The 54,948-nt window shown below is 65.8% G+C and carries 59 protein-coding genes and 1 riboswitch (1 of these 60 only partly in view); of the genes, 35 read left to right on the forward strand and 24 right to left on the reverse strand.

Going from position 1 to position 54,948, the window contains the following annotated elements; all coding sequences use genetic code 11:
- From D779_RS03795 to D779_RS03805, 3 genes are all read right to left on the reverse strand, one after another.
- On the reverse strand, positions 1-1,090 hold a 1,090-nt coding region (locus D779_RS03795), incomplete at its 3' end, for a PepSY-associated TM helix domain-containing protein (RefSeq protein WP_052347792.1).
- Positions 1,091-1,096: 6 nt separating this feature from the next.
- The gene (locus tag D779_RS03800; protein ID WP_007040098.1) at positions 1,097-1,378 is read right to left on the reverse strand and encodes a hypothetical protein; all 282 of its coding nucleotides are present in this window, start codon (positions 1,376-1,378) and stop codon (positions 1,097-1,099) included.
- A 5-nt stretch (positions 1,379-1,383) separates the two neighbouring features.
- Complete coding sequence (locus tag D779_RS03805; RefSeq protein ID WP_157726311.1) at positions 1,384-1,671, reverse strand: hypothetical protein; 288 nt, start codon at positions 1,669-1,671, stop codon at positions 1,384-1,386.
- Between the two features lie 101 nt (positions 1,672-1,772).
- Between D779_RS03805 and D779_RS03810 the strand changes: the two genes are divergently transcribed.
- On the forward strand, positions 1,773-2,789 hold the full coding sequence (locus D779_RS03810) for a helix-turn-helix transcriptional regulator (RefSeq protein ID WP_052347795.1): 1,017 nt from the start codon (positions 1,773-1,775) through the stop codon (positions 2,787-2,789).
- A 110-nt stretch (positions 2,790-2,899) separates the two neighbouring features.
- On the opposite strand, the gene D779_RS03815 is transcribed toward D779_RS03810, so the two are convergent.
- A complete protein-coding gene (locus tag D779_RS03815; RefSeq protein WP_081763312.1) occupies positions 2,900-3,652 on the reverse strand; it encodes a cation transporter in 753 nt (250 codons plus the stop codon).
- A 159-nt stretch (positions 3,653-3,811) separates the two neighbouring features.
- On the opposite strand from D779_RS03815, the gene cadR reads away from it, so the two are divergent.
- From cadR to D779_RS03830, 3 genes are all read left to right on the forward strand, one after another.
- Positions 3,812-4,294, forward strand: a complete 483-nt coding sequence (cadR, locus tag D779_RS03820) for a Cd(II)/Pb(II)-responsive transcriptional regulator (RefSeq protein ID WP_081763313.1) — start codon at positions 3,812-3,814, stop codon at positions 4,292-4,294.
- Between the two features lie 180 nt (positions 4,295-4,474).
- The gene (azu, locus tag D779_RS03825; RefSeq protein WP_043749709.1) at positions 4,475-4,921 is read left to right on the forward strand and encodes an azurin; all 447 of its coding nucleotides are present in this window, start codon (positions 4,475-4,477) and stop codon (positions 4,919-4,921) included.
- Positions 4,922-5,161: 240 nt separating this feature from the next.
- Positions 5,162-5,395: a hypothetical protein gene (locus D779_RS03830; protein ID WP_043749712.1), complete on the forward strand. Its 234-nt coding sequence runs from the start codon at positions 5,162-5,164 to the stop codon at positions 5,393-5,395.
- 52 nt (positions 5,396-5,447) lie between these two features.
- Here the strand turns inward: D779_RS03830 and D779_RS03835 are convergent, their stop codons facing one another.
- The 10 genes from D779_RS03835 to D779_RS03880 all read right to left on the reverse strand — a co-directional run bounded on the left by D779_RS03835 (position 5,448) and on the right by D779_RS03880 (position 13,977).
- The gene (locus tag D779_RS03835; RefSeq protein ID WP_043749715.1) at positions 5,448-6,458 is read right to left on the reverse strand and encodes a hypothetical protein; all 1,011 of its coding nucleotides are present in this window, start codon (positions 6,456-6,458) and stop codon (positions 5,448-5,450) included.
- A complete protein-coding gene (locus D779_RS03840; RefSeq protein WP_094300755.1) occupies positions 6,455-7,147 on the reverse strand; it encodes an ABC transporter ATP-binding protein in 693 nt (230 codons plus the stop codon). Before D779_RS03840 ends, D779_RS03835 begins: the two co-directional genes overlap by 4 nt.
- A complete protein-coding gene (locus D779_RS03845; RefSeq protein ID WP_043749721.1) occupies positions 7,144-8,343 on the reverse strand; it encodes an ABC transporter permease in 1,200 nt (399 codons plus the stop codon). Before D779_RS03845 ends, D779_RS03840 begins: the two co-directional genes overlap by 4 nt.
- Positions 8,344-8,345: 2 nt before the next feature.
- On the reverse strand, positions 8,346-8,675 hold the full coding sequence (locus tag D779_RS03850; RefSeq protein ID WP_052347798.1) for a hypothetical protein: 330 nt from the start codon (positions 8,673-8,675) through the stop codon (positions 8,346-8,348).
- A 27-nt stretch (positions 8,676-8,702) separates the two neighbouring features.
- Positions 8,703-9,173, reverse strand: a complete 471-nt coding sequence (locus tag D779_RS03855) for a nitrous oxide reductase accessory protein NosL (RefSeq protein ID WP_043749723.1) — start codon at positions 9,171-9,173, stop codon at positions 8,703-8,705.
- 3 nt (positions 9,174-9,176) lie between these two features.
- Entirely contained in the window at positions 9,177-9,797 is a 621-nt protein-coding gene (locus D779_RS03860; protein ID WP_043749725.1) for a hypothetical protein, read from the reverse strand.
- Between the two features lie 9 nt (positions 9,798-9,806).
- On the reverse strand, positions 9,807-10,349 hold the full coding sequence (locus D779_RS03865; RefSeq protein WP_052347799.1) for a TlpA family protein disulfide reductase: 543 nt from the start codon (positions 10,347-10,349) through the stop codon (positions 9,807-9,809).
- A 7-nt stretch (positions 10,350-10,356) separates the two neighbouring features.
- Positions 10,357-12,420 carry a TonB-dependent hemoglobin/transferrin/lactoferrin family receptor gene (locus D779_RS03870; protein ID WP_043749728.1) on the reverse strand — a complete coding sequence of 688 codons (2,064 nt, stop codon included), beginning with the start codon at positions 12,418-12,420 and terminating at the stop codon, positions 10,357-10,359.
- Positions 12,421-12,584: 164 nt separating this feature from the next.
- Positions 12,585-12,947 (reverse strand): response regulator transcription factor, encoded by a 363-nt coding sequence (locus tag D779_RS03875; RefSeq protein WP_043749731.1) that lies wholly within the window; start codon positions 12,945-12,947, stop codon positions 12,585-12,587.
- Positions 12,922-13,977 (reverse strand): sensor histidine kinase, encoded by a 1,056-nt coding sequence (locus D779_RS03880; protein WP_043749734.1) that lies wholly within the window; start codon positions 13,975-13,977, stop codon positions 12,922-12,924. Before D779_RS03880 ends, D779_RS03875 begins: the two co-directional genes overlap by 26 nt.
- Positions 13,978-14,155: 178 nt before the next feature.
- Positions 14,156-14,411, forward strand: a riboswitch (cobalamin riboswitch).
- A gap of 30 nt (positions 14,412-14,441) precedes the next feature.
- Between D779_RS03880 and cbiM the strand changes: the two genes are divergently transcribed.
- The 17 genes from cbiM (at position 14,442) to D779_RS03965 (ending at position 31,020) form a co-directional block, all read left to right on the forward strand.
- Positions 14,442-15,089, forward strand: coding sequence for a cobalt transporter CbiM (gene cbiM / locus D779_RS03885; protein WP_043749736.1), 648 nt, complete (start codon positions 14,442-14,444; stop codon positions 15,087-15,089).
- 526 nt (positions 15,090-15,615) lie between these two features.
- Positions 15,616-15,990 (forward strand): energy-coupling factor transporter transmembrane component T family protein, encoded by a 375-nt coding sequence (locus tag D779_RS03895; RefSeq protein ID WP_269747368.1) that lies wholly within the window; start codon positions 15,616-15,618, stop codon positions 15,988-15,990.
- A 31-nt stretch (positions 15,991-16,021) separates the two neighbouring features.
- Entirely contained in the window at positions 16,022-16,156 is a 135-nt protein-coding gene (locus D779_RS23090; RefSeq protein WP_269747366.1) for a hypothetical protein, read from the forward strand.
- 135 nt (positions 16,157-16,291) lie between these two features.
- Positions 16,292-19,117, forward strand: a complete 2,826-nt coding sequence (locus D779_RS03900; RefSeq protein WP_043749884.1) for a cation-transporting P-type ATPase — start codon at positions 16,292-16,294, stop codon at positions 19,115-19,117.
- A 22-nt stretch (positions 19,118-19,139) separates the two neighbouring features.
- A complete protein-coding gene (locus D779_RS03905) occupies positions 19,140-20,069 on the forward strand; it encodes an Rpn family recombination-promoting nuclease/putative transposase (RefSeq protein ID WP_052347800.1) in 930 nt (309 codons plus the stop codon).
- Positions 20,070-20,115: 46 nt separating this feature from the next.
- On the forward strand, positions 20,116-21,273 hold the full coding sequence (locus D779_RS03910) for a GTPase family protein (RefSeq protein WP_043749740.1): 1,158 nt from the start codon (positions 20,116-20,118) through the stop codon (positions 21,271-21,273).
- Entirely contained in the window at positions 21,270-22,853 is a 1,584-nt protein-coding gene (locus tag D779_RS03915) for a GTPase family protein (protein ID WP_043749742.1), read from the forward strand. Before D779_RS03910 ends, D779_RS03915 begins: the two co-directional genes overlap by 4 nt.
- Positions 22,854-22,974: 121 nt before the next feature.
- A complete protein-coding gene (locus D779_RS03920; RefSeq protein WP_043749745.1) occupies positions 22,975-23,970 on the forward strand; it encodes an NAD(P)H-binding protein in 996 nt (331 codons plus the stop codon).
- A 121-nt stretch (positions 23,971-24,091) separates the two neighbouring features.
- Positions 24,092-24,487, forward strand: a complete 396-nt coding sequence (locus D779_RS03925) for a hypothetical protein (protein WP_043749748.1) — start codon at positions 24,092-24,094, stop codon at positions 24,485-24,487.
- Positions 24,488-24,510: 23 nt separating this feature from the next.
- Positions 24,511-25,026: a GNAT family N-acetyltransferase gene (locus tag D779_RS03930; protein ID WP_043749751.1), complete on the forward strand. Its 516-nt coding sequence runs from the start codon at positions 24,511-24,513 to the stop codon at positions 25,024-25,026.
- Positions 25,027-25,145: 119 nt separating this feature from the next.
- Complete coding sequence (locus D779_RS03935; RefSeq protein WP_043749754.1) at positions 25,146-25,670, forward strand: ferritin; 525 nt, start codon at positions 25,146-25,148, stop codon at positions 25,668-25,670.
- A 666-nt stretch (positions 25,671-26,336) separates the two neighbouring features.
- A complete protein-coding gene (locus tag D779_RS03940) occupies positions 26,337-27,164 on the forward strand; it encodes a hypothetical protein (protein WP_043749758.1) in 828 nt (275 codons plus the stop codon).
- Positions 27,165-27,203: 39 nt separating this feature from the next.
- Complete coding sequence (gene aprB / locus D779_RS03945) at positions 27,204-27,686, forward strand: adenylyl-sulfate reductase subunit beta (RefSeq protein ID WP_043749762.1); 483 nt, start codon at positions 27,204-27,206, stop codon at positions 27,684-27,686.
- Positions 27,686-29,548, forward strand: a complete 1,863-nt coding sequence (gene aprA, locus D779_RS03950; RefSeq protein ID WP_043749765.1) for an adenylyl-sulfate reductase subunit alpha — start codon at positions 27,686-27,688, stop codon at positions 29,546-29,548. The genes aprB and aprA overlap by 1 nt, the downstream gene beginning before the upstream one ends.
- An 87-nt stretch (positions 29,549-29,635) precedes the next feature.
- On the forward strand, positions 29,636-29,986 hold the full coding sequence (locus tag D779_RS03955; RefSeq protein WP_043749768.1) for a hypothetical protein: 351 nt from the start codon (positions 29,636-29,638) through the stop codon (positions 29,984-29,986).
- A gap of 15 nt (positions 29,987-30,001) precedes the next feature.
- Positions 30,002-30,511, forward strand: coding sequence for an FKBP-type peptidyl-prolyl cis-trans isomerase (locus tag D779_RS03960; RefSeq protein ID WP_043749771.1), 510 nt, complete (start codon positions 30,002-30,004; stop codon positions 30,509-30,511).
- 110 nt (positions 30,512-30,621) lie between these two features.
- The gene (locus D779_RS03965) at positions 30,622-31,020 is read left to right on the forward strand and encodes an HIT family protein (RefSeq protein ID WP_232424060.1); all 399 of its coding nucleotides are present in this window, start codon (positions 30,622-30,624) and stop codon (positions 31,018-31,020) included.
- A 32-nt stretch (positions 31,021-31,052) separates the two neighbouring features.
- Here D779_RS03965 and D779_RS03970 read toward each other — a convergent pair whose 3' ends face one another.
- Together D779_RS03970 and D779_RS22580 are read right to left on the reverse strand one after the other, a co-directional pair.
- Entirely contained in the window at positions 31,053-31,364 is a 312-nt protein-coding gene (locus tag D779_RS03970; protein WP_043749778.1) for a hypothetical protein, read from the reverse strand.
- Between the two features lie 204 nt (positions 31,365-31,568).
- Entirely contained in the window at positions 31,569-31,730 is a 162-nt protein-coding gene (locus D779_RS22580) for a hypothetical protein (protein ID WP_198295657.1), read from the reverse strand.
- A 246-nt stretch (positions 31,731-31,976) separates the two neighbouring features.
- Here D779_RS22580 and D779_RS23095 point away from each other — a divergent pair, with 246 nt between their 5' ends.
- Positions 31,977-32,111: a hypothetical protein gene (locus D779_RS23095; RefSeq protein ID WP_269747367.1), complete on the forward strand. Its 135-nt coding sequence runs from the start codon at positions 31,977-31,979 to the stop codon at positions 32,109-32,111.
- 35 nt (positions 32,112-32,146) lie between these two features.
- On the opposite strand, the gene D779_RS03975 is transcribed toward D779_RS23095, so the two are convergent.
- Genes D779_RS03975 through hutW form a run of 6 tightly spaced genes read right to left on the reverse strand, consistent with a single transcriptional unit; the run spans position 32,147 to position 37,771 of the window.
- Entirely contained in the window at positions 32,147-32,938 is a 792-nt protein-coding gene (locus D779_RS03975) for a heme ABC transporter ATP-binding protein (RefSeq protein WP_043749781.1), read from the reverse strand.
- The gene (locus D779_RS03980) at positions 32,935-34,026 is read right to left on the reverse strand and encodes a FecCD family ABC transporter permease (protein ID WP_043749784.1); all 1,092 of its coding nucleotides are present in this window, start codon (positions 34,024-34,026) and stop codon (positions 32,935-32,937) included. Before D779_RS03980 ends, D779_RS03975 begins: the two co-directional genes overlap by 4 nt.
- Positions 34,019-34,939: a heme/hemin ABC transporter substrate-binding protein gene (locus tag D779_RS03985; RefSeq protein ID WP_081763315.1), complete on the reverse strand. Its 921-nt coding sequence runs from the start codon at positions 34,937-34,939 to the stop codon at positions 34,019-34,021. Before D779_RS03985 ends, D779_RS03980 begins: the two co-directional genes overlap by 8 nt.
- 10 nt (positions 34,940-34,949) lie before the next feature.
- A complete protein-coding gene (locus D779_RS03990) occupies positions 34,950-35,843 on the reverse strand; it encodes an SDR family oxidoreductase (protein ID WP_043749787.1) in 894 nt (297 codons plus the stop codon).
- Between the two features lie 7 nt (positions 35,844-35,850).
- The gene (gene hutX, locus D779_RS03995; protein ID WP_043749790.1) at positions 35,851-36,357 is read right to left on the reverse strand and encodes a heme utilization cystosolic carrier protein HutX; all 507 of its coding nucleotides are present in this window, start codon (positions 36,355-36,357) and stop codon (positions 35,851-35,853) included.
- Positions 36,358-36,367: 10 nt separating this feature from the next.
- Positions 36,368-37,771, reverse strand: a complete 1,404-nt coding sequence (hutW, locus tag D779_RS04000; RefSeq protein ID WP_043749793.1) for a heme anaerobic degradation radical SAM methyltransferase ChuW/HutW — start codon at positions 37,769-37,771, stop codon at positions 36,368-36,370.
- Positions 37,772-38,121: 350 nt separating this feature from the next.
- On the opposite strand from hutW, the gene D779_RS20905 reads away from it, so the two are divergent.
- From D779_RS20905 to D779_RS04030, 6 genes are all read left to right on the forward strand, one after another.
- A complete protein-coding gene (locus D779_RS20905; RefSeq protein ID WP_157726312.1) occupies positions 38,122-39,051 on the forward strand; it encodes a hypothetical protein in 930 nt (309 codons plus the stop codon).
- Positions 39,048-39,434, forward strand: a complete 387-nt coding sequence (locus D779_RS04010; protein ID WP_043749795.1) for a magnetosome protein MamC — start codon at positions 39,048-39,050, stop codon at positions 39,432-39,434. The genes D779_RS20905 and D779_RS04010 overlap by 4 nt, the downstream gene beginning before the upstream one ends.
- The gene (locus D779_RS04015) at positions 39,431-39,622 is read left to right on the forward strand and encodes a hypothetical protein (RefSeq protein ID WP_043749798.1); all 192 of its coding nucleotides are present in this window, start codon (positions 39,431-39,433) and stop codon (positions 39,620-39,622) included. Before D779_RS04010 ends, D779_RS04015 begins: the two co-directional genes overlap by 4 nt.
- Entirely contained in the window at positions 39,619-40,017 is a 399-nt protein-coding gene (locus tag D779_RS04020; RefSeq protein ID WP_043749801.1) for a hypothetical protein, read from the forward strand. Before D779_RS04015 ends, D779_RS04020 begins: the two co-directional genes overlap by 4 nt.
- Before the next feature lie 158 nt (positions 40,018-40,175).
- Positions 40,176-42,284 carry a heavy metal translocating P-type ATPase gene (locus tag D779_RS04025; RefSeq protein ID WP_043749803.1) on the forward strand — a complete coding sequence of 703 codons (2,109 nt, stop codon included), beginning with the start codon at positions 40,176-40,178 and terminating at the stop codon, positions 42,282-42,284.
- A 202-nt stretch (positions 42,285-42,486) separates the two neighbouring features.
- The gene (locus D779_RS04030) at positions 42,487-43,881 is read left to right on the forward strand and encodes a ribulose-bisphosphate carboxylase (RefSeq protein WP_043749806.1); all 1,395 of its coding nucleotides are present in this window, start codon (positions 42,487-42,489) and stop codon (positions 43,879-43,881) included.
- Positions 43,882-44,027: 146 nt separating this feature from the next.
- Here D779_RS04030 and D779_RS04035 read toward each other — a convergent pair whose 3' ends face one another.
- A complete protein-coding gene (locus D779_RS04035; protein WP_043749808.1) occupies positions 44,028-44,300 on the reverse strand; it encodes a hypothetical protein in 273 nt (90 codons plus the stop codon).
- Between the two features lie 214 nt (positions 44,301-44,514).
- Here D779_RS04035 and azu (D779_RS04040) point away from each other — a divergent pair, with 214 nt between their 5' ends.
- Both azu (D779_RS04040) and sbmA read left to right on the forward strand, forming a co-directional pair.
- On the forward strand, positions 44,515-44,961 hold the full coding sequence (gene azu / locus D779_RS04040; protein ID WP_043749811.1) for an azurin: 447 nt from the start codon (positions 44,515-44,517) through the stop codon (positions 44,959-44,961).
- Between the two features lie 135 nt (positions 44,962-45,096).
- A complete protein-coding gene (gene sbmA / locus D779_RS04045; RefSeq protein ID WP_043749814.1) occupies positions 45,097-46,353 on the forward strand; it encodes a peptide antibiotic transporter SbmA in 1,257 nt (418 codons plus the stop codon).
- Positions 46,354-46,499: 146 nt separating this feature from the next.
- On the opposite strand, the gene queG is transcribed toward sbmA, so the two are convergent.
- Complete coding sequence (gene queG / locus D779_RS04050) at positions 46,500-47,594, reverse strand: tRNA epoxyqueuosine(34) reductase QueG (RefSeq protein ID WP_052347804.1); 1,095 nt, start codon at positions 47,592-47,594, stop codon at positions 46,500-46,502.
- Positions 47,595-47,658: 64 nt separating this feature from the next.
- Here queG and D779_RS04055 point away from each other — a divergent pair, with 64 nt between their 5' ends.
- The 5 genes from D779_RS04055 to mutL all read left to right on the forward strand — a co-directional run.
- Positions 47,659-49,170: an NAD(P)H-hydrate dehydratase gene (locus D779_RS04055; RefSeq protein ID WP_043749817.1), complete on the forward strand. Its 1,512-nt coding sequence runs from the start codon at positions 47,659-47,661 to the stop codon at positions 49,168-49,170.
- Positions 49,170-49,619 (forward strand): tRNA (adenosine(37)-N6)-threonylcarbamoyltransferase complex ATPase subunit type 1 TsaE, encoded by a 450-nt coding sequence (tsaE, locus tag D779_RS04060; RefSeq protein WP_198295658.1) that lies wholly within the window; start codon positions 49,170-49,172, stop codon positions 49,617-49,619. Before D779_RS04055 ends, tsaE begins: the two co-directional genes overlap by 1 nt.
- Before the next feature lie 138 nt (positions 49,620-49,757).
- Entirely contained in the window at positions 49,758-52,019 is a 2,262-nt protein-coding gene (gene amt, locus D779_RS04065) for an ammonium transporter (protein WP_052347806.1), read from the forward strand.
- Between the two features lie 202 nt (positions 52,020-52,221).
- Positions 52,222-53,631, forward strand: a complete 1,410-nt coding sequence (locus tag D779_RS04070) for an N-acetylmuramoyl-L-alanine amidase family protein (RefSeq protein ID WP_043749823.1) — start codon at positions 52,222-52,224, stop codon at positions 53,629-53,631.
- Positions 53,632-53,712: 81 nt separating this feature from the next.
- On the forward strand, positions 53,713-54,948 hold the 5' portion of the coding sequence (mutL, locus tag D779_RS04075) for a DNA mismatch repair endonuclease MutL (RefSeq protein WP_043749825.1). 627 nt of this gene lie beyond the right edge of the window; 1,236 of the gene's 1,863 nt are visible here — the first part of the coding sequence; the start codon lies at positions 53,713-53,715; its stop codon lies beyond the right edge, outside the window.

Genomic DNA, 54,948 nt, shown 5'->3' on the forward strand with positions numbered 1-54,948 from the left:
AAAAGAAAAGGCCCCCCGCCAGTCCGAGGACGAAATAGCCCCAGCGCACCGGCTCGCCGCCGAAGGTGCCGAAATGGAGCGCGAAGAAGACCGAGACGATGCGCGACCAGAGCCCCTGGTGTCCCGGCAGGTACTGGGTATCCAGGATCTCGCCCGAGACCGGGTTCATGACCGTGAAGCCCATGAGCCGCACCAGATGACGCCGATCCTCGCCCCAGACCACCAGGCTCGCGCCCCGCGTCCCCGCGCGTCGGTACTGAAGCTTGAGCGGTCTCAGCCCCGGTTCGAGGGTTCGGACCCGTTCGATCAGCTCGGACGGCGGGAGCATGGCGGCGGGACGCGCGTCCGGCTTCGCCACGGCGAAGGGATTGCTCGCCTGCATGAGTGGGCGCATCTGGCCCTGGTAGACGATGCGGTCCAGACCGGCGTAGATACTGTCGTGCAGACCGAAGACGACGGCCGTCAGGGCGATGGCCAGATGGAAGGGAAGACTGGCGACGCCGACCAGATTGTGCGCATCCAGCCACTTGCGCTTGACGCCGCGTCCGAGACGCAGGGCGAGCAGATCCTTGCCCGCCGAGGGGAGCCAGACGATGAGCCCGGAGACTAGCGCGATCACGTAGAGGGCGCTGACCAGTCCCATGACCGTCGTGCCGAATTCCAGCCCGCCAGGCAGCGCGGCGGTGCGGTGGACATGATCCACCAGATCGGCCGCGCCTTCGGTCGGACGCTCGGCGACGACCGGCGCGCCTTCGGCGTCCAGGATCGCCGTCCATTGGGTCGCGGCTTCGCGCCCCTCCTGCCAGGCGAGATAGACCCGGTCGCGTTTGGGGCCGGTCAGGTGCAGCCTGAACTCGGCCTGGGCATCCGGCCGCTCGGCAAGGACTCGCTCGATGAGCCTCTTGGCCCGATCGATGGGGATGGCCCGGGGTGGTTCGCCTTCCGCCGTCCAGCGCGACAGCGGGCCCTCGAATACCGTGAGGGCACCGGCATAGAAGGCGATGAAGAGCGCCAGACCGGCGATGACTCCGGTCCAGGTGTGGACGCCCTTGTAGATCCGGACGACCTCGGCTGAAACGATTCTGCTCAATGGGGTTCACCCGGCGAGATGGCGGCAGAGGACGAGCCCCGAGAAGGCCAGCAGGTTGGCCGTGCCCAGCCAGATCCAGGCCCGTGCTCCGCTGCGGAAGAGATAGACGAGGCTCTGGACCCCGAGCCAGATCGGGGCCACGAGCCACATGACGAATTGGGTCTTGTTCGGGGCCCCCGGACCCTCGCCGCACCAGGCCGCCAGGCCGGCGAGGGCGAAGGCCAGACCGAGCCCGAGCACCAGGCCGGCCGAGGTTTTGCCGATCCAGTCGCGCTGCATCCCGGCCATGGCGGCTAGCGTCGTCCGCGGCCGGTCGTGAAGGCCCCCAGCACGGGGAGCAGGATGAGACAGGCCATGCCGATCGTCAGGATGGCGAAGAAGGCGGTGGTCGGGCGCAGCGTCAGCGACCAGAGTGCCCAGCCGAGGGCAAGGAGCCCCAGCCCATAGGCAAGGCTGCGCCGCCCCGCGAACGGCTGGCGCAGGAACTGCTGGCGGGGAAGTCCGAGATAGAGACTGGCCGAACCGGCGGCCGTTGCGATCACAGCCGAGGTCACCGACATGCTGTCGAGGGTAGGGGTCAAGGAAACCTCTTTGAACAAATAATAAGAACGATTCGTATTTTGTATAATAACCTCGATTATGCGCGATCGGGCGCCGCGACTCCTATGCGAGAGACAGGAAAATGCATGAATCAGAAAACGGGACGCGCGCAGGGAAGGGGATTCCGGGCGAGGTGCGTCGGATTACGCGTGGAGAGCTGATCGGTGCCGCCGAAAAACGCCTGGGCCCCGGCTATTGGCTGGATGACGACGAGATCGGGGAGGATGCCCCTGTGCTGGAGGGGCATTTCGAGACACTCGAGCTGCGACCGGGATTGACCCTGCATACCTCTGCTGCACGGGATCTCCAATCGCTCCGCTCGGGCCATGTGCTTCAGCCCGGCATTCGAATCCTGGCCGTCGTCGGTGGCGAAACCGAGCTGTCGTTCGGTCACCGGAAACTGCGGCTCGGGCCCCAGACGCTCGATCCGGCCGAGCGTTCAAAGGGAGCCATGGTGAGTCTGGCCGAGCCGGACGTCTTCAGCCGCCGATGGTGCCGGGGCGCCCGGGAGCGCAAGGTGAGTCTGACCCTGACGGCCGAGTGGATGGATCTCGAGACCAGCTCGGAGCTGGCGGATTTTGCCCGCAGTCATCTGGCCTACCAGCCCTGGATCCTGACCCCCAAATCGATCGAGCTGGCACGGCAGATCCTGGAGCCCTCGTCCCTGCAGCCGGGTCTGCAGCGCCTGCGTCTGGAGGGACGCTGCATCGATCTGGCGCTGGAGGCATTGTCCTCGCTGGCGCGTCCGGAGCCCTACGGCACGACCTTGCGCGAGATCGACCGCAGGCGTCTCGTCCGGCTCGACGAACTGCTGCACAGCGAGGAGGTGCTCGGCTGTTCCATGGCCGAGATTGCCCGCACGGTCGGCAGCAACACCACCACGCTCCAATCGCTGGCCCGGGGTGCCTGGGGCTGCTCGATCTTCGAGCGGTTGCGCGCCATCCGCATGGAGAAGGCGCTGGGTATGCTGGTGCGCGGAGGCAGCGTGGGCGAGGCCGCCGAGATCGCCGGTTATGGATCACCGAGCAACTTCTCGGCTGCCTTCCGGCGGCACTACGGCTTCACCCCCAGCCGCGCGAGACGGGAGCGCGCGGCTTGAGATGCTGTCTTTAAGGTCTGGTCCGCACAGCGCACTCTACCGAGACGTTGGCAGTGCGTCGTAGGGTCCGCTGTGCGGACCGAATCGCCGAGATCCTCGTCCGGACCCCTTCAGCTTCGGGCCGACGGATGGGGCGCCTCCATCGGACCGAGCTCGCCGGACTGCTGCGGGCACGAACCGCTCGACAGCGCGGACAGCGGGATCGAGACGGCCGCAGGAACGGCAGGCGAGGCCGTCTGCGGCACGCTGGCCGTCCGCAGCTCCTCGCGGGCGTGTCGTACCACGGCGAGCCCGGAGGAAAGCGCCAGCCCGGCCATGACGAGGGCGACGATCAGATCCGGCCAGGCGCTGCCCGTGCCGAAGACGCCCGCGGCCGCCAGCAGCACCGCGACGTTCCCGATGGCATCGTTGCGGCTGCAGAGCCACACGGAGCGCTGGTTGGCGTCGCCCTCGCGGTAGGCGTAGAGCATGAACGCGACCCCGGCGTTGGCCAGCAGCGCCAGGACGGCGATCAGGCCCATGGTCACCGGCTCGGGAGGCACGCCAGCGAGTGCGCCCCAGGCGATCTTGCCGAGGATGAAGACCCCGAAGACCGCCATCGACAGTCCCTTCACCAGGGCCGCGCGCGATCGCCATAGCAATCCCATCGAGAGCACCGCCAGCGAGATGCCGTAGTTCGCCGCATCACCGGCGAAGTCGATGGCGTCGGCCAGCAGCGAGACCGAGCCCGCATGCAGGCCACCGACCACCTCCACCCCGAACATCGCGGCATTGACGATCAGCGCCACCCACAGGGCCTTGCGAAAGCGCGAGCCGACCATGGCCGGGGCCGAGCATACGGAATCACAGCAACCTGCACCCATTCAGATTCTCCTCTCGATAACCATATCGTCGGAGTAAAAACCCTGTAGTCGCTACAGGGTCAAGGGGTAGCATCGAGGTCACTGCCGTTCCGGTCGCGCGGCAGGACAGCATCCAGACGGGCGTCTCCGGGACGCCCGGTCGACATCGAGGAGATCGAAATGCGAATTGGCGAGCTGGGGGCGGCGGCGGGCGTCGAGGTGGAGACGATCCGCTATTACGAGAAACGCGGCCTGCTGCCCGAACCGGGCCGCGGCGCTAACGGCTATCGGATGTACGCGCAGACGCACCTCGAGCGTCTCGCCTTCATTCGTCACTGTCGCGCCCTGGATATGTCGTTGGACGACATCGGGCGGCTCCTGGAGTTGACGGCCCATCCGGAGGCCGAGTGCCGCGACGTGGGTCGGCTGATCGATGGCCAGCTGATCCGGGTCCGGGAACGTCTCAACAGTCTGCACGCGCTGGAGCGGCAGCTGCAGTTCCTGCGTGCGCGCTGTAGCTCTCGGGAACAGACGGGAAACTGCGGCATTCTGCACGAACTGATCGCGGCGTCCCAAGGCGAGCCCTGCGTGTGCCATTCGACCGAGGAGAAAGCGAAGTCGAGGAGGATATGCGGATCGACCGGTTTTTATTGCAAAAGATAATCAGACGCATTAACTTTCACGAGTCGCTGGAATCGTGCTCGCCAGACTCGTGCGCGAGGAGATTTCCGGTCTCAGCGATCAAGGCGCGATGGCTCGCTTCTCCTTTGGGAGCAGTCGAGCCGCAAGGATCGAAGCGGGACATCGCGGATCTCGTATTGGAAACACACGGAGCACAAGCAGATGAAATCGAGTGCGATCCTTCTTGCCAGCCTGCTGGCCGCCGGGTCCTCCTGGGCATATGCGGACTGTGAATTCACGGTCGAGGTCAACGACACCATGACCTACCCGATTGCCCAGATAGTCGCCAGCTCCAGCTGTGAAGCCATCAAGGTCACGGTGACCCACAAGGGAACCCTGGATGCCAATGTGATGGGACACAACTGGGTGCTCGCCAAGACCGACGACGTTCAGGCGATCGCCACCGAGGGCATGATGGCCGGCGCCGACAACAACTATCTCAAGCCCGGCGACACGCGCGTGCTGGCGCACACCGACATCGTGGGTGCGGGCGCGACGTCCAGCACCAGCTTCTCGCCGAGCATCCTCGAGGCCGGCCAGAGCTACGATTTCTTTTGCTCCTTCCCCGGCCACTGGGCCTCGATGAGGGGCAAATTCGTCCTCGAATGAGTCCGGGGCGTGGCGGCAGCCTCTGACTCCGCCCATGGCCGAGATGCGTCGAGTGTCCTGCCGCCCCTTGGATCGGTGCGCTCTTCGCGGGCGCCCCTCGGCCATGGCGCGCGATCGCATCTCGCATCTTCATTCGATTCGACACGGGCAGCGTCTTGTGGTGCGCATCCCTGTCCTCTCTGAAACCACGATCGGTGAGATACGCGAGGTTGCGGCGCCGATCGGCCGGAAGAACCTGCTATGACCGAAATCATCGACGCGCAGCAGTTGGTGGCCCGTACGCTCGGACTTCTGTCCCGTGCGGCGATCGACGGTGTCTGCAAGGGACGCCTCAAGGAGCTGGTCCTCCATCTCGAATGCGTTGCGGGAGACCAGTCCCTGGATCCGTCCATCCGGGGCGCGGCGGAAGGCCTGTCCGCGGAATGGAAGCGGATCTATGACCGCGAATTCGGCGAGACGACCGAGCTGCACTGAACCGCGCTGGTTGCCGATCGGTGCGCGCGCGAGGGCGGGGCGGAGGCGCCCGTCAGTAGAACCCTTCAAGGGTGAAGTCCGAGAAGACCATCGGCCAGGCGGCGATGACGACGAACAGGCCGAACAGCAGCATGGACAGCCGGGTCCAGCGCGGCTGGGCGGCGGCGATGACGCCTTCGACGGAGGCGACGCGGCGCAGCGGTTCGGCGATACCGACCATCAGACCGTAGAAGGTCGCCGCGAACAGGGTCAGGTACATGGGATAGCCGATGTAGTGGTAGTCGGCCTGCAGGATGCAGAAGGGGCAATGATGGGTCGGCAGTTCGTAGTGGTAGGACGAAATGAAGGCGATGATCGAGGCCAGCGAGATCCCGAGCATCGATAGAGACAGGCCCGCCAGCAGATACCGCAGCCTGGGTCTCGCCTGGCGCAGGTTGAGCGTTCCGGCCGCCAGATAGACTGCGGTTCCGCCGAAGAAGGCGATCATCAGCGGGAAAACCGGCAGGCCGGCGATCTCGGCACCGACGCCCGCGCCCGAGCCGCTGAAGAGCGTGCCGCAGCAGGAGGTGATGACGCTGGGATCGAGCCCGAGGAAGAAGCGGAAGAGCAGCCAGGTCTCCAGGGCGAGCAGCGGGGCGAGCAGCAGGAGCAGGCCGTACTTGAGGCGGGTCAGGGGGTAGTCCTCGGCGCGCTGGTCGATGCGGTTGAGCAGGATCCAGACGGCGCAGAAGAGGAGTCCTAGGATCTTCGCCCCCAACACCCACCAGCCCACCGGATTGGCGTTCAGGGTGCCGGTCGCGCACATGGCGCCGACGAAGATGGCGTGGATGTCCTCCAGGGTGTAGAGGAAGATCAGCGCGGACAGGATTTCCAGCGCCATCGCATGGCCCATCAGGGTCGAGAGCAGATAGGTCTTGCGTTCCAGCGCGAGCTGTTCCTCCGAGCTGCTGTCGAGATCCCAGCGGACCAGGACGATGGCGCCGAGATAGGCCCCGTACAGCACCAGCCCCAGGACCAGGACGGCGGTGATCAGCAGGCCGAGGATGCCCGGATGCAGGATCATCCGTCACCGTCCAGGATGCGGCCGTCGCGCATGGTCGCGACCCGGTCGATCAGTGGGCTGTCGTGGACCAGCGGATCGTGGGTGGCGATGACGACGGTCTTTCCCTGACCGCGCAACGTTTCGAAGATTTGCATCAGCTCGCCCGAGAGACCGGCATCCAGGTGGGCCGTCGGCTCGTCGGCGAGGATCGCCTGGGGCGCGTTGATCAGTGCCCGGGCGATGGCCACGCGCTGGCGCTCGCCACCCGAGAGCGCCTCGACCTTGAAGCCCTTGCGATGGGCGAGGCCGAGCTGCTCGATCAGTTCCAACGCCCGGCGTTTGGCCGCCGTGAACCCGATCTCCAGCGGATAGAGCGGCAGCATGACGTTTTCCAGCACGCTGATGCCCGGGATCAGATGCAGCTGCTGGAAGACGAAACCGAAGGTGTCGCGCCGCACCCCGGTCAGAAAGCGTTCCGGCAGCTTGGCGACATCCCGTCCGGCGACCAGGATCCGGCCCGAGGTGGGACGGATCATGCAGCCGATCAGGGCCAGCAGGCTGGTCTTTCCCGAACCGCTCGGCCCCTTCAGGACCAATATTTCGCCATGGCCGATGTCCAGCGAGACCTCGTCGACGGGGCGCACCTCGTTGGGCCGCCCCTGGTTGTAGACACGGGTGACGTTCTCGAGGGTGATCATTTCACGACTCATGAGGCCCTCATGACCCGGTCCGGATCCGTGATCGCGGCCTTCCACGAGGGCACGACGGTGGCGACGATGTAGGGCACGACGGTGAGCGAGAAGAGCACGCCGAGCGCATAGGGGTCGAGCTGCGGGGCCAGATCGATCGCGGGGAAGAGCGTCGACCAGCCCTCGAGGACCGGCATCAGCAGCTCGGACCCGAACCGTTGGACGTGCGCGTAGCCCGCCGTCACCCCGGCCAGGAAGGCGACCAGGGCGAGCGCCGCGCCTTCCCAGAGCTTGAGCTCCAGGATGTCCGAGGTCTCCCAGCCGATCGCCTTGAGGATACCGATCTCGCGCCGCTCGTCGGCCGAGAGACCCGTGGCCTTGTCCCAGGCGAGGATCATGAAGGCCGCCATCGCGCCCAGGAACATGGCCAGCAGCAGGCCGCCACGCCAGTTGAACAGGGTCTCGTAGGTGCGCTGGATCTCGGCGTGGCTGATGGGCCGCGCGTCGGGCAGGCGCTCCAGGATCTTGCGCGAGATGTTGTCGACCTCATGCGGGTTGTAGACCTCGACCATCAGGTCCGTGGCCCGGTCGTCCGGCATTCCGAAGTGGGCCTTGAGATCCGCCTCCGGGAGCAGGATGAGATCGTTGGTCAGCAGCCGGGACGGGCTCGCGAACAGACCGATCACCTCGTACTCCTGCATCCAGCCCCGCGCGTCCCTGAGCGAGACCATGCCGCCGATACGCGTGCCGCGCACCCGGGCCACGCCCTCGCCGATCAGGCAGACGCGACGCTGTCCGGGCATGATGAAGGATCCCTCGACCAGGCGCAGCGGGGTCGACCCGGGGGACTCGAGTCCTTGATCGCCGATGCCGAGCAGCGTGTAGTTGGCCCCGGTGTAGATGTCGTAGTAATAGCCCCAGTAGCGCGGCGTGACGGAGCCCACGCCCGGCAGCCGGGCGATGAGCTCGCCATAGTCGAGCGGGATCAGTGCATGCCGTCCGGCCATGGCCCGCTGCACCAGCAGCTGCGGCGATGCCTCGAGCGTCGCCAGCGCCTCCGTGCGCAAGGCGCCGGTCAGAAAGACGATCGACGACAGCAGAAAGACCAGGGCGGCGAAGACGAGCACGAGCCCCAGATTCTTCGTCCGCCGCCGCAGCATCGACGAGAGGGCGAATTCGAGGATCTTCAAATGCCGTCCGAGATGATAGGAGCCCATGGTCAAGGAGCCCTATGACGCGATGGAGCCGACCCGGCCTCGACCGGCATCCTCAGCGGCTCGGGCGGGGCGATGATCGAACCGGCGGGAAAGTGCTCGATGGACGAGGGAAAGTCCTGGAAGGCCGCGAAGCGGTCGGCCTGAGACGGATGCCGGGTGTAGCGCGCCTCGGTCCAGAGCGCCAGGTCGGTGAGTCCGAGCTTGGAGACCAGCGCGCGCTTGTCGGCGAGTTCGGATTGCAGCCGCTCGGCGCTGGGGGCGGACTGCAGATGCAGCGTCGCCAGCAGACCCAGCTCGGCGCTCAGGAGTCCGAAGAGGATGTGATACTTCATTCGTGCGTCCTGTCGGTCTCCGTCTTCTCAGTCCGGGATATCGGTCGATCCGATCTCGTCGAAACGCAGGATGCGATTGCCGCCGTGGTCAAGCATGAAGGCATCCGCAGCCTCCTTCCCCTTGACCGGGACGAACTCGTGACCCATCGGACCCAGCACGTCGCTGCCCAGCACGAAGTAGAGCTGCTCCGCGCGCATGATCCGGTTGCTGTAGTATTCGGTGACATAGATGGCCGCGATGTCCTCGCGGTGCTGGGCCGGTTCGTAGCGCTCGATGGCGAAGTAGTACTTGAACATGTCCTTGGAGCCGTCGAACACCGCATAGCTGCCGTCCTGGTAGAGGATCTCGGCGACCCATTGCGGGTACTTGTAGACGAACATGCCGCAGACCGGACACTTGTCGGTGCGTTGCGGCGGCACGAACTCGGGCTCGGCCGCTGATGCATTCATCATCAGGGTCAGGCTCAGTAAGGCGAGGGCGATCGGGTTTCGAATCATGGCTCAGCCTCGCATCTCGGCACGGCGCCGACGAATCAGGATGGTGTCCTCGGCCATATCCTCGTAGGCGGCCCGCAGGGCCTGATCGAAGTCCACGACCTCGGCGTGACCGGTCGCCGCCGCGCGTGCCCGCGCCCGTTCGGCATAGGCCCACTTGCTGCGCCGGGTCATGGTGCCGGGGCGGCTTGGATCGATCAGGTAGTGGAGCCCCGCGACCTCGACCAATGGCGGAATCTCCAGGTCCGAGCCGGCGTCCGCCGCATAGATGGCCTTGGGCACCAGATCCAGGTTCAGTCCCAGGCTGAGCGCGGCGCAGTGGATCGAGCAGGTCGGATCCACGGAGTCGTCGAGGTAATGGATCAGGTGCCTTGTTCGGCGCCATTTCTCGTGTCCCCGGGACATGCCGCAGTAGGGGCAGGCCGGAAATTTGCCGAGCTCGTCCACCAGCGGATGGCTGTCCCTGAGGCTGGGCAGGAATTGGAGCGGGGTCCCGGCGACGTCCTCCTCGACTCCCCGCTGCTCGATCCATTGCCAGGGTTTCGTCGGTGCGCGGTCGCTCGCCGCTGACTCGAAGGCCGCCAGGCTGCCGGCGGCCAGTGCGGTCAGGATCTCTCTTCGTTTCATGGGCATGCCCTATTCAGTTTCTGATTGCGTCCGGCCGAACCATGGTCGGGGCTCGACTCCGAGCAGTGGAGTGACCATCGCCTCCAAGCGCTCGCGGCTGATCTCGCCGAACACCTTCTCCCGCACCACACCTTGGCGGTCCAGTACGAAGCCCGTGGGAACGGCCATGATTCCGTAGCGCTTGACCGAGATTCCGCGCTGGTCGATGGCGACCGGATAGGTGACGGGGAGCAGCCGGAGGTATTCCTGGACGTCATCGAGCGGCTCGCCCTGATTGACGGCCAGCACCGTCAGACCGTCGTCCCGGTACTGCTGATAGAGCCCTTCCATCTGGGCCATGTCGATCAGACAGGGACCGCATCCGCCGGTCCAGAAATCGAGCACCACCACGCGCCCTCGGTAGTCCGACAGCCGGACCGGAGCCTTCTCCAGATCCAGGGCACTGATCTCGGGAGCCACGAGCCCAGGCGCGGTGCCCTCGGGCTTGCCGCAGCCGACCAATTGGGTGAGGAGCGCGCCAGCCAGGATCCAGGATCTCGTGCGACCGATCATCAGGCTCTCAGAATCGGTAGCTGACCGCCGCCTTGATGTTGCGGCCCGGGGATTTGAGCGATGCGAGATAGGGCTGGTAGTCCTCGTCGAGCAGGTTATCGACGCCCAGTTCCAGTGTGAGACCCGCGAGCCGCTGGCCCGGCTGCCAGGTCAGCCGAATGTCGTGGACCTCGTAGCTATCGGACGGCGTGCCATCGTTGGGGACCTCGTCCTGGGCGTCGACGAAGCGGCCGGTCCAGCCCAGGCGCAGGCCCTGTGCCGGGAAGCGCAGTCCGGCCTCCAGCGTCCAGGTGTCCGGATGGACGCTGGAGAGCGGCTCGCCCGTCGCGTCGTCCTCGCCGCGGGTCTGGGCGTAGGCGACGCCGGCCCACCAGCGCGGCGTCTCATAGCCGGCCTCCAGCTCGAATCCTTCCAGTTTGGCGTCGCGCACGTTGCGGTAGCCGGTGATGCCGCCCATGCCGCTGTTGCCCTCGACCGGACGCATGCTGAAGATGACGATCTGGTCGATGAAGTCGGTGACGTCGTTGCGGAAGGCCCGTGCCTGGAAGCGGCCCTCGTCGCCGGGAGTGAAGAGATCCCGGTCGCGCAGACGCAGACCGATCTCCTTGTTGCGGGCCTTCTCGGGGTCGAGATTCGGGTTGGGCACGAAGAGATTGGCGCATCCGCGTCCGCAGGTGAAATGGGTTCCCGAGACGAAGAGTTCGGTCGCGCTCGGCGCCCGGAAGGACTGGTTGTAGGCGGCCTGGAAGGACAGCCAGTCGGTCACGGCGACGTTCAGTCCGAGCTTGGCCGAGAGGGCGCTGTCCTCGTTGGAATCGAGTGCGTCCGAGTCGGCTTCGCTGCGGAAGCTGTCCCAGCGCAGACCCGGGACCAGGGTCCAGCGCTCGCCGATGCCGATCTCGTCTTGGAGATAGAGCCCGAATACGCTGGTCTCGCCGTCCGGATAGCTGTCGCGTGTCTGGCCGTTGCGCTCGCCCTCCACGGTGTCCCGATAGACATCGGCCCCGTAGGTCAGGACATGAGCGACTCGGCTCGGATCCCCGAGTCGCATGCTGTTGTGCAGGTCGGCCCCGATGGTTTCGAGCCGGGTCTCGTCCTTGCGGCCGTCCGACAGGCGCCGCTCCTCCATCTCCGTGCGGTTGTGATAGAGCAGCAGGGACGGGCGCAGATAGGGATCCTCGGCATCCTCGCGGTCGTAGCTGAATCTGAGGTTCTGCTGACGCGTGTCGTTGTCGACCAGGGTGTCCTCGGTCGAGGCGATCTGAGGGTTTGAGGGGATGGCCCCGTCCTGGTCGAAGGCCATGAACGAGAGACCGAAGCTGTTGATGCCGTCCGGGTTCCAGGTCCCCTTCGCCAGTCCGGAGACCCGCTCGAATGCCGAGTGGGACAGGTCCGTGCCGTCGCCGAGCCTGACGTCGTCCGCGTCCCGGTAGGCGATGTCGAGGAGATAGTCGAATTGGCCGTCGGCCGTGGCTCCATAGACGCCGGCGTTGGTGAGCCATTGATGGTTCGCGTCCTGATAGCCGAGCTTGATCCGGCCTCCAAGCGTCTGCCCCTCGCGCAGCAGATCGGCCGCATCCAGCGTCTCGAGCGCGACCACGCCGCCGAGCGCGCCGCTGCCCCAGAGTGCCGATGCGGGACCGCGCAGCAGTTCGACCCGGCCGATCAGATCCGGCTCGATGAAGACCCTGGCGTTGTGGCCGCGCACGAAATTCTGCCGCACGCCGTCGACCAGGAAGAGAATGCGCTCGTCCGAGAGTCCGCGGATCGTCAGGGTCTGGCCCTGCCCGCGCGGTCCGCCGCCGATCGCCACGTTGGGGAGGTCCCGGAGCAGATCCCCGAGGTTGGTCGGCTGCTCGCGCTCGATCGCCGCGCGGTCGAGGACGCTCACGAATTCAGGGATCTCGAAGGGATCGAGCTGGGTCTTGGCCGCGGTGACCTCGATGGAGGGCAAGCCGACCTTGACGGTCTCCTCGGCGATGGCGAGACAGAATGGCGCAAACAGGATCAGGCCGAGCGGGAGTCTGCCCAGGCCGGGCAGCGGGATGTATCTTGGCGAACGGATGGACATGGATGCGTACCTCTGATCGCGTCGTCCGGGCCGCTCGCTGATCCCCGGATTCGGGGACTGGCTGGCTGTACTTGGTGTGGATCGTCTCTATATATTAATGCGAATCAATCTCAAAATACACAATAACGAAGAAACACCAAATGTGGCCGATAAAACGGGCCGGATCAGAGCAGACGGTCGATCTCGGCCAGCAACCGCTCGTTCGTGAAGGGTTTCTCCAGTACCGCCTTGGCGCCCATATCCAGCGCCACATCCAGAAAGCTCTCATCGACCAGTCGACCGCCGCCGGAGATCGCGATCACGGGAATGTCGGAGCCAGCCTGCCTCAGATCGAAGAGCACGCCCAATCCATCCTGCTCGGGCATGATGAGATCCGTGATGATGAGGTCGGGCGATTCATGCTCCAGCGTCGACATCAAGTGGCTGCCGTTCTCGGCTTCGATCACCTCGTGTCCTGCCTTGCGCAGGACCTTGGCGAGGCTGTAACGCACCAGATCTTCATCATCGATCAGAATCAACTTCGCCATGTCGGCCTCCGGTGAATTCGCTATAGGGCAGGTAGACGGCGACACGCGTCCCCTTGCCCGGGGTACTGGTCAGCTCGACATCACCGCCAGCGCCCTTGACCAGACTCAGGACCTCCGACAGCCCGATGCCGGTCCCTTCGTGCACACCCTTGGTGGTGTAGAAGGGGTCGAACGCCCGAGCACGCTCGGTCTCGTCCATCCCCTTGCCCTGATCGGTGACGGAGAGACACAGCCAGGGGTGGTCGAGCATCTCGATTCGCGCCCTGGGAGGGGCATGTGCGACCAGGTTCAGTCCGGCCTCGATGCCGCCCTCCATGCCCTCGAGCGCATCCCGGCCATTGTTGACGAGATTCAGCACGATCGTCTCCAGATTCGATTTGGAGAGCGCGACGACGCAGGTCTCCGTCTCCGGTTCCAGGTGCGTGGAAAGTCGAATGCGGTTCGGCAGCGCCACCCGCGCCAGATCCAGGGCTCGGAGGATGGTCTCCCGGGCCGCGCAGCGGTCGTCGAACTCTGAACCGGTGCTCGATCGCGCGACGCCGAGCACCTGCGCCAGGATCTCGCGCGAACTGGTCGCGGCTTGCAGGATTCTGTCCAGGTCGCGGGCATGCTCGCTGCCGTCCGGAAGCTCATCCCGGACCGCCTCGCTCAGGGTGATGATCGGCTGCAGGTTGTTGTTCATCGCGTGCGCGATGCCTCCAAGCATCGTGCCCATCGCTAGTTGCTTACGGTCCAGGGCCAGCTTGCGCTCCATGTCCAGCTGTCGGCGGCTGGCGGCCGCTACCTCGCGCGCGAGCCGCATCGACAGCAGGGCGAGGATCAGGACCAGTGAGAGAATTGTCGTCCAAAAGGTGAGAATGATCTCGTCGAGCTCCCAGTCCTCATGGGCACGTGTGAACGCATAGACCCGATCGAAGACGTCGATCTCGGCCATCAGGGCACCGAGTGCAAGGTTCGCCAGCACGAATAGCGTCACCAGGATCCATAGGCCGCGTCTGCTGATCACAGGCGACAGATCATAAGTCTTCATGTATTTGGGGCCTGCCGAAATCAGTCGAGTATAAAAAATCCGGCAGGATCTGATGTAGTACCGGATCCCGTCAATCCAAGAATAGGCCATTCGTGTCTGTCCCTATAGAATCGGAGGCCGGTATCCGTCTTGGCCTTGGTTGTCGGGGTTCATGGGTTTGCCCCCGGTTCCAGGCGCGTTTAAGATGCGCTGCAGCGGTTCCCGGCGTCTTGACCGAGACGCGGGATTGAAAGGGAACACGGTGGGGCCACCGGCTACGGGTCGATCAAGACCCTTGCGGCCGGACCGAATCCGTGACTGTCCTCGCAACTGTGAGCGCAGAGGCAAGACCATACCCGCCACTGGCGGTCCCGGCAGCGTCCGGGACGGCTGGGAAGGCCGGTCGACGCCGTCGACGCGCGAGTCAGGAGACCTGCCGCTATTCCAGCCACCTTTGATCGGGACGAGCGATCCCGGAGGCAGTCATGCATATCGTAGACGGGGCGCTGTCGGCCCCCGTGCTGGTCTGCGGTACCCTGCTCGCGGCCGCCGGCATCGCCCGGGGCGCGCGGGATCTGAATCTTGAGCGCATTCCAAGCGCGGGTCTGCTGAGCGCGGCCTTCTTCGTCGCCTCGCTGGTCCATGTCCCCATCGGACCCTCCAGCGTCCATCTCATCCTGAACGGGCTGGCGGGCCTGGTTCTGGGCTGGATCAGCTTTCCGGCGCTCTTCGTCGGTCTGTTGCTGCAGGCGCTCTTCTTCGGCTTCGGCGGTCTGACCGTCCTGGGCGTCAATACGCTCGACATCGCCCTGCCGGCGGTCATCGTCGGTCTGCTGTGTCGGCCCGGCGTGCGCTCGGCCAATGCCGCGCTGGCGGCCTTCTGGGGCGGGATCGCCGGGGCGCTCACCATCGCCCTGACCGCGCTCATGGTGGCCGCCGTGCTGGCCCTGAGCGGCGATGCCTTCATTCCGGCGGCCAAGCTGGTCGTGATCGCCCATGTCCCGGTCATGCTGATCGAGGGGTTGCTGTGCGCGGCTGCGGTGACGCTCGTCCGCAAGGTCAAACCGGAGCTGTTCGGGATGCCGGCCGATGCGTCGGCGGCGGGTCTGCGGGCGGCGGAGGTGCGGTCATGAGCCAGGTGTCGAAGATCCAAAGGCGTCGCCGGTTGTTGTCATGTCTGGCGCTGATCTGTCTGCCGATAGTGATGAACGCGGCTTGGGCGCACAAGGTCTTGCTCGGTCTCTGGCCGGACGGGTCGGACATCGAGGGTGAGCTGGGATTCTCCAATGGCGATATGGCCGCGCCCGGTACGCTGGTAGAGGTCCTGGGACCGGACGGCGAACCCATCGGCGAGACCCGGGTGACCGAGGAGGGTCTCTTCCGCTTTACGCCGACGCGCTCGGTGCCTCACACCTTCCGCGCCAATCTCGGGGCCGGCCATGTGGCCAAGGCGAGTCTGCCCATGGACGAGATGCCCAAGATCCGCGGCTCCGGCACCCCCGCCGGTGAGGCGGCCTCCGCCGATTCCCAAGCGGTCGTGCCGGTCTCCGCGGAGCGGCCGGCGGATGCACCGACACTGGATCCGACCGGTCTCGAGACGCTGATCGCCGAGGCGGTCCGACGCGAGGTCAAACCGCTGCGCCGGGAGATGCCGTCACCCTGGGACACGCCCTGCACCGGCTGCGGATGCCCGAGTCGATCGTGCAGCTCCTCCAGTTCACGGTGCGCTATGTCGAGGTCGTCGAGCGCGAGTTCGGCCGCATGCGTACCGCCATGCGCGCGCGCGGCTTCGTGCCCGGCAACGATCTGCACACCTACCGCACCCTGGGCTATGCTCTGGGGATGCTGCTGGTGCGCAGCCTGGAGCGCTCCGAGCGGGTGCTCTACGCCATGAAATGCCGCGGCTTCGTGGGACGCTTCCATGTGATCGTGGAACTTCGCTTCGGCATGCCGGACGCGCTCCTGGCCCTGCTGCTGAGCGTCCCGCTCGCCGTCCTGGTACTCATGGAGATCCGACTCGGATCCGCGCATTGAATATCCCGAGCAGTGGGCCGTCGTGCGGCGCATGATCCACGCCAGCGCCGACTTCGAACGCATCGCCACGGACCTCTCGCGGCTGCGCGGCCAGTCGGTCAACTATCTCTCCCTGCTGCTGATCCGCAATCCCCATCGTCGGAATCGGGTGGTTCGCAGACGCTAGCCTGGCATCGACGCTCACGGAACCTCTTCGATTCTTCGGTCATCGAAGTCTCAATGGGTCCAGATCCCTGGTCCCAATCCACCGTGACGGGCGTTATCCTCCAACACGCCCGCTGGACGCAATCAGGAGATGCGCATGCTCGCCTCGAACCCGACCTTCATCTACTGGACGCTCGCCATACTCGCCTTGGTGTCCGTCGCCTTCCTGGTCGGCTGGCGCTTCAGACGGAACGCAATAAACAGACGGGCGGTCGCACGGACGCAGCCCCCCGCCGAGAGCCGTTCCTGGCACCAGCTCGACGCCGCCCAGACGCTGACCGAGCTCGAGGTGACCGAGACGGGACTCGAGACCTCGGAGGCACTCGCGCGTCTTGAGCGCCACGGCCCCAACCGGCTCCCCGAGCCCGAGACGCGCGGCCCGCTGATGCGCTTCCTGGCCCAGTTCCATAACGTCCTCATCTATGTGCTGCTCGCCGCCGGTGTGGTCACGGGACTCCTTCAGCACTGGCTGGACGCCGGCGTCATCCTGGGCGTGGTGCTGATCAACGCGGCCATCGGCTTCGTCCAGGAGGGCAAGGCCGAGGACGCACTGCGCGCCATTCGCCAGATGCTCTCGCCCCACGCCATGGCCTGGCGCGACGGACGTCTGACGACCCTGGACGCGGCCGATCTGGTGCCGGGCGACCTGGTGCAGCTGCAGTCCGGCGACAAGATCCCGGCCGACCTGCGGCTGCTGCGCGCCAAGGGCCTGCAGATCGAGGAGGCGGCCCTGACCGGAGAATCCGTGCCGGTCGACAAGGTCGTGGGTGCGCTGCCGCTCGAGACGCCGCTCGCCGACCGTCGCTGCATGGCCTACTCTGGCACCCTGGTCACGCACGGGCAGGGGACCGGTATCGTGGTCGCGACCGGTGCGGAGACCGAGATCGGGCGCATCAGCGCCCTGGTGTCGGGGGTGGAGCAGCTGACGACGCCTCTGCTGCGCCAGATGGCCCAGTTCGGCCGCTGGCTCACCGCCGCCATCCTGGCGCTCGCGACCCTCACCTTCTGCTTCGGCGTTCTGGTCCGCGACTATACGGCCGCCGAGATGTTCCTGGCCGCGGTCGGGCTGGCGGTGGCGGCCATCCCCGAGGGATTGCCGGCCATCATGACCATCACGCTGGCGATCGGCGTGCGCCGCATGGCCGGACGCAACGCCATCATCCGCCGGCTGCCGGCGGTCGAGACCCTGGGCACCGTGGGCGTCATCTGCTCGGACAAGACGGGTACCCTGACCCGCAACGAGATGACGGTGAGCCGTCTGCTGACCGCCGAACGCGCATTCACCCTCAGCGGCACCGGCTACGATCCGCACGGCGCCATCCTGCTCGACGGCGAACCCTATGCAACTCAACAGGATCCCGTCCTGACCGAGGCCCTGCGCGCCGCGCTCCTGTGTAACGACGCCGCACTGACCCCGGCCGAGGGCGAGTGGCGCGTCCAGGGCGATCCCATGGAGGGCGCCCTGCTGGTGGCGGGCATCAAGGGCGGTCTGGATCCCGAGATGCTCGCCAGCGAGTTGCCGCGCACGGACCTCATCCCCTTCGAGTCCGAGCACAAGTTCATGGCGACCCTGCATCACGACCATGTCGGCGAGTCCTTCATCTTCGTCAAGGGCGCGCCCGAGGCGCTGCTGGAGATGTGCTCCAGACAGCGGGTTGCGGGAGGAACGGCCGACATCGACCGCGCCTTCTGGCTCGAACGAATGGAGGGGCTGGCCGCGCAGGGCCAGCGGGTGCTGGCGGTCGCGGCCCGGCCGGCGGAGCGGCATGCCACCGACTTGGTGTTCGACGATCTGGGGCGGGATCTCGTCATGCTGGCCCTGATCGGTCTCATGGATCCGCCGCGCGAGGAGGCGATCGCCGCCGTCGAGGTCTGCGCCCGTGCCGGCATCCGGGTGAAGATGATCACGGGCGACCATGCCTCCACGGCCATGGCGATCGCGGGTCAGGTGGGGCTCGCCAATTCGAACGTCGTGCTCACCGGACGGGATCTCGACGCCATGGACGAGGACGCGCTGCGCCGGCGCGCCGAGGAGGTCGACGTCTACGCCCGGGTCACCCCGGAGCACAAGCTGCGCCTGGTGCAGCGGCTGCAGGAATCGGATCGGATCGTCGCCATGACCGGGGACGGCGTCAACGACGCCCCGGCGCTCAAGCGGGCCGACGTGGGCGTCGCCATGGGGATCAACGGCACCGAGGCGGCCAAGGAGGCGGCCGAGATGGTGCTCGCCGACGACAATTTCGCCTCCATCGCCAGCGCGGTCGAGGAGGGGCGCACGGTCTACGACAACCTCAAGAAGGCCATCCTCTTCATCCTGCCGACCAATGGCGGCGAGGCGCTGGTGGTGCTGGGGGCCATCCTCTTCGGCTTCCATCAGTTCCCCCTGACCCCGGTCCAGATCCTCTGGGTCAACATGATCACGGCCGTCACCCTGGCATTGGCGCTCGCCTTCGAGCCGCCCGAGCCGGGCGTCATGGGCCGCCCGCCGCGCAACGCGCGAGAGCCGGTGCTGACCCCGGCCTTCCTGTGGCGCATCGGCTATGTCTCGGTCATCCTCATGGCCGGGACCTTCGGCCTCTTCCTCTGGGAGCTGGAGCGGGATGCGAGCATCGAGCAGGCGCGGGCGGTCGCCGTCAACACACTGGTCTTCTTCGAGATCTTCTATCTGCTCAACGCGCGCTACATCAACGCGCCCGTGCTCAATCGCGCCGGACTCACAGGCAACCCCTACGTGCTGCTCGCGATCGGGCTGCTGGTCCTGTTCCAGCTCGCCTTCACCTATCTCGAGCCGATGCAGGCCCTGTTCGGCGTTGCCGCGATCGACTGGGTGGTCTGGGTGCGCATCGTTTTGGTGACCTCCTCGGTGCTCTTCATCGTCGAGCTTGAGAAATGGCTGACGCGCCGCAGACGGCTTGCGGGGTGAATCTCTTTTCCCTGGAGCAAAAATGACTGTGAACGCGGAATTCGACGACCCGAGCGATTGGCAGGGCGAGCTGCTCGATCCCAAAAACGACTACGTCTTCAAGCGCGTCTTCGGCGAGGATCCCGCCTTGCTGGTATCGCTGATCAATGATCTGCGTCCCGACTTGCCCGAGATTCGGTCGGTGGAGATCCTCAATCCAGGCATCAACGCCGAGGAGCTGCGCGGCAAGTACATCGTGCTCGACGTCCTCGCGCGCGATGCCGAGGGACATGCCTACAATATCGAGATCCAGGTGCGCCGTTACGGAGCCTGGCATCAGCGGGCGCTCTACTATCTGGCGCGGATGCTGGCGACTCAACTGGACGCCGGCGAGGATTACGATCGGTTGCGGGCGGCGGTCGGGATCCATCTCCTGGATTTCGACCTTTTTACGGAGACGCCCGAGCAATGCGCTCAAGCCCTGTGGCGGTTCGAGATGCGCGACGCGCATCAGCCGCAAGTGACCTTGGGAAACCAGCTTCAGCTGACCCTGATCGAGCTGAAGAAGGCGGATCGTCTGAGACAGGGGGCGGGACCATTGGGTGACTGGGTGAGCTTCTTCGAGCATTGGCGGGAGGAACAGATCATGACTGAGATCGAGCATGCACCGATTCGCGAGGCGCTGAATCGGGTACATCGGCTGAGTGCGGACGAGGAGGCACGCCGGATGGCGTTCGTGCGCGAGCGGGCGCTGCGCGACGAGGTGTCCTTGCTGAAGGAGGCGCGTGAAGAGGGCAGAGAGGAAGGACGGGAGGAAGGACGGGAGGAAGGACGGGAGAAGGGACGAGAGGAGGGGAGATTGGAAGCGGCCCGGAATACCGCCCGCAATCTCATCGCGCTGGGCGGGCTCAGCGATGGACAGATTGCGCAGGCGACCGGTCTGACTCTGGAGCAGGTCGAGGCACTGCATTAATCTCCGCCCCTACGTCCGAGATTTCGCTGAAAGCACGGAGTCGCCGATGGACGATGCCCTGGAGCAGGCCCGCCGCTGGGTCGATGCCGATGCGCCGGTTCTCTGGCTCTTGGGCAAGACCCAATCCGGCAAGACCAGCATCCTGGCCGAGATCACGGGTCAGGGGCATGACGCGGTCGGCCGGGGCTATCGGCCGATGACGCGGGAGAGCCGTCTCTATGCCTTCCCGCCCGATCGGCCGGTGCTTCGCGTGCTGGACACCCGTGGGCTGGCGGACCACGCGGACGAGGATGCATCCCAGGACCTGGATCGTGCGCGCGAGCAGGCGCATCTGTTCCTCGTGGTGGTGCGGATCGAGGACCTGGACATCGGCGAGATCCTGGACCTGGTCCGCCAGATCCGTCGGCAGCATCCGCGGTTGCCGCTCATCGTCGCCCAGACCTGTCTGCATCATCTCTATGGATCGGGGGACCGACATCCCGATCCCTATCCCTTCGACGGAACCGACGACGATCGGAATCGAGCAGGGGTTCCGGTCGAGCTCGGTCGCTCCATCCTGGCACAGCGCCGACTCTTCACCGGTATCAAGGGGGAGCCGCCACGCTTCGTGCCGCTGGACTTCACCCGGCCCGAACAAGGCGTCCTGCCGGCGGATTACGGCGCCGACCGCTTGTGGGATCTGCTCGAACGGGCGTTGCCGGAGGTGGCCGAGCGGTTGCGTCTGAATCGCGCCTCCGAGGAGAGCATCCGCGCCCGGGTGATCCTGCCCTACGCCATGGCGGCGGCGGCCGCGAACGCGGTGCCCGTGCCGCTTCTCGGTGGTCTGGGCGCGGCCAGTCTACAGTCGGCGATGGTGGTCCGGATCGCCCGTCGACTCGGCTGTGCCGGCGACTTCACGGCCTTGTGGCGGGAGCTGGCCGGGGCACTCGGCACCGGGTTCATGGCCGGCTTCGGTGGCAGCTGGATGGCCCAGCAGGTGCTCAAGCTGGGGCTTGGGTGGGGCACCGCCCTGGTCGCATCCTGGTCCTTCGCCATCTCCTGGGCCATCGGCGAGGCCGCGCTCTACTACTTCGGCGAGAAGGCCGCGGGACAGGCCCCCGAGCGCGAGGCACTGCGCGCCCGCTATCGCGCGGCCCTGAGGGCGGCGCGAGATACCTACAAACCGCCGGAAACCGAGAGCGCCATGAGGCATCGAGGATCATGACGGAGCCCTCCATCTGGGACTCTCTGCGCCGGCATCACAGGCGCGCGCTCTGGCTGCTGTCGCTGGCCGCGCTGCTGATCCTCATCCCCTGGGCGGCCGGCCTGGCGGTCGGCATCTGGTACCTGGTTCAGCAGGGATGGGCCTGGTACTGGTGGGCGGGAACCCTGGTGCTGGCCCTCCTGGCACTCCTGGTGTTGAGACGGCTGCTGTTGCGGCCCGCTTCGCCAATCCGAACGCTGAGAGACGGCATTCCGGGCGCCTCAACGGCCGAACGGGGTGCGCGCGAGGCCCTGCGGAAGCGCGCCGAGTCACTCGATGCGGAGGATCTGCGAGATCTGCAGGCCCTGTCCGATCTCGTCATCGGCGCCGTCCGGGACGTCGCCGATGCCTATTCCCCGAAGGATGCCGTCGCGCTCTGGCGCTTTACGCTGCCGGAGCTGCTGCTGATGAGCGAGGATCTGACCCAACGGGTGCGCGGGACGCTTCTGGTCGACTTCCCCGTGCTCCGGCACGTCGAGCTGTCCTGGATCGTGACGCTCGTCGGCGTGGTCGACCCGCTCGGCAAGCTGGCGGGTCTCTATTCCGTGCTGCGCTGGGTCAGCCCGGGAAGCGCCTTCGTCTCGGTGCTGCGCGGACGCCTGACCGAGCAGGCGCTCAAGGGCGTCGGCGATTCCGCCAAGGTGCAGCTGGGCGTGATCCTGATCGAGCAGACGGGGGATACGGCGATCCGGCTCTATTCCGGCGGCTACCGGCGACGTGCCGAGGAACGCCTGCCGACGGCGCCCGAGACGGTCGCGGACGGGCCGGAGGAACCCTTGACCCTGCTGCTCGCCGGACGGCGCAATGTCGGTAAGTCGGCCCTGGTCAACGCGCTGCTCGACAGGGCCCGCGAGCCGGTGGGGCTGCTGACGCCCCCCGCCCAGGGCTGCCGCGCCTATGCGCTGCGATCCGAGCAGGCCGGCGATCTCGTCCTCGTCGACTGTCCCTGCGTTCAGGGCGGCGAAAAGGAGCCCTGGCTCGCCCAGGCGGCCAAGAGCGATCTGGTGCTCTGGGTCGCCGCCGCCAATCGCGCCGACCGTGCCGCCGATCAGCGTGCGCTCAGGGCGCTCGACGCACTCACGGAACGCAGACCCGACCTCCGTCCGGTGCCGCGCATCCTGGTGCTGACCCACGCCGACAAGCTGGATCCCCCGCTGGAATGGGAGCCGCCCTACTATGTCGTGGAGGGCGAACGGCCCAAGGAGCGCGAGATGCGCGAGGCGCGCCGGACGGCCTGCGAGCAGCTCGGCATCCCCGAGTCCCAGTGCGCCCTCATCGCCATCCCGCCCGATCTGACCCTGTGGAATAGGGAGGATCTCCATCGGGCGATTCGAGAGGCCCTGCCGCAGGCGCGGCAGAAGCAGCTGGAGCGCGGGATGGCGCGGGACGGCTGGCTCCGGAGGATCCAGGACACGACCGGCAGCATCCCGGGGGTCCTCGACCGGTCGCGCCGATTCGGCCGCCGCTGGGTCGACCGCACGCTCGGAAAGACCGCGAGCCGGATCGGCGACAAGCTGTCCGGCAGAGGGGACAAGGGATGACGGCGCCCGCGATTCACGGTCCCAGGGCCTGATGCTTTGATATCCTTGCCCGCTCGCCAACGACCCGTCGATGTGCAGACTTGCGATATGAATCTCGAATACGAAGGAAGGGCCCTCTCCGATGAATGCTAGCGATACCCAGCGAACCCGCCGCATCCTCATGGTCGGGGGGACCGGCACCATCGGTCGTGCCACCGTTGCCGCACTGGTAGCCCGAGGTCACGAGGTCGTCTGCATCGTTCGGCCCCGAGCCTCGAAACAGGAGCGGCCGCTGGACTTCCTGCAGGGGGCCGAGGTGCGCCTCGCCGACGTGTCCGATCCCGCCTCTCTGGCCGAGCACGGATTCCGCCACGAACGCTTCGACGCGGTGGTGTCCTGTCTCGCGTCGCGGACCGGCGAGCCGCGCGACGCCTGGGCGATCGACCATGGGGTGCACATGGTTCTGCTCGAACAGGCGAAGGCCGCGGGCGCGACCCAGATGGTGCTCCTGTCGGCGATCTGCGTGCAGCGGCCCCGGCTGGCCTTCCAGCAGGCCAAGCTCGCCTTCGAGAAGGCGCTCATGGAGTCGGGGCTGACCTACTCGATCGTACGTCCGACCGCCTTCTTCAAATCGCTGGCGGGGCAGGTGGCCCGGGTCCAGCAGGGCAAGCCCTATCTGCTGTTCGGCGACGGCACCCTGACCGCCTGCAAGCCGATCAGCGACGCCGATCTGGCGGCCTATCTTGCGGACTGTCTGGAGGATCCCTCGCTGCAGAACCGGATCCTTCCGATCGGCGGACCGGGACCGGCCATCACCCCGCTCGAGCAGGGCCAATTCCTCTTCGAGCTACTCGGACGCGAGCCGAAGTTCAAGCAGGTGCCGGTCGGGTTCATCAGCGGCATCGCGACGGTCCTGGGAGCGCTGGGGAAAATCGTTCCGCCCTTGGCCGCCAAGGCCGAGCTGGCCCGTATCGGCCATTACTACGCGACCGAGTCGATGCTGGTCCTCGATCCCGAGACCGGCCGCTACGATGCGGACGCGACCCCAGAGACCGGCCGGGACACACTGTTCGACTACTACCGCCAGCTCGTCGAGGGCTCCGAGACCGCCGAGCGCGGCGAGCATGCGGTGTTCTGATCCCTATTGGGTCTCGGTGTGCCCAGCCGCAAAGGATTGCGTTGCCTGACCTTTTCGTCGGTTGGCTTGTCTGTTTCGGTTCGATTGAGTAATCTTTTACTCAAATATGGGGGGATAACCGATGGCACGCTTTCAGGCCCTGACCAATGCGGTGCTCGAGGCCGAGCTCGATCTGCTGCGCGAGCGATTCGGCCTCGGACCGAATCAGAAGGCGGATCTCTTGCGCGAGATGGCCGCGATCGCAGGCTGGGCCGCACGCCAGGCGGAGGAGGGGCGGGTGATCGAGGCGCGCCGCGGCGAAGCGGTCGAGCGGCTGCTGCATCCCGCACTGGAACGCCTGAGCCGTGCTGCGGGCCGGTCAGTTGAGCGGTTTGCCCTGAACGATGCTGAGGTCGAGCGTCTGGCGAGCATTCTCGACAAAGGTTTCGATCCGTCTCCGGCCTTGCGCACCGCACTCGCGAATCTGGCGCAGTCACCGCGTCGTCCCCCATCGCTGAGTTGGCCGGGGGCGGACTGACGTCCGCCGCCGTCCGCTGACGCATGTCGCTGAAGATCGCGCCGCTGGACCGCTCCCATCGTCCGCTGCTCGCCGACTTTCGGAATACTCACCCCGCTCTGGCCGACTATCTGCAGCGTTACGCCTTGCGGCATGCCGAGAAGGATCTCTTGGCACGGACCTATGTGGCGATCGACAGCGGGTCCGGTGCCCCACGGTTGGCCGGCTATTTCAGCCTCGCCACCGTCAGCGTCGAGCGCGACTCGCTGGCGCCGCTTCCGGCCTTGGAACGGCTGCCGCGTTTCCCGATTCCTGGAATCCTCCTGGCACGGCTCGCGGTCGACACCCGCATCCGCGGTCAGGGACTGGGTCGATACCTGTTCGAGGAGGCATTGGGTCTCACGCTCCAGCTCGCCCGGAGCGGCCCCGTCGCCTTCCGTCTGTTCGTCACCGATGCCGTCGACGCCGAAGCGGCATCCTTCTATACACATTTCGGTTGTGTGCCGCTTGGCGATGGGTTTCCTCGCCGGATGGTCCTGGATCTTCGGCCCTTGCTTTGAGTCGGTTCCAGTGTGCTGCCGAGGGCTCAAGACTGTGTCCCCCCTTGCCCGTTGGCGCATGTGGCATCATCTCGATGAAAGCGTCCTACCGAAGACCAGACCTCCAGGAGTACGAATCGATGATTTCAGAAGAGATGGCCAGCCGCATCAACGCCCAGATCAACCGCGAGATGTATTCCGCCAATTTCTACCTGTCCCTCTCGGCGCAGGCGGAGACCATGAACCTCAAGGGCGTCGCGGCCTGGTTCTTCGCCAAGCAGGGCGAGGAGATGACGCACGCCATGAAGATGTACCGCTATCTCATCGATCAGGACGCCGCGGTCGAGCTGAGCGAGGTGGCCGCCCCCGAGGCGGTGGAGCCGAGCGTGATCGAGATGTTCGAGCGCACCCTGAAGCACGAGCGCAGCGTCACGGCCTGCATCAACGATCTGGTCGATCACGCGCTTTCGGAAAAGGACCATGCGACCAACATCTTCCTCCAATGGTTCGTCACCGAGCAGATCGAGGAGGAGGCGACCGTCAACGACATCCTCGGCCGAATGCGTCTGTTCGGCGACCAGGGGCAGTCGCTGCTGTTGATCGACAACGAACTGGCGGCCCTCGCCAGGAAGATCGGGCAGACGGCGGATACGGCGGCCGCATGAGCCGCGAGGACCGGCATGCGAGGTCCGAGATGAGCAAGAAATCCGAGAAGTGCTGCAAGAAATACCGCGAGCAGAAGGCCTGCAAGAAATGCCCGAGGCGCAAGGCCAAGGGTGACTGAGTCCATCCGCAATGCCATGGACGGCGTGCATCCATACTGTTCCGTTCCAGTCATGTTGTTGACGCCGCTATCTGAAGTCAATCGATCCTGAGCCGGGTTTCCGTCGCTCCGCGCTTAGCGTCTTCGCTTCGCTCCTCTTCAGTGTCGATCGGGCATCGGCATATCGATATCGCACACGAATCGAGTCTATCGACGCAGTTTCAGCAGACAGCTTCTGCTCGGCTTCTGTCGCGATAATTGGGCTTTATGACCGCATATGTTGTCAGATTGATGACCGAGGTCATCTGGTTGGGCCATACTGGAGTTGTGTTCAACCATCCAAGGTATCTAGTATTCCCCCGGTGCCCTATGTGAGCACTCGATAATGCACTAAAAATCCAAGAAGTTTTTTCTCTACAGCCGAGTATCCCCCGAGACCTAGCACATCTCCCGAATCCGCAGGCGGAAACGCCTCGATACTGTCGGGTCATATGTGGCCCGGACGGGAATTCCCCTCCGGGGTCTTAACTCCAGGCCGTGCGGTAATCCATAACGGAGGCCAGCTCTCATGATTGCCAATCCCTTCGCCGAACTTTCGGCTCTTATCCCACCTGCCGTCATGCAGGGTTACGTCGTGTTGATGGTCCTCCTGGTCATCGGCGGCACCCTGCTCGACATCCTGCACAAGAAGAGCGCGAAATATTTCTTCGAAAAAGGACAGTCGCTCAAGAAGCTCGCGACGCGCGAGGTCAGCGGCGGGCAGAAGATCGGCATCGCCCTCGGCACCATCGCCAACGAGGTCCTGGCCTCGGGCGAGTTCGAGAATCCCGACCGACGCAAGTCCCATCTGCTCATCAGCTACGGCTTCGTCATCTTCGTGGTGACCACCGCGCTCCAGATCTTCGCCCTGCCGCTCGCGGAAGGCGAGGGCTCGGCCTTCCTTGCCCTGCTGTGGCACCTGGGTGCCCTGATGGTCTGCATCGGCGGCTACTGGTTCTGGTTCAAGATCCGCGTCGACGTGCGCTCCGAGGGCCACGAGTGGTACGACGTGCATCTCTCCGACCTCTTCATCGTCTCGCTGCTGCTGACGGTGACCTTCGCTCTGGTGTGGTCCCTGTTCAACTCGACCATCGCCCTGGTCGTCTTCATCGGCGCGGCCACCACCCTGTTCAGCACCGTCTTCTGGTCCAAGTTCGCGCACATGTTCTACAAGCCCGCCGCCGCCTTCCAGAAGAAGGTCGCCAAGGCCGACGGCTCGCGGGACAAGCTGCCCGACATGCCCGCGCTGACCGATCCCAGCGTCAAGCAGCGCTATCCCGACATCCCGGAGTACATGGGCGAGACCCCGCCCTACATGGGGCTTGGTATCAAGCGCGACGCTCCCAGCCATTACTGATCCTGATTCGCCGAATCGAATCACGAAGAGGACTAGAAGATGCCAACTTTCGTCTATATGACTCGCTGCGATGGTTGTGGCCAGTGCGTGGATATCTGCCCCTCGGACATCATGCACATCGATACGACCGTCCGCCGCGCCTACAACATCGAGCCCAATATGTGCTGGGAGTGCTACTCCTGCGTCAAGGCCTGTCCGCACAACGCGATCGACGTGCGCGGCTATGCCGACTTCGCCCCCCTGGGCCACTCGGTGCGCGTGAAGCGCGACGAGGAGAAGGGCGTCATCGCCTGGCGGATCATCTTCCGCAACGGCGAGAAGGACATGAACCTGCTGGCGCCCATCACCACCAAACCCTGGGGCACCTGCATCCCGAAACTCGCCGACGCGGCCGCGCCCAGCAAGGAGATGCGCGACAGCCAGCTGTTGTTCAACGAGCCCAAGTACATCCGTCTCGATGACGGCGGTCTGCATACGCTCGAGTCCAATGGTCTGAAGATGAAAGAAGGGGTGTACTACTGATGGCTTACAAGACAATCATCGAAGACGGCATCGACATCCTCGTCGCCGGGGCCGGTCTGGGCGGCACGGGTGCCGCCTTCGAGGCCAGATACTGGGGCAAGGACAAGAAGATCGTCATCGCCGAGAAGGCCAACATCGACCGCTCCGGCGCCGTGGCCCAGGGTCTCTACGCCATCAACTGCTATATGGGCACCCGTTTCGGCGAGAACAATCCGGAAGACCATGTCCGTTATGCGCGTATCGACCTCATGGGCATGGTGCGCGAGGACCTGCTCTTCGACATGGCCCGTCACGTCGACTCGGCCGTGCACCAGTTCGAGGAATGGGGCCTGCCGCTGATGCGCAACCCCAAGACCGGGACCTATCAGCGCGAAGGGCGCTGGCAGATCATGATCCACGGCGAGTCCTACAAGCCGATCGTCGCCGAGGCGGCCAAGAAGTCGGCCGACAAGGTCTTCAACCGCATCTGCGTGACCCATCTGCTGATGGACGAGAGCAAGCCGAACCGCGTCGCCGGTGCCGTCGGCTTCAACGTGCGCACGGGCAACTATCACGTCTTCAAGTCCAAGGCGGTCATCGTCGCCGCGGGCGGCGCCTCCAACATCTACAAGCCGCGTTCGGTCGGCGAGGGCGCGGGCCGCGTCTGGTACGCACCCTGGTCCTCGGGTTCGGCCTACGGTCTGCTGATCGGCGCCGGCGCCAAGATGACCCAGATGGAGAACCGCATCGTGCTGGCCCGCTTCAAGGACGGCTACGGTCCGGTCGGCGCCTACTTCCTGCACCTCAAGACCTACACCCAGAACTGCAACGGCGAGGAGTACGAGTCCAAGTGGTGGCCTCAGCTCCAGGAGATGGTCGGCAAGGAATATCTGGATCCGGAGGCATCGCACCGGACCCATCGGCCGATCCCGACCTGTCTGCGCAACCATGCCCTGATCAACGAGGTCAATGCCGGCCGCGGTCCGATCCACATGGTCACCATGGAGGCCTTCCAGGATCCGCATCTCGAGGAGATCGGCTGGCACAACTTCCTCGGCATGACCGTCGGACAGGCCGTGCTCTGGGCCGCCACCGACGTGGATCCGAAGAACGAGAATCCGGAGCTGACCACCTCCGAGCCCTATGTCATGGGTTCGCACGCGACCGGCTGCGGCGCCTGGTGTTCGGGTCCCGAGGACGTCTCGCCGCCCGAGTATTTCTGGGGCTACAACCGCATGACCACGGTCGAGGGTCTGTTCGGCGCCGGTGACGCCGTCGGCGGCACCCCGCACGCCTTCTCCTCCGGCTCCTTCACCGAGGGACGGCTCGCGGCCAAGGCCGCCTGCCAGTACATCGACGACGGCAAGGCCGAGGGCATCCGCGTCTCCGACGCCCAGATCGAGCGCCGCAAGGAAGAGATCTACAAGCCGATGGAGCACTACCGGGTCTATCGCAACGAGATCACGGCCGGTTCGGTCAACCCGAACTACATCAACCCGCGTCAGGGTCTGGACCGTCTGCAGAAGCTGATGGACGAGTACGCCGGCGGCGTCACGGTCAGCTACATGACCAACGACAAGCTGCTCAACATCGGTCTGAAGAAGATGAAGATCCTGGAAGAGGATCTCGAGAAGATCGCCGCGGAGAACATCCACGAGCTGCTGCGCGCCTGGGAGCTGAAGCATCGTCACCTCGCCTCCGAGGCCGTCATGCAGCACACCCTGTTCCGCGAGGAGACCCGCTGGCCGGGCTACTACTATCGCGGCGACAAGATGAAGGTGGACGACGAGAACTGGCACGTGCTGACCGTCTCGCGTCGTGATCCCGAGACCGGCGAATACACCATGGAGAAGGCGCCCCTGTATCACCTCGTAGAGGCGTAGGACTCGGCCCTCCGCAGGCAAGGCCCTTGGTCCATCCAAGGGCCTTGCCGTTTATGGACGGCTGGTTCAGTAGGATGGCAATGCGACATGAATATCATCGATAAGACCGACGAAGAGATCCTCGAGATCGCCCATCCCATGTGGGACGACCTCGTCAAGTATTCCAACGAGGGGAAATACGGCAAGTTCATCAAGAAGTTCTCCTACGACCTGATGCTCGGCCTGAACGAGGTCGAGATGGGCAAGCAGTTCGCGCACAGCGAGCTGTCGCGCAATCTGGTCGAGGAGAGGGACTATCTGGGGATCATCCGCCGCGGTCAGCACGTCACGGTGCTCTACCGGGTGCGCAGCAAGGTGCGGGAAGGGGAGTGGCTGGGACGCATGGTCCTGGGTTACGAAAACGGTGAAGTGAAGATCTTCGCCGCCTCGATTTTCTGATCCATGAGCGAGTCTATGAAAGAGCGCATCGAAGAGGGCAAGTTCGTCGAGCTGACCTATCGGGTCGTGGACCAGAAGTCGGGCGACGTCCTGACGACCGTGGAGTTTCCCCTGGGGTATGTGCACGGGCACAATGCCGTGCTGTCGCCGCAGGTCATGGCGGAGCTGGATGGGAAGGCGTCCGGGGACCGCATCTCGGTTCCGATCGACTGCAGGGATCTCTACGGTGCCAGGGACGAGTCCCTGGTCTTCACCGACGCGATCGAGAACGTTCCCGAGGAATATCGGGAGGTGGGAACGCGCATCCTCATGGAGAACGACAAGGGCGAGGCCAAGAGCTTTCTCGTCACCCGAATGGACGACAAGACGCTGACGATCGACGGCAACCATCCGCTGTGCGGCCGGATGGTCGTGTTCGAGCTTGAGATCCTGAGCGTGCGCGATGCGACCGAAGAGGAGATCCTCGCCGGCGGCAGGCCGGAGAAGGGACCGGATATCGGCGGGATACCGACCCGGCCGATCTGAGTCCTGTTTCGTCCAAGACGGAGCGAAGCGAGCGATTCCGTTCGCCGTTTTTTCTGATCTCGAGTATCCCCGTATCGGCAGAACCCATTATGAGCAGCACAGATCCAAGCATGAACGCGGATGAGGAATGCCGATTCTGCGTATCCAAGCCCGGCAGGCACCTCTTGATCGAGAGCGAGCACGGATTCGCCGCCTACGACCGCTATCCCGCGAGCCCCGGCCACTTCCTGGTCATTCCCTATCGGCATTTCGCGAGCTATTTCGACATCCGGGATGACGAATTGGTCGACCTATGGGGACTGGTCGCGCGCGGAAAACAGATCGTCGACGAGCAATATCATCCGGACGGATACAACATCGGAATCAACGTCGGTCACTGGGCCGGGCAGTCGATCCATCACCTTCACATTCACGTGATCCCTCGCTACAAGGGCGACGTGGAGAACCCGAAGGGCGGGGTGCGCGGCGTCATTCCGCACAAGCAGACCTATAACGTCACTCCCGACTGACAAACGGAAAGCGAAGGACCTTGCCGCGCTCGCTAGGTGTGAAATAGTGTCCTCATGGCGCCATAGACCTTTTCGTAGGTATATGAGTTTTCACCCCAGTGAACGAGTTCGTCCTCATCGGTGCGAAAGGTCAAATAGGGATGCACCTCGATCCCATCGACCTCGAGCATGGCCAGATCGTCAATGACACCGGTGATGCTCAGCGCAATACCGGCGGTAAGGTCTTCCAGCTTCTCCTGGTCGACTCCCGCTTCCTGAAGTTTGATCTTGATCCGTTCGACGATCTCGGCGGTGAATATCGCTTGACGCTCGTCGAATTTCGAGCGATCCAATGTCAGTTTCATTCTCGATAACCTTGCCGTGACAATCGGCCAGTCTAGGGGCGGGGCGGCTGGGAGGCAGGCAACCCGAGTCTCCGAGACTCGATCGCCCGTCGAGACGGCGCGAAAGGCGTGATTCGAACGCGAGAAGCGGATTACTGGTATCCACCTGTCCCGCGATGGGAAAAGGCCGCGCGAACGCTCGGGCTCGCACGGCCGCGTCCACATTCAGGGACGCTTCGGGGTCTGGTAGGGGATCTCTTTCTGGAACTTGTCCCAAATGACATCGTATCCGACATATCCCTTTTCATTCGCCTCCTTCTGACGGGTGACGATGAAGCGGCTGTGGCCGTCTGGAACCTTCGGGCGTGTTTTCGCTTGTTCGCTCATAAGTGACCTTTATCGATAGCCAGGAGGCCAGTGTGTCTATTTCAGGGTGCAGCGTTCGAAAGCTATCGCGGCCGAGCGATACTGTCAAGGCTTCGAGGGAGATCGGCTTGAGTATTTCAGTGAAAATTCGCTGAAGACGAAGAGGATACCGGGGGGTAAGTCGCAGGCCATCCAATGGCATGCGGTTCGATTCGAAACCAGCGGAGCGAATTCTTATTCCTAATCCTATAGGAATATCCGGCATGAATGGCTATTGATCGTCGAATGAAGAAAGCGGTTGCATGGTCGATGATTTCACCTCTTGAACGTGGTGAATTGCTTCAACGCATCGCCATGAAAACGGCCCGCATGCCATACTCTGTCTCTATTGGGCTCTATTGAGTAGAGGGAGCAAGGCAGTCGTCAAAGGGGGCCTCTCATGCGGCGATCTGCCGGGGAATCACCAGCGGACAGCCCATCTCGGGATGCGGAATCACGCTGACCGGCAGACCGAATGCCTGTTCGATGAGGGGTGGCTCCAAGACCGCCCTAGGCCGGTCCAGGGCGAGCAGGCGTCCCTGCTTCATGAGCGCGATGCGGTCGCCGTACTGGGCGGCCAGGTTCAGGTCGTGCAGCACCACCAGCACGCCGATGTTGCGGTCGGTCCAGCGACGAGCCAGGGCGAGGGTGGCGTGCTGATGGGCCAGGTCGAGACTGGCCGTCGGCTCGTCGAGCAGCAGGTATCTGGGCTCGTCGTTCGGCAGCGGGCTCCAGAGCTGGGCAAGGATGCGCGCCAGGTGCACACGCTGACGTTCGCCGCCGGAGAGCGTGGTGTAGCGCCGCTCGGCCAGGTGCTCCGCCTCGGCCGCCGCCAGGGCCGCGGCGGCGATCCGGGTGTCGCCGGGGCCGGGACCGCCGTGCGGGATGCGGCCCATGGCGGCGACCTCCAGCGCGGTGAAGGGGAAATTCAGCGGACTTTGCTGGGGCAGGATGGCGCGCCGCCTGGCGCAGTCGCCGCTCGACCAGGCGGCGAGCGGCACGCCGTTGAGCCGGATCTCGCCCGCGTCCGGCCGGAGCTCGCCGCTCAGACAGCGCAGCAGGGTCGACTTGCCGGCCCCGTTGGCCCCGAGAATGACCAGTACCTCGCCCGGATTCAGGGTTAGGCTGACCCCGTCGATCAGGGCACGTCCATCTCGGATCACCCCCAGATCGGATGCACTTAGACTCATACCGCCATCCCGCGCTGACGCATCAATAGGGCGATGAAGAAAGGTCCGCCGAGCAGCGCCGTGAGGATGCCGATCGGCAGCTCGGCGGGCGTGACCAGGGTGCGGGCGAGCAGATCGGCCAGCAGGAGCAGGCTCCCGCCGAGCAGGGCCGCCCCCGGCAGCAGGAACCGGTGGTCCGGCCCCATGGCCAGACGCAGCAGGTGCGGCACCACCAGACCGACGAAGCCGATCAGACCGCTCACCGCCACGGCCGCGCCCACCGCCAGGGCAGCGAGTGCGACGATGAGCCGCTGCATGCGCTGGACCGCAATCCCCAGGTGACCCGCCTCGGCCTCGCCGAGCAGCAGGGCGTTGAAGGTGCGTGCCAGCAGTGGCAGGGCGATGAGCGGCAGGGCGATCAGCAGGGCCACGCTGCCGACCTGGCTCCAGCTGGCGCCGCCCAGGCTACCCATGCTCCAGAAGGTGAGATTGCGCAGCTGCTGGTCGTCGGCCAGATAGGTCAGGAGCCCGGTTCCGGCGCCGCAGAGCGCGTTGATGGCGATCCCTGCGAGCAGGAGCGTGGTAACCGAGGTCTGTCCGTCGCGGCTGGCGAGCCGGTAGACCACCAGGGTGGTGATCAGCCCGCCGATGAAGGCCGCCAGCGGCAGACTGAATGGACCCAGTGCCGACGTCAGGAAGGCCAGGCCCTGTTCGCCGAGCACGATGACGCAGACGGCCGCCAGCGCCGAGCCGGCCGAGACCCCGATGAGGCCGGGATCGGCGAGCGGATTGCGGAAGAGCCCCTGCATGGCCGCCCCGGCGACCGCGAGCGCGGCGCCGACCAGCAGCCCGAGCAGGGTGCGCGGCAGGCGGATGCTCTCGATCACCGCCGCGTGCTGGGGGGCGATCTCGCCGACCGGCAGACCCAGATTGTCGCCCACCACCCGCAGCACCTCGGCGGGCGGAATGGTGACCGGTCCGATCGCGATCGACAGCAGGGCGACCACCAGCATCAGCAGGAGCAGCGCCAGCAAGGCCCAGCGCCGACGGTGCTGGCGACGCTCGAGGCCGGCGATCGCGATCGAGGAGGCGAGGACCGCGCTAGTCACGCCCGACGACGGCCCCGGGCCGGTCCAGCGTGCCGAGCTCGCCCGCCAGCTGCTCGGCGGCCTGGGCGATGCGTGGGCCGAAATGGAACAGCAGCGCGCTGTCGAGGGCGATCACCCGGCGTGCCTGGCCGGCCGGCGTGGCGGCAAGACCGGCTCGGCCAAGTACGCCGTCGACGCCATTCAGATCCTCGAGTGCGCGGTTGGAGACCAGGATGACGTCCGGCGCGGCGGCGAGCGCGGCCTCCGGACTCAGCGGCTTGTAGTCCTCCATCGACGCGTGCAGCACGTTCTCTCCACCGGCAAGTCGGATCAGCGTGTCGACCGGGGCGCCCCGGCCGGCGGAATGGTCGATGCCCGAGCCGACGACCATGAGGAAGAGCACCCGTGGCGGGCGCTCGACCTCGCCGACCGCCCGCGCGATCCGTTCCAGCTGCCGACCGACGCGGGCGATCAGATCCTGGCCGCTGTCCTGGGCGTCCAGCGCCTCGGCGACCGCCTCGATCTTTTCGTTCAGACCTTCCGGCGTAGCCGCGTCCGGAATCAGGCGTACCTCGACACCGGCCGAGCGGACCTGGTTCAGCACCTCGGGCGGCCCGGCATCCTCCGTCGCCAGGATCAGATCGGGGGAGAGGCTCAGCAGACCCTCGGCCGAGAGCCTCCGTTTGTAGCCGACGCTTCCCAGCGATCGGGTCTCGGGCGGATAGGTGCTGGTGGTATCGACCCCCACCAGGCGGGATTCTCGGCCCAGCGCATAGATGATCTCGGTGGCGGCGCCGTCCACCGACACCAGACGCTCGGCGGCCGGAACCGCTCCGGGAGAAAGGGATAGCGTCAGACCGATGATGAGCGCGCGCCAGTGGCCGCTGGACGATGTCTTGGCATCGAGCATGGTGTCCGGTTCCTCAAATGGCATGGATCGGGGGCTACGCACGGGGGTCGAGCCGCGACCGGGCGATGGCGCGCAGACCTTCGCGATAGGTCGGGTACCGCAGCTGCACCTCCAGCTCGCGCTTGATGCGGTCGTTGGAGACACGCTTGCATTCGTTGTAGAAATGCCGGGCGAAAGGGGACAGATCGGCCTGCTCGAAGGGCTCCGTCGGCGGCGGCTCGAGGTCGAGCAGGGCCGCCGCGTAGGACAGCACCTCGTCCGCCGGGGCCGGCTCGTCGTCGGCGACGTTGTAGACGCGGCCGGCGTCCGGACGCTCCATCGAGGCCATGAGAACCTCGACGAGGTCGTAGACGTGGATGCGGTTGAAGACCTGGCCCGGCTTGAGTATCCGCCGGGCGCGACCGGATTCGAGCGCGTCGATGACACTTCTGCCCTCGGGGCCGTAGATGCCGGGAAGCCTGAACACCTGGGTCGGCGTGTCCATGCGTGCCCCCAGGTCCAGCCAGGCGCTTTCGGCATCCAGGCGGCGCCGGTTCTCCCGGGTGGCCGGGTTCGGGGTGCGCGACTCGTCGATCCAGTCGCCTCCGCAGTCGCCGTAGACGCCGGTCGTGGAGAGATAGCCGATCCACTTCAGCGATCCGGACAGCGTCTCCAGCTGTCTGGCGTAACATCCCAGCACCGGATCGCCGTCCTCCCCTGGCGGAACGGATTCGAGCAGGTGCGTCGTCTGGAACAGGGCGTCCTTCAGCTCCTGGCCGGGGCGCCCGTCGGCGAAAGGGATCGCCCGGATGCCCAGGCTGCGCAGCGCGCCGGCCTTCTCGGGATCGCGGCAGGTTCCCGCGACGCGCCAGCCGCGCGTCATGGCGAGATAGGCGAGACGGATTCCGGTGTAACCCAGACCGAAGCAGAAGAGCGATGGCGTCGGCATTGGGATCCTATCCCTTCAATCCATCCCTGAGCGCCCTGAAACGCTCGACCTGGTCCGGAAGCAAACGGCGCTCGGCATCGCGGCCGAGATAGATCTTGAACATGCAGTCTCCATCCGGGTTGTAGAATTGCACCGAGTGTGTGTCCGACCCGAACAATTGGCGCGAGACGAAGGCGATGAGATCGCAGTTCGACGCCTTGAGATGACCGCCGATCGGTTGGCCCAGCAGGTTGTAGTAACCCTGGGCCATGCGACCCTCGGGCAGCGGTCCCTTGGCCTCGAGGATGACATCGCCCGTGTTGACCAGCAGGGTTAGATCGCCCCAGCCCGTCATCTCGCGCATCACCCGCTCGAAATGGCAGCCCTCGACCGTAACCGCCTCGGATTCGGGCAGCAGCGAGAGGACGTCCCGCGTGGTCACGCCGTGCTCCCTGGCGATCTCTTCCAGCACCGCGCCCGGGTTGTAGCGATGTGCCGTGCGGATGGCATCGGCCTGCGATTGGTTGAGTGTCATGCGTTGCTCCTCAGGTGAGCGCGGCGGGCCGATCCACCAGCACGGGGCCGTCGCGAATGATCTGGTCCAGCCACTCGAGCAGGTTCTGGGTGAGCGCGACCTGCCAGAAGCGGCCGGCGAGCGTGAGCTCGAGCCAGCGTCCGTCGCGTATCAGCAGTCCGGACCTTTCCCACTGCCCGAGCAGTGGACCGGCGATCCGCTCCAGGTCGAGTCCGGTGGCGGCCGCGAGCCGCTCGCCCGTGGCCCGGATGTCGAGCCGGCCGCGTTCGAGGTCCCCTTTGATGGAATTGAGCAGCCGATGGTGGGGCGACTGGCGCATGAGACCGCCGAGCAGCGGCTTGCGTTGGTGCAGGTGTTCGGCATGCTCGGAGACGTCCGCCAGGATGCGGTAGGAATGGCCGCCCAGGAAGCCGCCGGCGCCGGCGCCGAAGGCCAGACAGTCGGCACCGCCCTTGACCTCCAGATTGTAGAGATTGCGCTCGCGGGTGCCGCTGCGCCAATGGCTGGAGGAGAGCGCCTCCCAGCGCGACGCCTCCATCAGTTCGGCACCGCGGGCATAGAAGGAGCCGTGCGATTCGACCGCCGCCGGACTGAGCCGGCCCGAGCGGACCGCCCCGCCCAGGGGGGTCTGCGGCATCAGCTTGAGCGCATAGAGATCCACCCCGTCCAGACCCAGACCGACGGCGGTGCGCACGTCCTCCTCCCAGACCGATAGGGACTGACCCGGAAGGCCGTAGATGAGATCGATGACGACGGCGCCCCGGTCGGCTGCCATCAGGTCCTCGAGCCGCCGGATCAGCTCGGCGCGGTCCGTCTTGCGGCCCAGGCGTCGGCGCACGTCCTCGTCGAAGCTCTGCACGCCGATGGACAGCCGGTTGACGCCGGCGTCGAAGAGGGCGTGCGCCTTGTCCGCATCCAGGTCCCGCGCACGTCCCTCGACCGTGATCTCGCAATCCGATGCCAGGGGCAGATACTCGCGCACGGCGGCAACCGCCCGCGCCAGGTCATGGATCGAGAGCAGCGTCGGCGTCCCGCCCCCGAGATAGACCGCCCGGATGGGACCCTCGGCCTGATAGGACCGGTCCCGGTCGCGCTTCAGATGCCCGATCAGCGTATCCACATAGCGGCCTCCGAGCGGTTCGTGCCAGGCGTTCTGGTAGAAACCGCAAAAGAGACAGTGGCTTTCGCAGAAGGGGACGTGGATATAGGCGACCGATCTCCCCGTGCGTGGACCGGCCGTCATCTCGGTCCAGACGCGCGCCCACTGATGCTCGGGCACGGGCGTCATGCCGACGAAGGGATGCACGCCCCGCCGTCCCGCGAAGGCGTTCGCCAGCGGTTCGCCGCCCTCGTGCGCATAGAATGCCTCGATCGGCTTGTAGGGGGATTGTTCGTGCGAACGGCTGAAGGTCATGCGAAGTGGATAGACTCTAGTCGGGGCGCTCCCGCTCGGCGTGCTGGGGCGCGCCATGGTGAACGTGAATGGTTCGATTTCGAGTCTGGAATATAATGCTATTCGTTCTCATTTGCAAATCAATGCTAGGTCAAAATAATCATTCTCAATTACATTCCATGCCCAAGATGCGTTAACCTTAGGGTCAGTCGCTAGTGTCTGATGCAGGCGACCGGCGGTCGTTGGGTTCAACCCAGGACACGGCTATTTTTCGTTTCGATCCGTGAAAACCGGATCGAATTCGGCGTTGTGCTGTGAATCAGCCTTTTCCCTGGTTCTAAGGTCAACCACGAGGATCATCGGAGACATCAATGAGTGAGCACCAAAGCGGCGCGGGCGGCGCGCCAGATCGCGGTCCGGGGATGGAGGCGCAGGGGCACGGCGGCGCGCCCGAGTCTGCCGCGACGGGACAGGGACAGATGGGAGCCGCCGGGGGATACGGCGAGTCCCGGTCAGGATCCGCAGAGGGTCAGGGAGGCGCCCACTCTTACGGCCAGGCGGGCGGTTCGCAAGGCTACGGCGAATCCGCTGGCGGTCAACCCTCCTTTGGAGCGGCCCAGGGGCAGGGCAGTGCCTATGTCTACGGTCAGGGCATGGGCCAAGGCGGCCAGCAGGGTTCCGGCGAATTCGCGGGCGGTCGGCAGACCTATGGCGCGGCCCAGGGGCAGCCATACCAGGGACTCGATCAAGGCGGAGCCCACGCCTACGGACCGGGCATGAGCCAGGGCGGCCAGCAGCCGTATTACGGGGCGGCCCAGGGCGCCCCGACGGAATCCATGGGGCCGCAGTCACCCCAGGGCCATTACATGCACGGCGGCGCGGGCGCGATACCGCCGTACTACGGCCAGCCGCAGTACGCTCAGCCGCAACCGGGTCAGGGTTACTATGCGGCTCCGCATTATGCCCAGTATGCCGGCTATCCACCGCCGCCACCGCCGGGCGTCTATCCGTACCCGCCCGACGCCTTCCAGGCGATGCACCAGGGGCATGCCCATGATGCCCAGGGGGCGGGCCAGGCCCATGGCGCCAGCATGAGCGATCTGATGGAGGAGGTCGCCAATGGCGGCAACGGACTCTCCGCACTCTCCAAGATGCTCAATTTCGACGATCCGGATTTCTGGAAGGGTGCACTGGTGGGGGCCGCGGCCGTGCTGCTGCTGACCAGCGAATCGGTCCAGAACGCCCTCTTCAAGTCGGGGGGCGGGGAGAACGGCAACGGCTCCAAGGAGTCCGGCTCATGAGCACCTATGAGGAGCAGAGACCGTATCCGCTCCAGCCCGGAGCCGTCTATCCGCATCAGCAGACCTATTCCGGTCCGTCATATGGCGGGCCGGATTGCTCCGCCTTGATGCGTCTGGCCACCACAGGCGCCATCGTCGGGGGCACCACGGCCGCGGCGCAACAGTTCCGCAGCCTGCAGTCAGGCATGCAGACGCCCCAGGCCGCATTGGCCGAAACCGCCAAGGCCGCCGTCACCGCGGGCGTGGCCACCGCCGCGGCGGGTGCGGTCGCCTCCAGTTTCGCGGAGCAGGGGATCGCCCGTCTGGGGCTCATGTTCCTGGTCGGCACGGCGGTCGTCTATGGCATCCAGGCCCGCCTGTCCGCCGACGAGGAGGAATCATGAGCAGCTCTTCACAGCAGCGTCACCAGCATGGCGTGCGAAAGAATCTCGTCGAGGGGGTCGGCGGTGTCCTGGTCGGCGCCGCCCTGGTCCTACTGATGCGCGGCATCGTCAAGCGCCGGGCCGCCGACAAGACCGCCTCGGCACAGAACGCATCCACGACTCCAGCCACTTCGGGAGACCCAGCATGAGTCAGCATTACTATCCACAGTATCCCGGCGCCGGTCAGTATGCCGCCGGTCAGGTACCCGGCGGCGCTCAGGGGCAGGCGCAGGGACCGGGCATGGGGACCATGCAGCCGGGCATGCAGCAGCCTGGTATGCAGCAGCATTACGCCTATCAGCCCCAGCCCTACTATCAGCAGCAGCCGAATCGCTCGCTGCTCGGCATGCCGAACGACCGTTTCCTCAAGGGCCTGCTGATAGGTGCCGCCGTCACCTATCTGGTCACCAACGAGCAGGTTCAGCGCACCGCCATCAAGGGTGTGGTCAAGACCTGGTCGCTGCTGCAGGGCGGCGTGGAAGAGGTCAAGGAGCGTTTCGGCGATGCCGCCGCCGAGATTCAGCATGGCAAGCAGAGCAAATAAGGTCGAGATCTGAAAGGGTCGGTGCGTTCGCCCGCAGCGGACGACGGCGCAATGGCTGGTTCCATTGCGCCGTAATTCCGGCCGCCACGTTTCCCTGATCCACGCCGCATTCCAGGCCGCCCAAGGCAGTCGGCCGAGCCGGCCGCTAAGGATGTCCCATGACCGCGAATTCCTACCGCATCCTCCACGCCCTGCCGGGTCGGCTGCGCCTGCGCGTTCCAGCCCTGGCGGCCAGCGGCGCCGGCGAATCCCTGCGCTATTGGCTCGAATCGCACGAGGGTGTCGAAGAGGTGCGCATCAACCGCGCCGCGCGCAGCCTCGTCCTCGAGTACGATCCGGGTCAGCTCACCCAGGCGCGTCTGCTCGAGCGGCTCGAGATCTGCGTCCCCGGCAGCGCCGACGCGCTCGAGATACGCGGCGCATCGGACGACCCCTCCATCACCCCGCTGGTGCGCAATGTCCTGACCCTGATGCTGCTGCCCCTGCTGCCGCGTCCAGCCCAGCATGTCGCCACCCTCTTGAACATCGGTTCCAAGCTGATCAAGGGGGCGGATACCCTGATCCACGAAGGGGTCAAGGTCGAGGTTCTGGACGCCCTGGCCGTGGGGCTCTCGGCCAGCCGCGGCAAGCTCTACACCGCCAATATCACCGATTTCCTGCTCACGCTCGGCGAGTATCTCGAGGAGCGCACCCAGCAGCAGTCCGACCGGCTGCTGCGCCGGCTGCTGCGGCCGGCCCCGACCCTCGCCTGGGTCGAGCGCGACGGCCAGCTGGTCCAGATCCCGGGCGACCGGGTCGAGACGGGCGAGATCCTGGTCGTCGGGGTCGGGGAGACCATCCCGGTCGACGGCCGTGTGGTCGAGGGCGTCGCCCTGGTCAACCAGGCCGCCGTCACCGGCGAAGACGTGCCCATCGCGCGCGAAGCGCCCAAGCGGGTGGTCGCCGGCTCGGTGCTGGTCGAGGGCCGGCTGCGCATCGAGGCGACCCGGGTCGGCGAGGACACCACCACCGCCCGCGTCGCCCGCTTCATCCAGGAGTCGCTCGACAAGAGCTCGGACACCCAGCGCATGGCCGACGAACTGGCCGACAAGCGCGTCTATCTCACCCTGGGATCGGCCGGGGCCGTCTATGCCCTGACGCGCGACCTCACCCGCGTCCAGTCCGTGTTCCTGGTCGACTATTCCTGCGCCCTCAAGCTCGGTACCCCGGTCGCCTTCAAGTCCGGGCTCTATCAGGCCGCCAGCCACGGCGTCCTCATCAAGGGCGGCGAGGCCATGGAGCGGCTCGGCGGGATCGACACCTTGGTCTTCGACAAGACCGGGACCCTGACCCACAGCGAGCTCGAGGTCACCGACGTGGTGGTGCTGGATGACCGCTCGGGAGAGACCGAGGAAGAGCTGCTGGCCATGGTCGCCTCGCTCGAGGAGCATGCCACGCACCCACTGTCGCAGGCCGTGGTCGAGGCCGCGCGCGAGCGCGATCTGCAGCACATCTCGCACGGCGAGGTCGACTACATGGTCGCCCACGGGGTCAGCGCCGAGCTCGACTGCTGCCGCATCATCGTCGGCAGCCGGCACTATCTGGAAGAGCACGAGGGCATCCATTTCAGACGTCACGAGGCGCGAATCGGTCGTCTGCTCGACGAGGGCAAGACCCTGCTCTACGTCGCCAGCGAGCACGGCCCCATGGGTCTGATCGCCCTGCGCGATACCTTGCGCGAGGACGCCGAGACCACGCTCGCCCGTCTGCGCGCCCTGGGCATCGACCGCCTGGTGATGATCTCGGGCGACCGCCAGGAGAAGGCCGAGTCGCTGGGCCGGACCCTGAGCCTCGACCGGGTCCACGGCGAGGTGCGGCCCGAGGAGAAGGCCGAACTCATCGCCGCGCTCCAACGCGAGGGGCGCAAGGTCGGATTCGTCGGCGACGGCATCAACGACGGCCCGGCCCTGGTCGCCGCCGACGTGGGCATCGCCATGTCGCGCGGCGCGGATCTCGCCCGGGCGAGCGCCGACATCGTCCTCACCGACGACCGTCTGCTCGCGGTCGCCGACGCCCGCGAGATCGCGCTCGGCACGCTCAAGGTCATCCGCACCAACTTCAACGCCACCGTCGGCATCAACACTGGCATCATGGCCGGCGCCCTCATGGGCTGGCTCTCGCCGGTTGCCAGCGCACTGCTGCACAACGGCACCACGCTCGCCGTGCTGGTGCACGCGCTGCGGGGCGCACGACCCGCGGAACGGGAGCGGATCGTCGAGCCGGAATGAGGGCGGATGGACGCGAGCTCCTTCATATAGCTTTCCGCTTATGGGTTCGATAAGAAATTCAAAATATATTTATGAAATATTCACCTGTATTCTGCATGGAAATCTTGCGAGGGGGACACTCGACCAGGCATCCCGATTCCTGGTGCACCCCGCCATAACAAGGGCGCTTCGCCCATCACGACAACGAGAGAGAAACAGTCACATGGCACTCGACCAGTCCAAGCGTTACGCCGATCTCAGCCTCAAGGAAGCCGATCTGATCGCCGGCGGCAAGCACATCCTCTGCGCCTACACCATGAAGCCGAAGGCCGGCTACGGCTATCTGGAGGCCGCCGCGCACTTCGCCGCCGAGTCCTCCACCGGCACCAACGTCGAGGTCTGCACCACCGACGACTTCACCAAGGGCGTCGACGCGCTGGTCTATTACATCGACGAATCGCGCGAGGAGATGCGCATCGCCTATCCGCTGGACCTGTTCGACCGGAACATGACCGACGGTCGCATGATGATGGTCTCCTTCCTGACCCTCACCATCGGCAACAACCAGGGCATGGGCGACATCGAGTACGCCAAGATGATCGACTTCTGGGTGCCGCCGCGCGCCATCCAGCTGTTCGACGGCCCCTCCAAGAACATCTCCGATCTGTGGCGCATCCTCGGGCGTCCGGTCGAGGACGGCGGCTACATCGCCGGCACCATCATCAAGCCCAAGCTGGGTCTGCGTCCCGAGCCCTTCGCCGAGGCGGCCTACCAGTTCTGGCTCGGCGGCGACTTCATCAAGAACGACGAGCCCCAGGGCAACCAGACCTTCGCCCCGGTCAAGCAGGTCATGCCCCTGGTCTACGACGCCATGAAGCGCGCCATGGACGAGACCGGCGAGGCCAAGCTGTTCTCCATGAACATCACCGCCGACGACCACTTCGAGATGTGCGCCCGCGCCGACTTCGCGCTCGAGACCTTCGGTCCCGACGCCGACAAGCTGGCCTTCCTGGTCGACGGCTACGTCGGCGGTCCCGGCATGGTCACCACCGCGCGCCGTCAGTACCCGGATCAGTACCTGCACTATCACCGTGCCGGTCACGGCGCCATCACCTCGCCCAGCTCCAAGCGCGGCTACACCGCCTTCGTGCTGGCCAAGATGTCGCGTCTGCAGGGTGCCTCGGGTATCCACGTCGGCACCATGGGCTACGGCAAGATGGAAGGCGAGTCGGACGACCGCATCATCGCCTACATGATCGAGCGCGACGCCTGCGAGGGCCCGATCTACTACCAGGAGTGGTACGGCATGAAGGCCACCACCCCGATCATTTCCGGCGGCATGAACGCCCTGCGTCTGCCCGGCTTCTTCAAGAACCTGGGTCACGGCAACATCATCAACACCGCCGGTGGTGGCTCCTACGGCCACATCGACTCCCCGGCCGCCGGCGCCAAATCGCTGCGTCAGGCCTACGAGTGCTGGAAGGCCGGTGCCGATCCGATCGAGTACGCCAAGGAGCACAAGGAATTCGCCCGCGCCTTCGCCTCCTTCGAGCACGACGCCGACAAGCTCTTCCCGGGCTGGCGCGAGCAGCTGGGCTCGATCGCCCTGGAGAAGTGATCTCGTCCTAGACGGAGACCGTCACGAAAGCCTTACCCTGCTTCCGCTCGGATCGGGTGGAGTAGGGGAGGCGGGCAGTATCTCGGGGCAAGGACTCCCCCGAAAACGCCGCTCTTCGGAGCGGCGTTTTTGCGTTCGGGCGGCATTCAGTCGATCGGATCGGCCGGCGTTTCGTCCTCCGTGGGCAGCTCGACCCAGCCTTTGGAGACATAATGGCGGCGCATGATATCGTTCGCGAACATGGGATAGATCATCCAGGACAGTCCGAATGTCACGATGGCGAACAGGATCCATCCCAGCACGTGCGTCCAGACGCCCTTGATGGCGAAATAGACGAAACCAAGCAACAATACCCAAAGCCAAACCATCGACGAGACCTCTAGGATCTCTCCGGTCGATGGATTCTGGAATTTCATCATCAGTATCTCCCATGAGCATCTCGGTGCTCGAGTCCCATGACAGCCCCGCCCGGAACGCAGGCGCGGGCTGCCGGTTCGGTGTGTCGATCGAGCCTTCGGCTGTGCGACCGGGCACGATACTCAAGTCGCCGCATGACTTCCACTCCTTGAGTCGGTCAGTCAGTCGTGCCCAGGGGGCGCACAGGACGAGGCGAAAACCGGAGATCCCATATCCATGCGAATGTACGCGAGGCGTTTACTCATCATCGGGCTGGCGCTCGCCGGCCATGCCAGTGCCGGGTGCGACCTGAGCATCGAGGCCGGGGATGCGATGCAGTACAGCCGGAACGCGCTGATCGCCGATGCCGGCTGCGAGCGGATCCGGGTGACCCTGAGCCATACCGGCCGGCTGTCCAGGGATCTGGTCGGCCAGAACTGGGTGCTGGCCAGGACGGCCGACATCAAGGGCGTTGCCCAGGACGGATTCGCCGCTGGGATCGAACACGACTTCGTCGCGCCCGGAGATGCGCGCGTCCTCGCCGCCACCCCGCTGCTCGGCGGCGGTGAGCGTGCGACAGTCGAGATTCCGCGATCCAGGCTGCTGCCGGGCGAGGAATACAGCTATTTCTGCACCTTCCCAGGGAGCTGGCTGGTGATGCGCGGACGATTGCGGCTGAGATGAGACCGCTGCCGGCCGGAACCCCGGACCCAGGATAACGTCGAACATGCGTCCCCGAGCCGGGCGGCTCGGGACCCTTGCGATTCGACCCCATTCGCGCCACGCTTGCGCGCTTCACTGAACCTAGGGAGATGCGCCTTGTTCCGATCCTTCTTTCCGCGACCCGGACTCTTCTTCTGGAGTGCCCTCGGCTGGGCGGCCTTCAGCATTTTGGTGTGGTATCTGTTCGGAGACGCCCTGGGATCGGCGCTGGGCTTCCCGCCCGCGGCCGAGGACGCCCCGCCGGTGATCGGCATCGGCTATTTCGTCACCCCCGAGTTCATCTGGTTCTACATCTACTATGCGCTCATGACGGCGCTGTTCGCGCTCTTCTGGTTCCGCTACGACCCGCATCCCTGGCGCTGGTGGTCGATCGTCGGTACCTCGGTCATCCTCTTCTCGACCTATTTCTCGGTGCAGGTCTCGGTCGCCATCAACGAATGGCGCCGCCCCTTCTTCGACGCGGTACAGAACGCCCTCTCGGGCACGGCCGAGGTCGGCTCGGGAGAGCTCTACTCACTGCTGGTCGATTTCGCCGAGATCGCCTTCGTCGCCATCCTGGTCGTGGTGGCGACCAGCTTTTTCGTCAGCCACTACGTCTTCCGCTGGCGCACGGCGATGAACGACTACTACGTCGCCCGCTGGGAGGAGGTCCGCACTATCGAGGGCGCGGCGCAGCGTATCCAGGAGGACACCATGCGCTTCGCCGACATCGTCGAGACCCTCGGGGTCAAGATCGTGGATTCGGTGATGACCCTCTTCGCCTTCCTGCCGGTGCTCTTCGCGCTCTCCGCCTACGTCAGCGAACTGCCGGTCGTGGGGGCGATCCCGGCGCCGCTCTTCACCGCGGCACTGCTCTGGTCGATCTTCGGCACCGGACTGCTGGCCCTGGCCGGAATCAAGCTGCCGGGGCTTTATTTCCGCAACCAGCGGGTCGAGGCGGCCTATCGGAAGGAGCTGGTCTACGGCGAGGACGATACGAGTCGGGCCCAGCCGCCGACCCTGAAGATGCTCTTCACCAACGTGCGCAAGAACTATTTCCGGCTCTATTTCCACTACTTCTATTTCAACATCGCCCGCTACACCTATCTGCAGGCGGACAACATCTTCGTCTATCTGATCCTGGTACCGACCATCGCGGCGGGCAAGGTGACCTTCGGTATCCTCCAGCAGATCCTGACCGCCTTCGGGCAGGTGTCCTCCTCCTTCCAGTATCTGGTGAACTCCTGGACGACCATCGTCGAGCTGCAGTCCATCCACAAACGACTCGCGGCCTTCGAGGCGGCCTTCGAGAAACGTCCGGTCGTCGAGCCGCCGGATCCGTCCTGGGTTCCCGAGCCGAGTCCGGCGGACTGAGGCCGTCGACCTATATCGTGAAACAGCCGGTTTGGAGGTTGGGCCGAGGGACGAGGCCCAACAAGACGCCGCATGTTGGGCCTCCTTTCGTCGGCTCAACCTACCGCCCGTTTCATCGGACCCTACCGAGACTTGAGTAGGGTCTGCTATGCGGACCCTTGCCGCTCCAGCGCCCAGGCGACGTGCTCGCGCACCATCTCGCTGGGGTGCTCGGCATGGGTCCGCAGGGCCGTTTCGACCTCGGGGGCGGAATCGGCGTTGCCCAGCGCCACGGCGATGTTGCGCAGCCAGCGGACGTGGCCGATCCGCCGGATCGCCGAGCCCTGGGTGCGCTCGAGGAAGGTCGTCTCGTCCCAGCCGAAGAGTTCGATCAGGGTCGCCGTGTCCAGGCCGGCGCGGGGCAGGAAATCGGCCTCGCGGGTGCGTCGGGCGAAGCGGTTCCAGGGACAGACCAGCTGGCAGTCGTCGCAGCCGTAGATGCGGTTGCCGATCGGCGTGCGCAGCGCCTCCGGGATGCTGCCCTGGTGCTCGATGGTGAGATAGGAGATGCAGCGGCGAGCGTCGAGCTGGTAGGGTGCGACGATGGCGCGGGTCGGGCAGATGTCGATGCAGTTTTGGCAGCGGCCGCAATGACTGACCCCGGGGTGGTCGATCGGGAGCGACAGATCCGTGTAGATCTCGCCCAGGAAGAACCAGGATCCGGCCTGCGGATCGATGAGGTTGGTATGCTTGCCGATCCAGCCCAGCCCGGCCTTCTCGGCCAGCGGCTTCTCCAGCACCGGCGCCGAGTCGACGAAGACCCGGCAGGCGGCCGGTGCAACGGCGGCCTGGATCCGCTCGGCCATTCGCTGCAGACGCTTGCGAATGAGCTTGTGATAGTCCCGTCCCAGGGCGTAACGGGAGATGAATGCAGTCGCCGGATCGGCGAGAATCCCCCGCGTCCGATCGGGCGTCTCCGGCAGATAGTCCATGCGCACCGAGATCACCCGCAGCGTGCCCGGCACCAGCTCGGCCGGGCGCGAGCGTTTGGTGCCATGCCGCGCCATGTACTCCATGTCGCCATGGCGCCCGTCGGCGAGCCATTCCATCAGCCGGCCCTCGGCCGTGCTCAGGTCGGTATCCGTGATGCCGACCTGCTGGAACCCGAGTTCCCGACCCCAATCCCGAATGCGGTCGGCGAGCCATCGGTTGGGATGGGCGGGGGATGAATCGGATCGAACGATGTTCGGAGGGTGGTTCATGATCTCGAATTCGGTGCCGCCTCGAAGGGGGCATCAGATATTACTGGCGGTTTGGTGAGTACAGATGGCACATAGGATTCCCGAACGGGACCGGCTTCCACACGCGCTCTACCGTGCCGAGCAGGTGCGCGCGCTCGATCGCGTCGCGATCGAGGTGCACGGCATTCCCGGACGCACGCTCATGGAGCGTGCCGGACGCGCGATCTACCGGCTGATCCGCGAGCGCTGGCCCCATGCCCGTCGGCCGGTCGTGCTGGCTGGGATCGGCAACAACGGCGGCGACGGCTATGTGGTCGCGCGTCTCGCCCTGGAGGATGGACTCTCGGTCCGGGTCCTGCAACTGGGCGACCTGGACCGGCTGCGCGATGACGCCGCCGCGACCCATGCCGACTACTGCAGCGCGGGCGGTCTGGTCGAACCCTTTCGCGGGGAGCCGCTCGAGGCGGATCTGGTGGTGGACGCCCTGCTCGGAACCGGGCTGGAGCGTCCGGTCGAGGGACTCTGGGCAGAGGCCATCGAGGCCGTCAACGCGCAGCGCGCTCCCGTGGTCGCGGTCGACATCCCGTCCGGGCTGCATTCGGACACGGGCCTGATCATGGGGGTCGCTGTACGGGCGACGGCGACCCTCAGCTTCATCGGTCTGAAGCAGGGGCTTTTCGTCGGGGACGGGCCGGACCATCGCGGCGACTGCCGCTTCGACGCGCTCGAGATCCCGGCCTCGGTCTATGCCCATGAGCGGCTATCCATGCGGAGGATCGACTGGCTCCAGCAGGGCGCCATGCTTCCGCCGCGTCCGCGCACGGCCCACAAGGGCGACTGCGGTCATGTCCTGATCGTCGGCGGCGCCCCGGGAATGTCAGGCGCCGCGCGTCTGGCGGGCGAGGCGGCCCTGCGCAGCGGGGCGGGGCTGGTCACCATCGCCACCCATCCCGAACATGCCCGCTGGCTGAATCTGACCCGCCCGGAGCTCATGGTCGCGGCCGTCGAGACGGCGGACGATCTGACACCCTTGATCGAGCGTGCCCATGTGGTCGCGGTCGGCCCCGGCTTGGGGCGCTCAGACTGGGGGCTCGGCCTGTGGCACGGCATCAGCGGAACTAGACTGCCCCTGGTCGTGGATGCGGATGCCCTGAACGCGCTGGCATCGGACCCCATGACTCGGGGCGACTGGATCCTCACCCCGCATCCGGGCGAGGCCGCGCGCCTGCTCGGCACGACCGGCGCCGAGATCCAGTCCGACCGGCTCGCCGCCGTGCGGACGATCCAGCGGCGCTATGGCGGAACCGCCGTGCTCAAGGGGGCCGGTACCCTGATCCAGGGCGATTCGCAACGTCCGCCGGCCGTCTGCAGCGACGGCAACCCCGGCATGGCGACCGCAGGCTCCGGCGACGTCCTCACCGGCGTGCTGGCGGCACTGGTGGGGCAGGGGCTCGATACGGAGACCGCCGCCGCCGCCGGCGTCAGTCTGCATGCGGCCGCGGGCGACAAGGCCGCCGCGGCGGGCGAGCGGGGTCTGGTCGCCGGGGATATCGTCGCGGCCCTGAGGGGCGTGGCCAACCGAGTCGAGGTGTCTTGATGGAGATCGATCTCACAGATCCAGAGGCGCAGACGGCGTTCGGTACCCGCCTGGCCGCCTGTCTGACGCCTCCCTTCGTCCTCTATCTCGAGGGCGATCTGGGAACCGGCAAGACGACCCTGACCCGTGGGCTGCTGCGCGGTCTCGGTCACGAAGGGGCGGTGCGCAGCCCCACCTATACCCTGATCGAACCCTACGAGCTGCCCATCGGAAGGCTCCATCATCTGGATCTCTATCGTTTGGGCGCCTCGGAGGAGCTGGAATATCTGGGATTGCGCGATCTCATGGAGGAGGGAGCGATCTGGGTCGTCGAATGGCCGGATCGCGGCATGGGCATGCTCCCGTCACCGGATCTTCGGATTCGGATCGACCATCTCACCGAGGGGCGCAGGCTCTCTCTGGTGGCAGAAAGCGGTGCCGGAGAGTCCCTCCTGACTCGGCTGCCCTGATTGGCCGAGCGCGGCTTGCCGATCATGGTGCGGCACCTTTCGGCCGACGGTCGGATTATAGCGTTACGTTGACCAGACCATCGCGAGCGGCTGATAAAATCCTGACTCGTTTTCAGGTCTTTCTGCTCGCGGTATTTCATGCGTTCCTTCGTTCTCGCTTTTCTGCTCCTTATCCTGGTCACTTCCGTCCATGCCCAGGAGACGGCATCGGACGACGTCGGCGCAAGGCTCGACATGATCTGGATCCTGGTCTCGGCCGGCCTCGTATTCCTGATGCAGGCCGGCTTCACGGCGCTCGAATCCGGACTGATCCGCGCCAAGAACAGCTACAACGTCGCCATCAAGAACATCAGCGACTTCCTGACCGCCGTCGTGCTCTATTGGCTGTTCGGTTTCGCGCTCATGTTCGGTGCCGGCGAGAGCGGCTGGATCGGAACCAGCGGCTTCGACGGGTCGCTCATGTCCGAACCCTCGGACTATGCCTTCTTCCTCTTCCAGGCGACCTTCGTGGGCACCGCGGCCACCATCGTGTCCGGCGGCGTGGCGGAGCGGATGAAATTCAACGCCTATCTGATCGTCTCGGCCATGATCAGTCTCGCCATCTATCCGGTCTCGGGTCACTGGGCCTGGGGCGGTACCTTCGCCGGAGGCACGCCAGGCTGGCTGGCCGAGATGGGGTTCATCGACTTCGCCGGTTCGACCGTGGTGCACTCGGTCGGCGGCTGGATCGCCCTGGCCGGCGTGATCGTGCTCGGAGCCCGGCGCGGACGCTTCGACGAGCAGGGCCGGCCGCGCGAGATTCCCGGCCATAACCTGCTGATGGCGACGCTCGGCGTCTTCCTGCTCTGGTTCGGCTGGTTCGGCTTCAACGGCGGCAGCGCCCTGGCGGCGACCGATTCCGTTCCCAAGATCGTCCTGAACACGGTGCTGGCGGCGGCCGGGGGCGGTCTCTCCGCCCTGGCCCTCGGGTTCCTCGTGAGACGCGGCCAGGTGGAGGTCGGCAAGGTGCTCAACGGGACGCTCGGCGGACTGGTCTCCATCACCGCGGGGTGCGCCTTCGTGGAGCCCAACGCGGCGCTCCTGATCGGCGCCGTCGGCGGCGTGCTCGTCTTCCTGGCCGAGGATGCAGTGCTGAGGCTGTTCAAGCTCGACGATCCGGTCGGGGCCGTCGCGGTCCACGGCTTCGGCGGTGTCTGGGGCACCTTGGCGGTGGCGCTCTTCGCCGCTCCGCAGCTGCTGCCGACGGGCGGCAATCTGTCCCAGCTCTGGGTGCAGTTCGTGGGTGTGGCGAGCATCTTCCTCTGGTCCTTCGGGGCCGGGCTGGCCGTCTTCCTCGGATTGCGCACCATCCACGATCTGCGCGTCACGCCCGAGGAGGAGGAGCTGGGCCTCAACGTCGTCGAGCACGGCGCGCGCACCGCCTGGCTCGAAACCATGCAGACCATGCACCGAATCGTCGAGAGCGGCGATCTGTCGCTGCGGGCACCGGTCGAACATGCCACCGAGGCCGGCGAGACGGCGCGGGCCTTCAACCGCATGCTCGACAAGTTCCAGGACAGCATCCGCGTCATGGCCGAGGTGGCGGCCCGGGTGCAGATCGACAGCGATCGGCTGGCCTCCCTGGCGCAGCAGGCACAGAGCGGCGCGACATGCCAGCGGGAGGACGCGGAGCGGACCGATCGCTTCGTCCAGGAGATGCTGGGGCACGCCGGACGCATGCTCACGAGCGCTCGGCGCGGGGTCGACTCCGGCCGGCACGCCCAGGAGCAGGTCGAGCTCGGTAACGGTCGGATCAACCACCTGAACGCCTTGGTGGCAGGTCTTGCCGCCGAACTCGACGATGCCTCCGGTCTGGCCGTCTCGCTCTCCGATCAGAGCCAGTCGATCGGTGAGATCGTGGATCTGATCCGCGAGATCGCCGACCAGACCAATCTGCTCGCCCTCAACGCGGCGATCGAGGCGGCACGCGCCGGCGAGCACGGCCGCGGATTCGCCGTCGTCTCGCACGAGGTTCGCCAGCTCGCCACCAAGACACGCCTCGCGACCGAGGATATCCAGGCTCGCATCGTCCGGCTGCAGGAGGAGAGCCAGCGTGCGGCCGACTCGCTGCGTCGCGGTGTCGCCGAGGCGGCTCAGAGCACCGAGCAGGCCGAGAGCAGCCTTCGATCGCTCGGCGCGATCGTCGATGCCGTGGCTTCGATCGCCGAGGTCAACCGCGAGATCGTCGAGGCGGTCGAGCAGCAGCACGCGCTCTCCGAGCAGGTCGGCCTGCACATCGCCGGGATCAATCGGGTGACGGACGAGACCCGTCGCGGCAGTCTCCATATCGGCGAGACCGTGGCCGGTCTGCGCGAGCAGGTCGGTCTGCTGACGACCAAGGTGTCCGGATTCAAGACCTGAGTGATGATCGGATGCAAGCGGGGCGGGGGATCTCCCCAATTGACGAATGGGGGTGAAGCGGACTGCGTTGCCCGGCCGCGACAATGCTTGATGCGAGATCGAGAAAAAGAGGCTAATACTAGGTTTTGATTTGGAAAGATCCGTTTCAAGCTGCTATCTTTGATACAACGCTTGGAACGAAAATCGGCATTGGGGAGCGCGTGTGAACAGAGTGTTTGTACTCCTTCTGCTACTGATCTCCTTGCCCGCCGCCGGGGCTCAGGTGGCGGTCGAGTGCGAACGGATCTCCACGGACCAGGGAGGAACGCGCATCACGCTCGCGACCTCGGCGGCCGTCTCTCACGAAATCTTCACCCTCGATGCGCCGGACCGCGTGGTCATCGACATCGAGAATGCGCGGCTCTCCGGCGACCTGCCGAAGGCGCGCGTGAACGACCCGACCCTGATCGGTCTGCGCAGCGGCGTCCGCAATCAGGGGGATCTGCGCATCGTGGTGGATCTCAAGCACCCGGTGCGGGTGAAGAGCTTCCCCATGACCGGAACGGGCGGCAGGGGGCGGCAGCTGGTCGTCGACCTCATCCCGCGAGGGGCGTCCGGCGCCCCGTCCCATGGCCGGAGCGTCTCCGTGCCGAGCATCACCGCGTCCCAGGCCAGCCCGGCATTGGGGGTTCCCAAGACGCGCGAGGCCATCGTGGCCATCGATGCCGGTCACGGCGGCCAGGATCCAGGCGCCATCGGGGCGACCGGAACCAAGGAGAAGGACGTCACCCTGGCGATCGCGCGCAAGCTGGAGAAGCTCGTCGAGCGGGAGCCGGGCATGCGCCCGGTGATGATCCGCGACGGCGATTACTATGTCGGTCTGCGTCAGCGCATCGAAAAGGCGCGTCAGCACAATGCCGACATCTTCATCTCCATCCACGCCGACGCCTTCAACAATCCGGATGCCCATGGATCCTCGGTCTACACCCTGTCTCAGGGCGCCGCGAGCAGCGAGGCGGCGAACTGGCTGGCCAACCGCGAGAACAGCGCCGACCTGATCGGCGGGATCGACCTCGCGGCCAGCGACGAGACCCTGGCGAGCGTGCTGCTCGACATGACCCAGAACGCCACCTTCGAGCACAGCGCCGAAGCGGCCAATGCGGTGCTGTCCCATCTGCGCGGCCTGGGCTCGGTCCACAAGGGCAGCGTGCAGCGCGCCGGGTTCGTGGTCCTCAAGTCGCCAGACATCCCCTCGATGCTGGTCGAGACGGCCTTCCTGTCGAACAAGGCGGAAGAGCGGCATCTCAAGGATACGGCCCATCAGCAGCGTCTCGCCCGGGCCATCCTCTCCGGGGTCAGGTCCTATTTCCGCAAATATCCGCCGCATCGCCTGATCGCCGCCTCGGCCCCCGGACCCGACCGGGGTGCTCGAATATCCTCGGCGGTGGCCCATCGGAGCTATGCCGCTGGCGCCGCGTCCAAGCGTGAATATGTCATCTGTCGGGGAGACACCCTGTCCGGGATCGCACAGCGCTATCGGGTCAGTATCAGCTCGCTGCGGGCCGAGAACGGACTCCAGGACGAAGACCTCATCAGGGTCGGACAGGTTCTCTCGATTCCGACCGGTTCCTGACACCGGGGCCGCACCCTCTGCCACAGGCGCGCGTCCAGGATGCACTTGCCCCGGGCGGGCGCTTTCTGGTTCCATGCCGTCATGTCCAGCCCCATCCGCATTCTCGCCGATCATCTCGTCAACCAGATTGCCGCCGGCGAGGTGGTCGAGCGCCCGGCCTCGGTCGTCAAGGAACTCGTCGAGAACAGCCTGGACGCGGGCTGCGGCCGGATCGAGATCGACGTGGAGCAGGGCGGGGTCAAGCGGCTGCGCGTGCGCGACGATGGACGCGGCATCCCGCGCGATCAATTGGCGCTCGCGCTATCGCGCCATGCCACCAGCAAGGTGGCCGAGCTGAGGGATCTGGAGGCGGTCGGGACGCTGGGCTTCCGCGGCGAGGCCCTGCCGAGCATCGCCTCCGTGAGCCGCCTCACCCTGACCTCGCGCGCCGCGGCGGACGCCGATGACGCGGACAGCGCCTGGGAGATCGGCGTGGGCGCGGACGGACGTCTCATCCCGGCGCGTCCGGCGGCCCATCCGCCCGGCACCAGCGTCGATGTCCGCGAGCTCTTCTTCAATACGCCCGCGCGGCGGAAATTCCTGCGCACAGAGAAGACCGAATTCGACCACATCCATCAGTTGGTGCGCCGCGTCGCGCTGGCGCATCCCGAGATCGGGATCCAGCTGCGCCACAACGGCAAGGACATCCTGAGTCTCGGCGCCGCGGGCGGTGACGAGCGGAAGGTTCTGGATCGGCTGAACGCGCTGCTCGGACCGGATTTCGCCGAGCAGTCCCTGGCCTTGGAAGAGTCGGCGGTGGACCTGCGTCTCCATGGCTGGGTGATGCGGCCCGCCTTTTCGCGCAGTCAGCCCGATCAGCAATTCTTCTATGTCAACGGACGCATGGTCCGGGACAAGCTGGTGACCCATGCGGTGCGGCAGGCGTTCAGCGACGTGCTCCATCACGGCCGGCATCCTGCCTATGTGCTCTTTCTCGATACGCCCCCACGACTGGTGGACGTCAACGTCCATCCGGCCAAGCACGAGGTCCGCTTCCGCGAATCCCGGCAGGTGCACGATTTCATCTATCGCGTCCTGCACCGTCGTCTGTCGCAGGGAACGCTGGGCGTCACCACGGAGGCGGTACCCGACCCCACGCCGGACGCTGGGCCTCCACCCGCCCAGATCGCCGGCCGGCCGGCGCGAGCGTTCCCGGCCGTCGGCTCGGCGTCGCCGCCGAGACCGGCCGAGGTTCGCGATTCGCGCCTTTCATACCAGGCGGATCTGGCCTTTCAGCGGCCTCGAGCCGGCGCGCGGTCCGAACCCTCCAGCGACCCC

Source organism: Imhoffiella purpurea, assembly GCF_000585215.1.
Classification (GTDB): Bacteria; Pseudomonadota; Gammaproteobacteria; order Chromatiales; family Chromatiaceae; genus Imhoffiella; species Imhoffiella purpurea.

What these genes read in the sequence shown, in the direction of transcription:
- D779_RS03800 (WP_007040098.1), bottom strand. Translation starts at nt 1,378, where the DNA reads ATGGCCGGGATGCAGCGCGACTGGATCGGCAAAACCTCGGCCGGCCTG.
- D779_RS03810 (WP_052347795.1), top strand. Translation starts at nt 1,773, where the DNA reads ATGCATGAATCAGAAAACGGGACGCGCGCAGGGAAGGGGATTCCGGGC.
- D779_RS03815 (WP_081763312.1), bottom strand. Translation starts at nt 3,652, where the DNA reads ATGGGTGCAGGTTGCTGTGATTCCGTATGCTCGGCCCCGGCCATGGTC.
- cadR (WP_081763313.1), top strand. Translation starts at nt 3,812, where the DNA reads ATGCGAATTGGCGAGCTGGGGGCGGCGGCGGGCGTCGAGGTGGAGACG.
- azu (WP_043749709.1), top strand. Translation starts at nt 4,475, where the DNA reads ATGAAATCGAGTGCGATCCTTCTTGCCAGCCTGCTGGCCGCCGGGTCC.
- D779_RS03830 (WP_043749712.1), top strand. Translation starts at nt 5,162, where the DNA reads ATGACCGAAATCATCGACGCGCAGCAGTTGGTGGCCCGTACGCTCGGA.
- D779_RS03835 (WP_043749715.1), bottom strand. Translation starts at nt 6,458, where the DNA reads ATGATCCTGCATCCGGGCATCCTCGGCCTGCTGATCACCGCCGTCCTG.
- D779_RS03840 (WP_094300755.1), bottom strand. Translation starts at nt 7,147, where the DNA reads ATGAGTCGTGAAATGATCACCCTCGAGAACGTCACCCGTGTCTACAAC.
- D779_RS03845 (WP_043749721.1), bottom strand. Translation starts at nt 8,343, where the DNA reads ATGGGCTCCTATCATCTCGGACGGCATTTGAAGATCCTCGAATTCGCC.
- D779_RS03850 (WP_052347798.1), bottom strand. Translation starts at nt 8,675, where the DNA reads ATGAAGTATCACATCCTCTTCGGACTCCTGAGCGCCGAGCTGGGTCTG.
- D779_RS03855 (WP_043749723.1), bottom strand. Translation starts at nt 9,173, where the DNA reads ATGATTCGAAACCCGATCGCCCTCGCCTTACTGAGCCTGACCCTGATG.
- D779_RS03860 (WP_043749725.1), bottom strand. Translation starts at nt 9,797, where the DNA reads ATGAAACGAAGAGAGATCCTGACCGCACTGGCCGCCGGCAGCCTGGCG.
- D779_RS03865 (WP_052347799.1), bottom strand. Translation starts at nt 10,349, where the DNA reads ATGATCGGTCGCACGAGATCCTGGATCCTGGCTGGCGCGCTCCTCACC.
- D779_RS03870 (WP_043749728.1), bottom strand. Translation starts at nt 12,420, where the DNA reads ATGTCCATCCGTTCGCCAAGATACATCCCGCTGCCCGGCCTGGGCAGA.
- D779_RS03875 (WP_043749731.1), bottom strand. Translation starts at nt 12,947, where the DNA reads ATGGCGAAGTTGATTCTGATCGATGATGAAGATCTGGTGCGTTACAGC.
- D779_RS03880 (WP_043749734.1), bottom strand. Translation starts at nt 13,977, where the DNA reads ATGAAGACTTATGATCTGTCGCCTGTGATCAGCAGACGCGGCCTATGG.
- cbiM (WP_043749736.1), top strand. Translation starts at nt 14,442, where the DNA reads ATGCATATCGTAGACGGGGCGCTGTCGGCCCCCGTGCTGGTCTGCGGT.
- D779_RS23090 (WP_269747366.1), top strand. Translation starts at nt 16,022, where the DNA reads ATGATCCACGCCAGCGCCGACTTCGAACGCATCGCCACGGACCTCTCG.
- D779_RS03900 (WP_043749884.1), top strand. Translation starts at nt 16,292, where the DNA reads ATGCTCGCCTCGAACCCGACCTTCATCTACTGGACGCTCGCCATACTC.
- D779_RS03905 (WP_052347800.1), top strand. Translation starts at nt 19,140, where the DNA reads ATGACTGTGAACGCGGAATTCGACGACCCGAGCGATTGGCAGGGCGAG.
- D779_RS03910 (WP_043749740.1), top strand. Translation starts at nt 20,116, where the DNA reads ATGGACGATGCCCTGGAGCAGGCCCGCCGCTGGGTCGATGCCGATGCG.
- D779_RS03915 (WP_043749742.1), top strand. Translation starts at nt 21,270, where the DNA reads ATGACGGAGCCCTCCATCTGGGACTCTCTGCGCCGGCATCACAGGCGC.
- D779_RS03920 (WP_043749745.1), top strand. Translation starts at nt 22,975, where the DNA reads ATGAATGCTAGCGATACCCAGCGAACCCGCCGCATCCTCATGGTCGGG.
- D779_RS03925 (WP_043749748.1), top strand. Translation starts at nt 24,092, where the DNA reads ATGGCACGCTTTCAGGCCCTGACCAATGCGGTGCTCGAGGCCGAGCTC.
- D779_RS03930 (WP_043749751.1), top strand. Translation starts at nt 24,511, where the DNA reads ATGTCGCTGAAGATCGCGCCGCTGGACCGCTCCCATCGTCCGCTGCTC.
- D779_RS03935 (WP_043749754.1), top strand. Translation starts at nt 25,146, where the DNA reads ATGATTTCAGAAGAGATGGCCAGCCGCATCAACGCCCAGATCAACCGC.
- D779_RS03940 (WP_043749758.1), top strand. Translation starts at nt 26,337, where the DNA reads ATGATTGCCAATCCCTTCGCCGAACTTTCGGCTCTTATCCCACCTGCC.
- aprB (WP_043749762.1), top strand. Translation starts at nt 27,204, where the DNA reads ATGCCAACTTTCGTCTATATGACTCGCTGCGATGGTTGTGGCCAGTGC.
- aprA (WP_043749765.1), top strand. Translation starts at nt 27,686, where the DNA reads ATGGCTTACAAGACAATCATCGAAGACGGCATCGACATCCTCGTCGCC.
- D779_RS03955 (WP_043749768.1), top strand. Translation starts at nt 29,636, where the DNA reads ATGAATATCATCGATAAGACCGACGAAGAGATCCTCGAGATCGCCCAT.
- D779_RS03960 (WP_043749771.1), top strand. Translation starts at nt 30,002, where the DNA reads ATGAAAGAGCGCATCGAAGAGGGCAAGTTCGTCGAGCTGACCTATCGG.
- D779_RS03965 (WP_232424060.1), top strand. Translation starts at nt 30,622, where the DNA reads ATGAACGCGGATGAGGAATGCCGATTCTGCGTATCCAAGCCCGGCAGG.
- D779_RS03970 (WP_043749778.1), bottom strand. Translation starts at nt 31,364, where the DNA reads ATGAAACTGACATTGGATCGCTCGAAATTCGACGAGCGTCAAGCGATA.
- D779_RS22580 (WP_198295657.1), bottom strand. Translation starts at nt 31,730, where the DNA reads ATGAGCGAACAAGCGAAAACACGCCCGAAGGTTCCAGACGGCCACAGC.
- D779_RS23095 (WP_269747367.1), top strand. Translation starts at nt 31,977, where the DNA reads ATGGCTATTGATCGTCGAATGAAGAAAGCGGTTGCATGGTCGATGATT.
- D779_RS03975 (WP_043749781.1), bottom strand. Translation starts at nt 32,938, where the DNA reads ATGAGTCTAAGTGCATCCGATCTGGGGGTGATCCGAGATGGACGTGCC.
- D779_RS03985 (WP_081763315.1), bottom strand. Translation starts at nt 34,939, where the DNA reads ATGCCATTTGAGGAACCGGACACCATGCTCGATGCCAAGACATCGTCC.
- D779_RS03990 (WP_043749787.1), bottom strand. Translation starts at nt 35,843, where the DNA reads ATGCCGACGCCATCGCTCTTCTGCTTCGGTCTGGGTTACACCGGAATC.
- hutX (WP_043749790.1), bottom strand. Translation starts at nt 36,357, where the DNA reads ATGACACTCAACCAATCGCAGGCCGATGCCATCCGCACGGCACATCGC.
- hutW (WP_043749793.1), bottom strand. Translation starts at nt 37,771, where the DNA reads ATGACCTTCAGCCGTTCGCACGAACAATCCCCCTACAAGCCGATCGAG.
- D779_RS20905 (WP_157726312.1), top strand. Translation starts at nt 38,122, where the DNA reads ATGAGTGAGCACCAAAGCGGCGCGGGCGGCGCGCCAGATCGCGGTCCG.
- D779_RS04010 (WP_043749795.1), top strand. Translation starts at nt 39,048, where the DNA reads ATGAGCACCTATGAGGAGCAGAGACCGTATCCGCTCCAGCCCGGAGCC.
- D779_RS04015 (WP_043749798.1), top strand. Translation starts at nt 39,431, where the DNA reads ATGAGCAGCTCTTCACAGCAGCGTCACCAGCATGGCGTGCGAAAGAAT.
- D779_RS04020 (WP_043749801.1), top strand. Translation starts at nt 39,619, where the DNA reads ATGAGTCAGCATTACTATCCACAGTATCCCGGCGCCGGTCAGTATGCC.
- D779_RS04025 (WP_043749803.1), top strand. Translation starts at nt 40,176, where the DNA reads ATGACCGCGAATTCCTACCGCATCCTCCACGCCCTGCCGGGTCGGCTG.
- D779_RS04030 (WP_043749806.1), top strand. Translation starts at nt 42,487, where the DNA reads ATGGCACTCGACCAGTCCAAGCGTTACGCCGATCTCAGCCTCAAGGAA.
- D779_RS04035 (WP_043749808.1), bottom strand. Translation starts at nt 44,300, where the DNA reads ATGATGAAATTCCAGAATCCATCGACCGGAGAGATCCTAGAGGTCTCG.
- azu (WP_043749811.1), top strand. Translation starts at nt 44,515, where the DNA reads ATGCGAATGTACGCGAGGCGTTTACTCATCATCGGGCTGGCGCTCGCC.
- queG (WP_052347804.1), bottom strand. Translation starts at nt 47,594, where the DNA reads ATGAACCACCCTCCGAACATCGTTCGATCCGATTCATCCCCCGCCCAT.
- D779_RS04055 (WP_043749817.1), top strand. Translation starts at nt 47,659, where the DNA reads ATGGCACATAGGATTCCCGAACGGGACCGGCTTCCACACGCGCTCTAC.
- tsaE (WP_198295658.1), top strand. Translation starts at nt 49,170, where the DNA reads ATGGAGATCGATCTCACAGATCCAGAGGCGCAGACGGCGTTCGGTACC.
- amt (WP_052347806.1), top strand. Translation starts at nt 49,758, where the DNA reads ATGCGTTCCTTCGTTCTCGCTTTTCTGCTCCTTATCCTGGTCACTTCC.